We start from the raw sequence: 57,671 nt of genomic DNA, 5'->3' as shown, positions 1-57,671 counted from the left end.
CGGCCATGGTAATCTGCTTCTTGCCCTTGGGGCCGATGAGCTCGATGATGCTCACCGGCGTGTAGTGCAGGTAGGTTTCGGCCAGCACGTCCATGTTGTGGCGCATGTCGGGCTCGATGAGGTAGTGGGCCAGCATGGTGTCGAACAGCGGCCCGCTCACTTCCACGCCGTAGTGCCGCAGAATGGTGAGGTCGTACTTGATGTTCTGACCGATTTTCAGGATGTGCTCGGCCTCAAAAAACGGGCAGAATTCTTCCACAATGGCCTGCACCGCCGCCTGGTCCTCGGTGGGCACGGGCACGTAGTAGGCCTCGCCCGGCAGCCAGCAGAAACTCAGGCCCACCAGCCGCGCCGTCATGATATCCAGCCCGGTGGTTTCGGTGTCGAAGCTTACTTCGCTTTGCTGCAACAGGAAGCCCAGCAGCGACTTACGCAGTTCGGGCGTGTCAATCAGGTGGTACTGGTAGGGCACGTCTTCCAGGCGCTTGCGGGGGCCGCTGGGGGCACCGTAGCCGCCGGTTTCGCCCTCCTCGGCGCCAATGGCCACGGCTTCGTCGCCGGGGTTGCCGAAGAGGGAAGCCTGGCCGGCGGCCACGCGCGGCTGGCGCACGGGCTTGGAGCCGGGCGCGGCCACGCGGGCCGGCGTGCGCTCGGGGCCGCCGCCCAGGATGCGGGCCGCCAACTGGCGGAATTCCAACTCATCAAACAGCTCGCGCAGGGTGGCTTCGTCGGGCGCATCCAGCACCAGCTTCTCGGGCTCGAAGTCGAGCGGCACGTTGACGTGGATGGTGGCCAGCTCCTTGCTCATCAGGCCCTGCTCGGCGAAGTTGCGCACGTTTTCCTGCTGCTTGCCCTTGAGCTGGTCGGAGTTGGCAATCAGGTTCTCCACCGAGCCAAACTGCTTAATCAACGCCTTGGCCGTTTTCTCGCCGATGCCCGGAATGCCGGGAATGTTGTCGGAGGCGTCGCCCTGCAGGCCCAGAATGTCAATCACCTGCTCCACGCGCTCAATCTCGAAGCGGGCCAGCACGTGCGGCACGTCCAGGATTTCGGCCGCGTTGCCCATGAAGGCGGGGCGGTAGATTTTGATGTGGTCCGTTACCAGCTGGCAGTAGTCCTTGTCGGGCGTCATCATAAACACCTCAAAGCCTTCCTTTTCGGCCTTCTGGGCCAGCGTGCCAATCACGTCATCGGCCTCAAAGCCATCCATTTGCAGAATGGGGATGTGGAAGCCCTGAATGATTTTCTTGATGTACGGAATGGCAATGCCGATGTCCTCCGGCATGGCCTGGCGCTGGGCCTTGTACTCGGCAAACTGGTCGTGGCGAAACGTCTTCTTGGCCGCATCAAAGCACACGCCGATGTGCGTGGGCTTTTCCTTTTGCAGCACCTCCACCAGCGTGTTGGTGAAGCCGAGCACGGCGCCGGTGTTCATGCCTTTGGAGTTGATGCGCGGGTTTTTGCTGAACGCGAAGTGCGAGCGGTAAATCAGGGCAAAGGCGTCGAGCAGGAAAAGCTTTTTGGCGGGAGCGGCGGGTTGGTCTGGCATAGGACGAAGGTACGGGCAGCGCACAAAGAAGGGTGCCGGGCGGGGCGGTTTGGCCCGTCGTTCGCGGCGTGGGCCAGGGTGGGCACGGGCGGCCGGGCGGTAGGCAGCCCGTTAGGGAGCTACGCCTGTCACATTCGGGTCATTAGTTGGGCGCACACCGGGCCATGCACCGGCGTTAAAAAGGCTAAAAACACAGTTGTTAAAAAAAAAAAGTCCATAATAAGTCAATAATAACGCGATTTGTTTATAGTCTAAAAAACAGGTGTTACGTCCTTGCGGATGCCCGGCCGGGCGCCCAGCTTTGTGGCGTTGCCACTACCGCCTTCCGCAACCCTGCCGGGCTCTACCTTGCCGCCTGCACCATTCCTTTTCCATGTTTATGCGTTCTTTCCCCTGCCGCTACGCGGCCCTGCTGGGCCTGGCCCTGCCTTTCGCTTCCCTGGCCCAAACCGCCCCGGCGCCGGCGCCGGCCGACACGGCCCGCTACTACCGCCACCACCTGGGCCTGACGGCCAGCCCCGTGCTCGACGGCTTTTTTCGCAACAACCGCAGCCTGCCCCTGGGCCTGCTCTACAAGCGCCAGGTAAAGCCCGCGCAAGCCCTGCGTGCCAGGGCGGAGTTTATATATGATTTTTTCGAACAGGTGAAACCTCTTGCCGTCAAGGGACAAGGCAGCGGAGACGCATACCGACAAACAATGTACCGTATGGAGGCCGCTTTAGGCAAAGAATACGCCGTAATCTCTAACAAACGGTTTGCAGGGTATGTAGGGTTAGAAGCAGGCGGATTCTATGGTACTAGCAAGCGGGATTTTGAGCAATACACTCAAGGCTATCAGGCCATTGACAGGAATGGCCAGCCCTATTTTACCATTGCAGTAAACCGAGGAAATTCTTCGTTCAACGATATAGGCCTTTTTGTGCAGCCACTGGCCGGGGTTCGCTACCAATTTCTCCGTCGCCTGTACGCCGAAGCGGAAGCAACCTTACCTATCCGCTGGACTCGGACTCAATTCCAATTGCAATCCCGTGTGTCGGATTTTGATACGGGAACGTTGCCGTTTGGCTCCGATATGGGTGAAGACACTTATTACCGTTTCACTGCCACTTTTCGTCCAATCAGCACGGTGCACTTAGTATTGCTTTTTTGATTCTTTTTCACTTTTCCTAATCCTCAAGAAACAGTTCTACCGCTTGCGCCTAGCTTTAGGCTTACTCTTGCTGCTGGCGTCCAAGCTGGCTCACGCCCAGACTGAGGGCACCCTAGCCGCTTACCAAACCATTGTGTGCCCTGGGGAGCGCACCACCATCTCCGTATCGGTTAACAGCAACGTTACCGTCGCCGGGGCCGTTGCTGTCACCAACGGGTCCGCCACCTTTCCGGTAGAAAGTGGGAGCGTTATCAGTTGTGACGTGACGTGGCAGGATAAAGCTGAACAAGGAACGCTCGTTTTTAAACTTAAAAAAGAAGTTAGCAGCAATACTTTCACTTATCCGGATTCCCCGCCCGCCACCGTGAACATCAAGTCAGTGCGGGACCAGACGCCGGGGCTGATAAACGGGGTGTCAAGTTTGAACGTGCCCCTGTGCCCCGGTGGCCAGCCTATCACCTTCACCATCGCCCAAGAGTACTTCAAAGCAGTGCCCTCCTTGGCCATCACCGATTACGTGTGGCAGGTGCCTGCCGGCTGGCAAGTGGTCAACCCGCAAACCAGCGCCGCCTTTCCGGGAGCCTACCTCAGCGGGCGCAGCATTAGCGCAATTCCCCCAGCGGGCACGGCCGGTGGCCTCGTGCAGGCCTACCAATACAGCAAAGCCTGCAACGAAAACAGCTTTTTCAATAACGCGCCGGGCACGCTCGTGAGTTTTCCGCGCCAATTGGTCATCTTCCGGCCCCAGCCCGCCGTTACTGGCGTCACGCCTTCGCGAAACCCACTCACCTGCGGCGACCAGCGCCCGTTCACGCTAACCGCAGCAGTCAATCAGCCAGGAGTCGACTTTTTCACTTGGACGCTGCCCCAAGGCTGGGCTTTTGCACCCGGCGCTGCCACCAATACGGCCACGATAACCGTGGTGCCCACGGGCACGGGCCCGATTGGGGGAGGCTCTAATTTCTCCGGCTCAGTTACGGCGCGATACACCTGCGCTTCCTTAACGACGCAGCCGTACACTTATTCCGTCAGTTACAGCAACCAGGTGGCTCAGCCCGCCCTCACCGTGCCCACGGCCACCGGCAACCCGCCGCTGTTCTGCTACGGCGACTCGTTCACGGCCTCGGCCGATGGGCCGGGCGGCGCGCAGTTCACCTGGAGTGGCCCGGCGGGCGTGAGCTTCACGCCGCAGGTGAGCGGGCCCGGCCAGCCCGTGACGGTGCAGCTGCCCGGCAGCAATTACGGCTACGGCGACATCACCGTGAGCGTGACGGCCGGCAACGCCACCTTCAACTGCCAGGCCAGCGTGCCCGCCAGCCAGAAAATCGTGCTGCACCGGGCCGTGCTCGATTACGCCACCAACCCCGTGCGGCTGCAAGTGGGCTCCGACACCGGCTACAACAACGGCGCCCCGCCCTCCGACTACCCCGGGCCGCCCTCCTACCTGCCGGTGCAGTGCAACACGCCCACCTACCTGCGCCTCTACGGCCAGCTGCTGGATTACTATGGCTTTCCCATCAGCAACTTCCGCTGGAACGTGGACGGCCGCGAGCCCGCCAACTCGGCCAATCAGTTCACGGTGCTCACGCCCATCGGCACCAGCCAAGGCAGCCAAGTGTGCCTGATTATCACGAACCGCTGCGGCGCCGACGAGTACTACTGCTGGCAGATTCCCATCTACGGCGACTGCAGCGGCGGGGGCGGCCCCATCGACCCCGAACCCTGCGTGGAGTGCGGCCGCCAGGCGCCCACCGCCGCCTACCCCAACCCGGCCGATACGGACCTGACCGTGCCGGTGCCCGCCGGCGCCCACGGCGCGGTGCGCCTGCTCAACGCCCAGGGCCGGGCCGTGCGCCAGGCGCCCGCCCGCGGCGGCCGCGTGGTGCTCGACGTGCGCGCCCTGCCCAACGGCCTCTACTACCTGGAAGTGCCTTCGGCCGGCGGGGCGCCGGCCCGCCAGCAGGTGCAGATACAGCACTAAGGCCGGTTCGGTATGAGAAGACCCGCTCTCGGGCAAGCAAAAGCCCTGGCTGCCAAGCCAGGGCTTTTGCTTGTGGGGCTGTTGCGCCGAGCCGGGGGCCCGCCTACAGCGCCGGCTTCACTTCCAGCACGGCGGTGGTGGTGCCCGCGCGGCCGCTGCTGCTCAGGCCCTGTAGTACCACGAGGTAGCGCCCGGTTTGGTCGCCGGTGTAGAACTCCACGGTCTGGGCCCCGGCCCCGGTCAGGGCGAGGTTGGGGTTCCAGTAGAGGAGGTTGCGCAGGTCGGGCAGGCGGCTGGCTTTCTCGGCCGCGGTTTCGTAGCGCGGGGCGTAGAACTCGCGCTGGCGCTGCACGCCCTCGTACTGCTGCACCAGAGCGCGGGCGTCGGGCTGGTATCCTTCCAGGTCGCCTTTGTAGGTGGTCAGGCTCATCAAGCCGTTGTAGATGGCCGCGCCGTGCAGGTAGCGGCTGTCAATCACCTCCAGCTTCTGCACCTTGAGCGGGTTGATGGCCATGACTTTGTTCATGTCGAACACCGGCACGCCGTCGAGCAGCACCATGGGGTTCTTTTCCAACAGCACCTTGTTGGCCCGGTCGGTCACCAGCAGGTGGAAGCCGTCTTTGCGGATGCGCACCACCACGCCCGGCACGTATTCGCGCAGCACTTCCTCCATCACCTTGAAACGAGTGTATTTGTCGAGGTAGTACGTCTCATTGGGTTGGCCAAAAAACGATAGGCTGTCCACGTGCTCCGGAGCGTAGCGGCTGTGGAATTTGTCCGAAAACGCATGCTGAACCTGGGCCTGCAAATAGCGCTTCTCGTAATCTCGCTGAAACCGGGTGTTCAGGCCAACCGAAGCCGAAGATGCTTTGATGTAGCGTCCCGCAAACGGGTCAAGCACCGTGAGTTGGCAGGTCGTGTCCTGCGTCACATCTGTTTGCAGGATGAGCTCGTGCGGCCCGGTGAGGTGCTTCGCCTCAAATTTGACTTGGCCGTTGGCGTCGCTTATGGCCGTGCTCAGCCGCGTAATGCGGTCCGGTGATGATAGAGATGATAGATAGGTGAGCGTGCCCACGCGCGGCTTGCAGGTGCCGGCCTACCACAGTTGCGCTCGCACCACCAAGCCGTTGGGTTCGGGCATAAACTCCCACCCATGGCTTAGGAGCAGGGGCCAGTACGTCTTCCCAGCGGAAGCGGCTCCAGCCCTGCGTCAGCATCAGGTTGTCTGCGGTGGCGGCAGCTTCCGGGCCCGTGGCCGTGAAATAATAGTCAGGGTTTTCCACCGCGCCTTGCAGGTCGGCTGTGAGCCAGAGGTAGCGGTCGATGGAAGTGGCTTGGGTCGAGGTCAGTGAATCAAGTCGGTACACGGCCAGCGAGAGATTGGCGGGCACGGGCCCATTCTGGTCGGCCGCGGCTAGTTGCAGGCTCACTTTGTCGCGGGTGACGTACTCGGTTTTATCGGGCCGCACGGTCAGGCCAAGGGCGTGCGCGGGCTGCTGGAAGTAAAGTCGCTCGCACACGGGCTGCTGTGCCGCGTTGAACAGGGTAAGGTGCGAAACACCTTCCAGAAGATGTGATTTGTTGACCACAAACGTAGCCCGGCCGTTGATGAGCTGGGCTGGAATGGCCACCGCCACCTTTTGGCGCGAATGGCCCAGCAGAAACACCATTTCCGGCTGACTGGTGGTGGCCGCTACGGTCACGGTTAGTCGGCCGGGGGTGCTGTCTTCTAAGCGCAACACGTAGCCTTGGGCAAACGCAGCCGACAGCTTACGGCTGATGCGCTGACCTTGGCCTAACGTGACCACCGCCGAGTATGGGCCTTGCCCAGCCTCGGGGGTAAACGAGAAGGTGCCCATGCCCAGCCGTGCGGTTTGAAACGTGGCCACCACCGCCCCCCGGGCGCTGAACACCTGGCCCCTGGCCGCGGTGCCGCGGCCGGACGTATCCGTGACTTTCACGGCGACTTTGCTAGCCAGTCCGTTCACAAGGTTGCCGCCCTCGGGGAAAAACTGCGCCCCAAAAGATGCCGAGTCCGCAGGGTGCGCGCCGGAAGCCACCGCAGGATTTATCACCGCGATAGTGCTGTGAAAGAAAGACTCCGGGCCAAAATTCTTCATCCAGCTGGTGTAAGCCCGCACCGTGTAGGTGCCGGCTCCCAGCGCAGCCGGCAGCACAAACGAGCCCTGCCCCGTGGCGTGCCGTAACGCCACTTTGCCTTGCAGCACCGGCTGATTTTGGGCATCAAGTATTTCCACATAGGCCACGCTGCTCAGCGTGAGGGGCCGGGTGTAAGTACCGTCCACGGCGTACACCTTAAACCACAAGGTTTCACCGCTTAAATACACAGGTCGGTCGAGGTGCAGAAAGAGCTTCTCGTGCGGTGTGCGCTGCTCGTAACGCGTCAGCCTGCCGGCCGGGCTCAGGGTATCGGCGGGGACTTGGGCTGCTACGGGGCTGGCCAGGGCTATGGTCAGGCTTAACAAGCTGCCAAAGCCTATGGGAAAGGAAGAAGCCACCGGATTTGTGCTACGCATGAAATTCGCTGCTGAGAATTAAGGCTTGGTAGCTGAGCCCCGCGTGCGGCAGTCGACGCAGTCGCGCGATTTGACCGTGTACCCCACCAGGCCGCCCCCATTGGCATCGTACACGGGCCCAATGGGCAGCTGCTGCTGGGTAGCGAAGGCATCTTTCAGCAGCACAGCAGCATTGCCCCGTGGCGCCCGCGGGCCACTGATGAACATGGTGTCGGGCGGCACACAAGCTTCGTAGCCGTTGAGTACGCGCACTGCGGCGGGCAGCTCGGCGCGGGTGATGAAAATGCGTATTTCGGATATTGAATGGGCCCCGATAAATCCCAACACCATTTCCTCGGGGTCGCTCAGGCAGTGCACGTTGCCCGTCACCTGGCTGGGCTGCGGGTCGAACAGGCTGCCGATGCTCTCGGTGTTTTTGCGCAGTAGCTCCCAGTAGTCGTACTCGACTTTGGAGAGGGCGTGTTGCTGCACCAGCATGCTGTAGCGGCTGAAAAATCGTTCGGAGCCGGCCGGGTGCTGGCGCAGGCGGTAGTCGGCCACCACGTCCTGCGTCAGGCCGGTGGTTTTGGCTATCTGCACTGCGTTGGAGTGCTGGTTGCCCCAACAAATGCGCGGGTAGCGCACCACAATGGGCTGAACACCATTGTTGGCGTATTCAATTCCGGGGTTGTATGGAGGATAAATTTCCCAGGCTTCGTCGGTTTCCCAGCGATAGTAAAGGGTATTGCCGGTGGCGTCGTGGGTATCGACGTAAAGATTGAGAAACGAGTTCTCAACGCGCCAATTTACGGCGTCGATGGCCGGCGTGATTTTTATCAGAGAGTAGTCGGAAACGTACTCTTTTCCCGACCGGGTATTGAGGTGCAGCCGAAATTTCCGGGTCACACTTAGGTTCAGGTTGTCAGAGATATAGACGCCCTTCCCCGTGCTTTCGCTTAGCACAAAACGGGCGCCCCGGTCGTCTTCGATGTACACCGTGGCCTGCGTTTCGGCGGGCGGGTCGGTTTTGGCCGCGATGGCGTAGGTTCGCGACAGCCGGATGGTGGTCACGCCTTGACTATTGATAGATAAAACCATCCACCACCAGCAGCGACTCCGGCGACGAGATAACGTCGGGTGTGAACGGGTCGGTGCAGCCGGTGAGCAGCGCCGTAAGGGCCCAGAGCAAAGCCCGGCGGGCGGAAAGGCACTCATTTAGAATTTGAAATTGTAGGTTATCGTCGGAATGGGCTGGCCAAAAATGGAGAGCTGGTAGCCCTTGGTTTGGCCGCCCACCGACTTGAAATAGACCGAATACGGGTTGCGGCGGCCTGTGAGGTTGTACACGCCCACCGTCCAGGAGCTGTGCGCCAGCTTCTTCACTTTGTGGTTGCCTTCGATGTTGACGACCAGGTCGATGCGGAAGTAATCGGGCACGCGGTAGGCGTTGCGGTCGGAGTAAAACACATGGAGTGAGTTGCCGAGGTAGTACTTTGAAAGCGGCAGCGTGATGGGCCGGCCCGTACTGTAGTTGAAGTTGAGCGAAGTGCTGAATCGCCGGCTGAAGCGGTAGTTGCCTACCAGGGTCACGTCGTGGGGCTTATCGAAGTTGCTGGGGTAGTAACGGCCGCCGTTTATCATCTCGGCCGTGGTGGCAGCATTTACCTGCACCAGCGAGCGGGAATAGGTGTAACTCACCCAACCGTTGAGCTTGCCGGTGAGCTTCTTCACGAAAACTTCCACGCCGTAAGCCTTGCCCTCGGCGTTGATGACGTCGGTTTCGATGTGGTGATTGAGCACCAGCGTGGCACCGCTCTTGTAGTCCACAAAGTCCCGCAGGGAGCGGTAGTATGTTTCCACCGATGCCTCGATGGTGTTCGATTTGAAGTTGCGGTAGTAGCCCACCGAGTACTGGTCGCCCACTTGGGGGCGCAGGGTGGCGTCGCTCAACTTCCAAACGTCTGTCGGTGACACCGACGCCGTGTTGGTGAGCTGGTGAATGTATTGGCGCGTGCGGGTGTAGCTGGCTTTCACGCTTGACTTCTCATTGAGCGAGTAGCGCGCCAATAGGCGGTATTCGGGCCCGTGGTAGGTGGCCAGTACCTTGTTGGCGCCGTAGCGCACCGTGTCGGTGATAGTGGCTTCAGCGCGGGGCTCGCCGGGCACGTAGCGGTACACCTCGCGCGGACCCAGCGCCTGAAAGAACGAATAACGTAGCCCGGCCGACACGGAAAAACGCGAGCTAATGTCGAACCGGTCCGACACGTACAAAGCGCTTTCCAAGGCCCGCTCCGGGTCCAGTACGTTGGGCCGTACTACCGACGCCTCGCCCAATGGCAGGAAGCTACCAGGTTGAATGTTGTACAGCAGCGAGCTGCTGCCAAAGTCCACGGTGTGGCGCGCGTTGGGGTAGTAGCTGAAATCGGCCCGCAGGCCGGTCTGGTTAATGGCATACTTCAACTCCGACGCCGACACGCTGTTTTTGGTGCTGCGCACGTCGTAGTCGTAGTGGCTATAGGTGCCCGTGAGCACGCCGTAGAGCTGGTTGGTAAAGTTGTGCCGCCACTTCACCGTGGCTGTTCGGTTGGAGTAGTGATATGCCGTGTCGCTGGCCAGCCGGAACCGGTCGGAACTGTAATACCCCGTCACATATAAGGAACTTTTCTCGTTAAATTCATGGCTCACGTGCCCGGTGATGTCATGAAAGGCCGCCGCGCTCTGCGCAAAATTCCGGTCCGACAGCGTTTGCAACAGCCAGTCGGAATAGCTGGCGCGCCCGCTCACCACAAACGAGCTTTTGTCTTTCACAAAGGGCCCTTCCAGCGTGATGCGGCTGGTGAGGGTCCCGATGCCGCCCGAACCCGAAAACTTTTTCTTGTTGCCTTCGCGGGTCGAAATGTCAAGCACCGACGACAGGCGTCCGCCGTACTTGGCCGGGATAGTGCTTTTGTACAGCTCCACACCCTGCAAAATGTCGGGGTTGAAGGCGGAAAAAAATCCGAACAGGTGCGAGGGGTTATAGATGGTGGCGTCATTGAACAGAATCAGGTTTTGGTCCGTGGCGCCGCCGCGCACGTTCAGGCCGGTGCTGCCTTCGCCCACGGTTTTCACGCCGGGCAGCGTCATCACCACACGCAGAATGTCGGTCTCGCCAAACGCGGTGGGCACTTGGCGCATGGTCTTGATGTCGAGCTTTTCGAGACCCATTTGCATGCCCGACACGTTCTTGTCTTGTTCGGCTTCAATCACGACTTCTTTCAACGTCACGATGTCTTCCTCCACTTCCACTTCCAGCTTGCCGTCGCCGCGCAGCACCACCTGACGCTTCGTGTTTTTAATGCCCACGCCCCGAATGTTAAGGTTGTAGCGGCCAGGCGGTAGCGTGAGCGAAAACGAGCCGAACTGGTCGGTGCTGGCTCCCACGTTCGGCGATTCGGAATAAATGGATGCCCCAATCACGGGCTCGCCGGTTTTTTGCGCCCGGATGTGGCCAGCTAGCGTGGCCCGCCCCATGGCGGCGCCCGCCGCTCCAATGACGTATACTTTGTATTCGGAAGCGCTCACGTAGCGCGAGCGGGCCGCCGGCTCGGTGTTCGTTTCGTCCGCCTGTACTACCGTGCTGCTGGCCGCTTTGGGCGCGTAAAAGTCAGGCGCCAACCCCGGGTTAATAACCGGTCCCGACGACACGAAAACCCGGTTTTCGTCGTCGACCACAAAGTGAAAGGAAGTGTTTTGCAAGGCCTGTTGGAGCACGGCCCGGGTCGATTGCTCGCGCACCCGCAGCGTTACAAGCAGACTGTCCACGGCCTTCGGGTCGAAGTAAAGCCGTTAACTACTTTGCGCTTCCAACTGGCGTGCGAATTCCTCAAAGGGCACATGCGCAAGATCGCCGGTAACGGTTTTTTTGGGCTGCTGCGCATAGCCTGAAATCCCCAGTAGTAGGTTAAGAACCGTTACAAAAAGCGCCGTGAAGAAAGGCTTCATAGAGGAAAGGAATGGCAAGCCGAAAGGAGGAAAAGCATTGCTATTGCGGCAGGCCCTTGTAGTAGTCGGTCAGCCGCCGCAGCGAGGTTTCGAACTGGGCTCTTTTGAACCCCAACTTCTGGTCCCGAAGGTATTGCTGCACTTCCTTGTTTTTGTCGGCTAGCACCTTGAGCGCCGCGCGCTTGCTCTTCACAAGAAAGAAAACGCCACCCTTTTTAAGGAATAGTCGTTCGGCTGGTAAAAACTTTACGGTAATTTGCCGTTGGGCAATGTTCTCCTGTTTGCGCTTGGCCCGGCGAGCCAGCAGTTGCGTGCGGCCCTCGTTCAGCACCTCGTAGTAACCAGTCCGAATGTTCTCACCCTTTACGCTGTCGGCCACGTAGCGCACAAAGTAGTGGCCGCCGATGGTGAAATGTTCAACTTTTTCGTTCAGCAGGCGCAGTTGCAGCGGGCTGGCGGGCAGACGTAGCACTACTTGGTCGAGCACCACGTCGTAAGTCAGCTGTTGATTGGCAAAATATTGCCCGTTGTATTGCACCCCGCCGGGCTTGGCCTCGGGCGTAAGGAAAAACTGATGCCTGATGCTTTCGTAGTACCGCTTGGCATAATCTACGTATTCGGAACCACTGAAGAGTTCAGGGTGCCCCACAAAGGATACCGCGTATTGACGCTGCACCGTCGCCACCGACTGGTTCACAGTCGCATCAACGGGGGCCTGCCCGGCCGCCGTCAGCCGAATCAACGCCAAAAGCGCAACCGCGCTACTAAAAACTCTCATTGCTTCAGCAAGATAAAGAGGGCAACGTACTAATTTCATAAACTAATTTACACCAGCGACAAAAAGCAGAGAGAAATGTATAAAACGCTTTTTTCATATAAGGGAGACAAATAATAATGCTAAGGGCGATGCCCAAAGTAACGGGCAGATGCTAAAAAAGCGACTTCCGAGCGAAGCGTTGGTGCCAACGGAAACGGCCCTCGCCGCGCAGGCCGCCGGCCCGTACACACCGTTCATGCGCTACGTTTCCCTCGACCTCGAAACTTCCGGTTCCAACCCCCAGCGCCACCAGGTGCTGGAGCTGGCCGCCGTCATCGAAGACAGCCGCCGGCCGCTGCCCCTGGCCGAGCTGCCCGCGTTTCGGCGGGTGGTGCGCCACCCCGAATACGTGGGCACCGCCGGCGCCCTCGCCCTCAACGCCCGCCTGCTGCAGGAGCTGGCCCGCAAGGAGCCCAACCCCGAGCTTTGCCAGCCCGACGAACTGCTGCCCCAGCTGCGCGAGTTTTTGCTGGCCCACGGCTTTCGGCCCGATGCCCACCGCTGCGTCACGGTGACCATGGCCGGCAAAAACATCGGCGTGTTCGACCTGGGCTTTCTCAAGATGCTGCCCGGCTACGGCCAGCTCGTGCGTGCCGACCCCGCCATGCTCGACCCTGCCGTGTTTTACCTCAACTGGCACAAAGACAGCCGCCTGCCCAGCATGAGCATCTGCAAAGCCCGCGCCCGCTTCCCCGACCGGGAAGTGGCCCACGAGGCCCTGGCCGACGCCCTCGACGTGGTGCGGCTGCTGCGGCCGTTCTACGCACTGCCCGCGTACCAGCAAGTGCCCCGCGCCGAAGACGAAGCGGATGCCTAAATGCGCTGCAGGCCCTTGTAAAAGGCTTCCTGGTACGACTTGCCGATGGGCACGAAGTGGCCGCCGCGCAGGTTGGCCGTGTTGTCTTCGATGGACTCAATCTGCTGCGTGTTCAGCAAATAGCTCCGGTGCACCCGAATGAAATTGGGGAAGGAGCTAAGCCGCGTTTCTAAGGCCTTAAGCGTGGTGTACACAATGTACTTGTGCTTGGCCGTCACGATGTTGACGTAGTCCGACAGCGCCTCCACGTACAGCACCTCGTCGAAGTTGATGCGCACCATGCGGCTGTTCACCTTCACAAACAGGTCGGTGTTGGAAGGGGCCTCGGGCGCGGCGGCGGGGGCCGCCGGGCCGCTGCGCCGGGCCTGCACCCGCTGCACGGCCTGCGTGAAGCGGGCAAACTCAAAGGGCTTCACCAGGTAGTCGGTCACGCGCAGTTCGAAGGCATCGACGGCGAAGTCCTGACGGGCCGTGGTGATGATGACTTCGGGCGGGTCGGTGAGCACCCGCAGCAGCTCGAGGCCGCTGAGGTGGGGCATCTCGATGTCGAGAAAGAGCACATCGACCTTGCCGCCTTCGCGGAAAAACGTGAGCCCGGCAATGCCATCGGCGAGTGAAGCGACAAGCTTAAGGTCGGGCGTAAGCTCGACGTAGTGTTCCAGAGTCAGACGGTTAATCTCGTCGTCATCGATGATGGCGCATGTTAACATAGGCGGGAAAAGGGAGAGGGTAGCGGGCAAAAGCGAAGCGTCCGAAGCATGGACATTCGCCGATATAAAGTAACCACTCGCAGAGGGAAAGCCGACGGTCGCCCATCGGTTAAAACGCCACGAAAGGGCCAATCATAGCTTTGATGACTGCAAATAACACAGAATGAGCCCGCTGGTTAGCATGCTCCTGCTGCCTTTTTACCGAATGATGCTACTGACCCACCGTGCGCTGCCGACTTTGTTGCTGATTGCAAGTGCATTAACTGTCCAGGCCGCCCGGCGCCCCAAACCGCTAACCATGGCCCAATGCGAGGCCCGCAACGAAACCGCCGCGCCCGGCCTGGCGCCCCAAGCCCGCGAAACCAGCCGCATCACCGCTTTCCTGGCCGACACCCTGGCGCTGAGCCCTACCCAGCGGCACGCCTTGGCACTGTGCACCCAAACCCAGCGCGAGGCCCTGCTGCTGGCCCTCACCTGCGACGACGTGGCCCGGACCCGGCAGGAGTACCACCAGGCCCTGCGCCTCCTGCTCGACGCCCAGCAGCTGCAGGCCTACGTGGCCCTGTGCCAACAACTGGCCGGCACCCCGCTGGCGCTCGACGGCACCGAACTGGCCCGGCGGTAGCCGCAGGCTAGTGGGCGGCCATTTCCTGCGCCACCAGCGCTTGCACTTCGGGCCGGTCAAAATCGGCTTCGGCCTGGATGTGCGGCATCAGCCGGGCCATGATGGCGTCCTGGCGCTGGCCGGCGGCCCAAGCCTCGGCGTAGGGCGTGTGCGAAAACGTGACCTGCGAGTAGAGCGGCGTCCAGCGGCCGGGGAACTGGGCCGAGATTTTGGCCTCAATCTTCTTCTGCAGCAGAAAGCGCGGGTCGGCCACCCGGTCGCGCATTTCCACGAAGTTGTACACGGCCAGGTCGGCCATGGCGTCGGTGTTGGGCTTGCGCTGCTGCTGAAATTCGGCAAAAATGGTGGGCCAGGCGGCATCGCCGTGCTGGTCGAGCAACTCGTTGAGCACGCTGCAATCCTCGAAACCGGCGTTCATGCCCTGGCCATAAAACGGCACAATGGCGTGTGAGGCGTCGCCGAGCAGCAGCACGTCGTCGTCGTACTTCCACGGAAAGCAGCGGATGGTGACCAACGACCCCGTGGGGTGCGTGAAAAACTCCTCGGTCAGGTTCGGCATCAGGGGCACGGCGTCGGGGAACACGCGGCCGAAAAAGGCCGTCACGTCGGCCGGGGTTTGCAGCGCCGCAAAGCTTTCGGCCCCTTCGTAAGGGAAAAACAGCGTGCCGTTGAACGAGCCGTTGAGGTTGGGCAGCGCAATCATGAGGTACTGCCCGCGCGGCCAGATGTGCAGGGCGTTTTTATCCAATTGCCACGTGCCACCGGGGCCGGCTTCGATGGTTAGCTCCTTGTAGCCGTACTCCAGATAGTCCTGCGAGTAGTCGTAGCGGTCGGTTTTCTGCAGGGCCCCGCGCACGGCCGAAAACGCGCCGTCGGTGCCAAAAAGCCGGGTGTACTTCTCGGTGTGCTCCTGCTGCGTGGCCGTGTCGAGCAGGTGCAGCTCCTGCTTTTTGAGGTCGATGCCCAGGCACTGCTGGCCAAATTGCAAGCGCACGGCGGGCTGGGCCTCGGCCAGGTCGAGCAGGCGGCGGTTGAGGTGGCCGCGGTTGACGGAATAGATGGCCTGGCCATCTTGGCCGTAGGGCTGTCGGGTGAGGTGGCCCTGCACGTCGTGCATCACGCGCCCGGTCATCGGAATGCCCACCTGCCGGATGTCGTCGGCCACGCCCACGCCTTCCAGCGCGCGCCAGCCGCGGTCGGAAAGGGCTAGGTTGATGGAGCGTCCTTCCTGAAAGCCGGCCCGGCGAGGGTCGGCCCGGCGCTCAAACACCTGCACGGGATGGCCCCGGCGGGCCAAGTACAACGACAGCAACGAGCCCACCAGGCCGGCTCCCATCACGGTGAGCGGCTCCGAATGCGGCAATACGGGGGAATCAGCGGCCATAAAAAACAGGGAAGAGAGAGTGAGAATGCCCAGGCGGGCGGGTGGGCAGCGAAGCTACTACCCGCGCGGGGCTTCGCTCCGCAAGTGCGAAATATCCACCGGTAAGCTTGTTGCACTCATCGGGCATTTTATATGACTGGTCGTAAAATTTACGCAAGAGGCAACCCCAGCCAGACCTTTGACGAAGTATAACAAAAACACCATTGGCTATGACTGCTCTGCGTTTCCGTTACAAAGGTTCTCGGTATTTGCGTTGGCGCCTTCGGGCCACTCGCCGCTCCACGGCTTTGACGTGGCCTTTTTCGGCTAGCGCCCTCGGGCGTCGCGCCAGCGGGGCAGCGTGGCGTCGCCGGGCCATGCCGGAGTTGCCCGTGGCCGCCCAAGCGTCGCTGCGCGTAGGCCGCTACCTGGTGGGCGAAGCCGGGGACCCGCAGCTACAGGGCCATCCCAATATCCGCTACTAACTCGATTGCTATCTGCTGATTTTTTTGGTGAAACAAACGAATGCTACACAATACTTTTCCACGCCGTTCGGCCGCAGCCAAAGCCGCCGATACACCGCTCACCGATTTACCGGCCGTCCCCGATGCTACTCCGGAGGCTGCACCAACGGAAGCATCCCCAACCGGCACGCTGCCCACTTTTCGGGTGGGCGAATACGAAGTCGGCCATGGCACTTGCGAGGAGCTGTGCGGGCATCCCGATATTCTATACTAATACATTATTTACCACCCACCCACCGGAACGTGAGGTTGAGGCGCGGGCCCAGTGGCTGGGTGGTTTTGGGCAGCGCGTGCTGCCAGTGCTGCTGCGTGGAGCCGCGCATGAGCAGCAGGCTGCCGGAGCCCAAATCGAGCGACAAAGAGGGGAGAACCAATCCCGGCCGCGGCCGCAGCCGAAACCGGCGCGTGGCACCCAGGCTGAGCGAGGCGATGACGGGTTTGGGGCCCAGCTCGGGCTCGTCGTCGGCGTGCCAGCCCATGCTGTCGCGGCCGTCGCGGTACAGGTTCAGCAGTACGCTGTTGAAGGGGGCGGCGCAGGCGGCCGCCACCCGCTGGCGCAGGGCCAGCAGGGCGGGCGTCCAGGGGCGGGGTTCCCAGGCCAAGCCAGAATACGTGTAGCGGGCTTCCGGGTCGCCGTACCAGGCGGTGAGGCGCGGCTGCGGAAACTCCTGCCCAAACAGCCGGATGCTGCGCTGCTCCCAGGCCACCTCGGCGGTGAGTTGGGCCAGGAGCGCATCGGCTTCGGCAGCCGGCAGAAAAGCCGGGTCAAAAAGCAGGTCGGCTTGGGGCAGGGTAAGCGGAAACAGGGGCATGGCAAAAGAACTAACGCGGCGGCCAGCGCCAGGAGCTACTTCTGCATCATGCGCTCCAGTTTCTGGCGCTCGGCTTTGGGCAGGTAGGGAATCACCTTCAGCACCCCCCAGGCAAAGAGAAAGTAGATGAGCACGGGCACCAGTATGCTGCGGCTGCGGTAGCTGATGGCGCCCACGTAGCGCGGCCACACCCACAGCCCATACAGCAGCGCCGCCGGCACGTTGAACAACAACCCGCCCAGTATGGGGCTGATGCCCAACGACATCATCAGCGGGCCCAGCAGCAGACTGCCCACGTAGAGGTAGGCCACCACAAACAGGGCCAGCCCCAGGGCCGCCCCCTTCTTGCCCAGCCGAACCAAGTTCATGCACATGAGCACGCCGCCCATTATCATGGTGAAAAGCAGCGAAAACAGCACAATGGATATCGGCGAGTACAGCGCCGGGCCAGCCGCGGCTTCTGCCGCATCGGGGGGAGTGGTAGCGCGGCGTTCGGCCTCGGCGGCGGCTTCGGCCCGGCGCTGCTCGGCCGCGGCCAGTTCCAGGCCGGGGCGCAGCTCGGCTTCTTCGGGGGCGGGCTGGCCGCGGCGGCGCAGCTCGTCGAGCGCGGCGAGCACGGCGGCCTCGCGGTACTGGACATGGCCGGTCACGTATTCGCGCAGGGCCGCATCGGTTTTGAGCAGCATCTTGGCGGCGTAATCTTCCATTTTCAATGGGTGAATGGGTGAATGAGCGAAGGGAGGAATGAGTGGCGAGGAGGGAAGACGAGCGAATGATTCACTCATTCGCTCATTCACCCATTCACCCATTGCCGCAGGGCGGCCCCCACCCGGTCTACGTCCTCAAACGAATTATAGAGCGGCACGGGTGCCAGGCGAATGACATTGGGCTCGCGCCAGTCGGCGATGATGCCCTGGCTGGCGAGGTAATCGAACAGCTCGCGTCCGCGCCGGTGCACCAGCACCGAAAGCTGACAGCCGCGCTGCGCCGGGTCGGCTGGGGTAATGATTTCCAGCGCGGAAGCCGGCAGGTTGAGGCCGCGAATCAGCCATTCGAGGCGGGCCGTGAGCTGCTCGCTCTTGCGGCGCAGGGCGGGCATGCCCCCGGCGCGGTCCACGAGGTCGAGGCTGGCGCGGTGAATGGCCATGGGGAAAATCTGGGCGTTGGAGAGCTGCCAGCCGGCCGCACCGGCCATGGGCCGGAAGCCCTTTTTCATCTGAAACCGGTCGGAAGGGTCGTGGCCCCACCAGCCGGCCAAGCGCACGAGGTCGGGGCGCTGGGCAAACCGCTCGTGCACAAACACGCCCGAGGTGCCGCCGGGGCCCGAGTTTAGGTATTTGTAAGTGCACCAGCAGGCAAAGTCCACGTCCCAGTCGTGCAGGCGCAGGTCGAGGTTGCCGGCGGCGTGGGCCAGGTCGAAGCCCACGTAGGCGCCCACGGCGTGGCCGGCGCGCGTGATGGCGGCCATGTCGAAGGCCTGCCCGGTGTAGTAGTTCACGCCGCCGATGAGGACGGTAGCCAGCGAGTCGCCCAGTTCGGCGATGGTGGCTTCGATGTCCTCGGTGCGCAGGGTGTGCTCGCCGGGGCGCGGCACCAGCTCCACAATGGCGTCGGCGGGGTCGAGGCCGTGCAGACGCGCCTGGCTCTCGATGGCGTACTGGTCGGAGGGGAAGGCGCCGCCTTCCATCAGAATCTTGTAGCGCGTGGCCGTGGGGCGGTAAAACGTCACCAGCAGCAGGTGCAGGTTCACGGTGAGGTTGTTCATCACCACCACCTCAATGGGCCGGGCGCCCACCAGCCGGGCCGAGGCGTCGGTGAGGGTTTCGTGGTAGTGCATCCAGGGCGACACGCCGTGGAAATGGCCTTCCACGCCTAGTCGCTCCCAGGCGTCGAACTCCTGCTCTACGGCGGCGCGGGCGGCTTTGGGCTGCAGGCCCAGCGAGTTGCCGCAGAAGTAGGCGCAGGGCCGGCCGTCGGGCCCGGGCGGGATGTGGAACTCCTGACGGAAGGATGCCAGCGGGTCGGCAGCGTCGAGTTCGGCGGCAGGGCTTATTGTCTCAGTCATATCAACATAATTTCAAGCAGGTGTGCACTCAGCATGCTTCTTCTGGTGAGAAACAAAATGAGCGAGGATAAGCACTACCAAAGCACGGAAGGCGCGGGCTGCGGCCCAAACACAGGCTTTGCTCCATGTTCAAGTTGCCGCTGGGCGTTGCTCGATACCCAGAAGCATGCTGCCAACGCCGTGACGTAGAGGCAAGCAGCCGCAATGCGCGTGGGCCGGCTAGTAGACCGCCACAAGTGTCTCGGCCGCAGACCAAACGCAAAAGCGGCACAAAGCAACAAATGCAGCGGCAGTAAAAAACGGCATTCCATGGCAACGGGCACCACCGCTGCGCACTGAATTAGCAAAGATAGAATCACCAGGTAGCCCGGCGCCGATGCGCGGCGCCACGCGAGCACCCAAATGACCATTCCGCCCAACAGCACCGTGTAGTTGAGCCAGGCCAACCCCCAGGTAGGCACATACACCGCCGGAATGTATGGGGTGGGATACTGCACATCAAGGCCGTTAAATAAATGCCGCAGCCACGAGCCCATCAGCGTGGTGGGGGCGGAAAGTATCAGCTGGCCATACGTGGCGTAGGACGCCAGGTCGGTGAGGCCGATGGAATTCCACAGCGCGCCCGTCTTCGTCCAAAAAAAACATTGTGGGCACAGGGTAGTCTGTGCCCACGTTGGTTTCGTATTTCTGATACCACAAACCCCATTTTAGCTGGGTAAGGTACAGGCTCGGGGTGCCCGGTTTAGTGGTAAGTACCAGCGGGCTCGCTACGCCGAAATGAGTGGTGTTGATAATTACTTGAGGCCACAGCACAATGGCCATTCCAAGTGCCAGCGCGGCGGTTTTACCCCATTGGCGCAGGAAAGTACGCCAGTACGAAGCATCGTGAGAAGCGGGCCAGAGGCACAAGATGAATACCACGGGTACAGCCGCCGCATACACAGGTCGAAAATTAACCGAAGCCGCTACTAACATGCCAGCCAGCACGCCGCTCCATACCGCGCGGCCCCGCACCACCGTCCATAGCCCGCCCGCCAGCGCCAGCAACGAAATGAAATCGGTGAGCGGATAATGAAAATAGCCGCGCCAAAAGGCAAACCCCAGCGCTCCAAACAGCAGGCGCCGGGCGAGCGATACTCGGCTGGCGTTGCTGTGCTTTCTGACGTCTTGCCACAACCCCGGCGCCACCACCCCGAACAAAATCGCGGCGGTGGCCGCGCCCAGGGTTCGTGTGATTTCCAGCGGCAATACAGAGGTGTGAATCAGCAACTGCCAGAGTGAGCCCAACAGCAGCGGAAACAAGTAACCCCGCAAAAAGCTATCGAAAGCGATGAATTGAAAATCACCGCTTTGCCAATACTTGCCAGATAAATCCCAGTATAGGCCCGCATCGTAATAAAACTGGGTCGGCTCCTGCCGGGCCAGGTACAGCGCGAAGAACAGAAACAGCAGCAGGGCAGCACTGGCCGCCGGACGATTGTTGCACCATCGCAACCCGCGCTTGCCGAGCGCCACGAGTCGGCCAACGGTTGGGGAGGGGGGCTTACTCATGCAGGGTAATCGACGAAAAAGGTGGGGAAATCGGTGCGAAGGACTTAGCGCCCAGCCCCAGCCAATCCAGGGCGTTCTGGCCCAGCATTTGGGCCTTGATGTCGTCCGAAAACGGCATGGATTTGATGAGCTGGCCCGGCTCCAGCTCGCCCAGCGGGAAGGGGTAGTCGGTGCCGAGCGTGATTTTGTCGGCGCCCAGCGTTTTCACCAGGTAGTCGAGCATCAGCGGGTCGTGCACCAGGGAGTCGACCCAGAACTTGCCCAGGTAGTTGCGCGGGTTGTGCGGGTTGTCGACGGCGCAGAGGTCGGGCCGTACCTGCCAGCCGTGCTCGATGCGCCCGATGGTGCTGGCAAACGAGCCCCCGCCGTGGGCCACCGCCACGCGCAGCCGCGGCAGCCGCTCCAGTACCCCGCCAAATATTAAAGAGCAGAGCGCCAGCGTGCTTTCGGCGGGCATGCCCACCAGCCAGGGCAGCCAGTACTTGGGCATTTTGCCTTGGGCCATCATGTCCCAGGGGTGCACAAACACGCAGGCACCCAGCTCTTCGGCGGCCGCAAATACATCAAAAAGCTCCGGCGCGTCGAGGTTCCAGTCGTTCACGTGCGAGCCGATTTGCACGCCGGCCAGCCCGATTTTCATGCAGCGCTCCAGCTCCCGGATGGCCAGCTTGGGCGCCTGCATCGGAATGGTGCCCAGGCCCACGAAGCGGGTGGGGTAGCGGCGCACCACGTCGGCAATGTGGTCGTTGAGCAGCTGGCTCAGGTCGAGGCAGTCGAGGGGCTGGGCCCAGTAGCTGAACATGACGGGCACGGTGCTCAGCACCTGCACCTGCACGCCAAACTGGTCGTACTCGCGCAGGCGCACGGCGGGGTCCCAGCAGTTGTCCTGCACCTCGCGGAAGAACTTGTCGTCCTGCATCATGCGGGCGCAGCAGGGCTTGTGGTGCTCCAGCCGGATGAAGCCGCCGTAGCCGTACCGTTCCTTGAGGTCGGGCCAGCGCTCGGGCAGAATGTGGGTGTGGATGTCGATGGAAAGCACGGCCGGAACTAGGCGGGGGTCACCGGCGCGGGTGCCTCCATGTAGGTGCCGCAGTTGGTGCAGGTGCGCTTGGCGTCGTCCTGCCAGAAGGCGTTCATGATGGGCGGCAGCTGGGCCACGATGTCGGTGATTTCGGCAAACTCCTCGTAGAGCTTGTGCCCGCAGTTTTCGCAGTACCACTGGAAGCCGTCGAGCTCGCCGCCTTCGCGGTAGCGCTCCAGCACCAGGCCCACGGTGCCGGCCGGCCGGCGCGGCGAGTGCGGCACGTTGGGCGGCAGCAGGAACATCTCGCCCGGGCCGATGGTGATGTCGACGGATTGGCCGTCTTCGATGATTTTGACGGTCATCGTGCCCTCAATCTGCCAGAACAGCTCCTCGCCGGCGTCTACGTGGTAGTCTTTGCGGGCGTTGGGGCCGCCCACCACCATCACAATGAAGTCCTTGTTGTTTTTGAACACCTGCTGGTTGCCCACCGGGGGCTTCAGCAAATGGCGGTGCTCGTCTATCCACTTTTGGAAGTTGAAGGGGCGGGTTATCATGGCGAGGAGGTGGGTGGTTGGAGGTGCTAAGCTACGGCCGCGACGGCGTTTGGCCCGTTGTTTTCGGGGCTTCGCACTGGGCTGGCGGCAGGCGCTACTTTTGCTGCTGGGGCCGGCCGGCCCGCACATTTCCTGGCGCCGAAAAGGGAGCCGCCCCGACACCATATGAACTACTGGCTGCGACTGAGCTTGCTGACGGCCTTCTACGGCGTCCTGTTTGCCGCGCTTACCTGGCCGCTGGCGGCGCACTTCACCTCGTCGTTTCTGGTGGTGCCGGGGCACGACACCTACATGTACCCCTGGAACACCTGGCACTTCCGCACGGCGGTGCAAACCGGGCAGCCGGTTTTTCATACCGACTGGCTGTTCTACCCGCTGGGCTCCTGGCTGATACTGCACACCTACACGCCCATCATCGGCCTGATTAGCGTGCTGGTGGGCAATGACATTCTGGCCCTCAACATCGGCCTGCTGCTGAGCTATTCGCTGTCGGCCGCCGGGGCCTACCTGCTGGCCCGGCGCTGGGTGCAAAGCCCGCTGCTGTGCCTGCTGGCGGGCTTCATCTTCGCCTATTCGCCCTACAAGCTGCAGCGCCTGCCCGAGCACTACAACCTGGTGCTCACGGCCACGGTGCCGTTCTACGTGCTGGCGTTTCTGGATGCGTTTCGGTTTCGGGAAAGGAAGTTTCTGCCCGAAGTGCGGAGCTGGAAGGCCGCAGCCGGCTGCGTAGCGCTGGGCCTGGTCACGCTGCTCAGCGACTACTACGTCCTGTTTGGGCTGCTGTATTTTTCGCTGGCTTACGCGGCGTGGTACTGGTTCGGGCTGGGCCGCATCCGGTGGCGGGAGTGGCGCACCTGGGCCTGGCTGGGCGGCATTCTGGTGCTGAGCCACGTCCTCATCCGGCTGCTGCGCCGCTGGGGCGTGGAGGACAACGGCGGCTTCTGGTGGGGCGGCGATTTGGTCGACTTTATCATGCCGCCGCCCACCAGCCGCTTCGTGTACTGGGGCTGGGCCGCGCGGCTCTACAACAACCCCAAGGTGTTTACCATGCCGGGCTCGCTTGAAAACACCTTGTTTCTGGGCTACGCGCTGCCGCTGCTGGCGCTGGGTTTGTGGGCCTTGCGCAAGGCCCACCGTCGGCCTGTTTCAGCCGTGGCGCAGGAAGAGCAGGGCCGGCCGCTGGCTTGGGTGCTACTGTTCTTCGTGATGCTCACGCTGCCCGCCACCCGCGTCTACGGCCACGACCGGCTGCATTTGCCCACCGCCTTCCTGCATTTTATTCCGTTTTTCAACAACATCCGTTGCCCCACCCGCTGGGTAATGATGGTGGGCCTGCTGCTGCCCATTCTCACCTTTAGCGCGCTGGAGGCGGCTTGGAAGCCGCGCCTGCACGCCACGTCGCGCACGGCGCTGAGCCTGCTACTCATCGGCCTGGTGCTGTTTGAGTACTGGCCCCGGCCCTACGAGCGCACTTCGCGCGCCGCTGTGCCGCGGGTGTTCCACGAGGTGGCCAAGCTGCCGGGCAACACCCTGATTCCGGTGCCGCTGGGCATTGCCAGCGGCTACCGCGAGGTGGGCCAGTTCCGTCGGGAGCACCTGTTTTACCAAACGGTGCACGAGAAAAAGGTGCCCATCGGCTTCATGGCGCGGGTGCCGGCCGAGGTGTTTGCCAGCCTGGAGCACGACCCCGTGCTCGGCGCCGTGCTCTTCCGCCAAACCAAGCCCGACACCATCGCGCCCGCCCCGCCCACGGCCCCGCAGGTGCAGGCCTTTCTGCGCCGGTACGACCCCGCTGCTTTTGTTATCAACCCGGAGTTTCGCGAGCAGCCGGCCCATCTGTTTCTGCGCCAGCTGCTGCGGCCCTACGGCTACCGCGAGCAACTCGTGGACGGCTACGTGCTGCTCACGCCGCCCGCGCGCTAGACTTTTTGCTGTTTTTTTTGAGCCCTATATGAACCTCTCTCTCGAAAACCGCCGCGCCCTGGTGGGCGGCAGCACCCAAGGCATCGGCCGCGCCGTGGCCCAGGCCCTGGCCGAAAACGGCTGCGCCATCACGCTGCTGGCCCGCAACGAAGCACGCCTGCGCGAGGTAGCCGCCGAGCTGCCCACGCCCGCCGGCCAAGCGCACAACTACCTCGTGGCCGATTTCGACGACCCCAGCCACGTGGCCGAGGTGGTGCAGGCCTACCTGGCGCAGCACCCCGCCGGCTTCCACATTCTGGTGAATAACACCGGCGGCCCCGCCGGCGGCCCGCTGCTCGACGCGCCGGTGGAGGCCTTGCGGGTGGCGTTCAACCAGCACGTTATCTGCAACCACTTGCTGGCCCAGGCCCTGGTGCCGGGCATGCGCGCGGCTGGTTTCGGGCGCATCATCAACGTCATCAGCACCTCGGTGAAAATTCCGCTGGCAGGGCTGGGCGTGAGCAACACCATCCGCGGGGCCGTGGCCAGCTGGGCCAAGACCCTGGCCAACGAGCTGGGCCCGCACGGCATCACCGTCAACAACGTGCTGCCCGGCGCCACGCTCACGCAGCGCCACCACTCGCTCATCGAGAAAAAAGTGGCCCAAACCGGCCAATCGGCCGACGCCATCGAAGCCGACATGCTGAAAACCATCCCGGCCCGCCGCTTCGGTCAGGCCGAAGAAGTGGCGGCGGCCGTGGCGTTTCTGGCCTCGCCCGCGGCAGCCTACATCAACGGCACCAGCGTGCCGGTGGACGGCGGCCGCACGGGCTCGCTGTAAGGCAAATACATTAATAAAAGACGTGTCATGCTGAGCGGAGCCGAAGCATCTCTACCGGGCAAGTAATCTATTTACTACTGCGGTAGAGATGCTTCGGCTCCGCTCAGCATGACCGTTTTTCATTGCGCAGTAAAAAGTACCTTTGTGGCTTCCCTGCCCGGCCCAGCTTTCTTCTTGTGGTAAAATTCGACACGCTTTCCATCGTCATTCCGGTTTACAACGAGGCGCGCACCATCCACCAGATTCTGGATTTGCTGCGCGAGCTGCGGCTGGTGAATAACATCGGCAAGGAAATCATCCTCGTCAACGACTGCTCCACCGACGCCTCGGCCGACACCATTCGGGCCTACGCCGCGCGCTACCCCGAAATGGGCCTGCGCCTACTCGAACACCCCGTGAACAAGGGCAAGGGCGCCGCGCTGCACACCGGCATCCGCGAGGCCACCGGCGACTACGTCATCATCCAGGACGCCGACCTCGAATACGACCCCGAAGAGTACAACCTGCTCATCAAGCCTGTGCTGAAAGGTTTTGCCGACGTCGTGTTCGGCTCGCGCTTCATGGGCGGCAACCCGCACCGGGTGCTGTTCTTCTGGCACAGCATCGGCAATTACTGGCTTACGCTGCTCTCCAACATGTGCACCGACCTGAACCTGACGGACATGGAAACGTGCTACAAGATGTTCCGGCGCGACATCGTGCAAAGCCTCAAACTCGAAGAAAACCGCTTCGGCTTCGAGCCCGAAGTCACCGCCAAAGTGGCCCGCGTGCAAGACGCCCGCATCTACGAAGTGGGCATTAGCTACTACGGCCGCACCTACGCCGAGGGCAAGAAAATCGGCTGGCGCGACGGCTTCCGGGCCATCTATTGCATTCTGAAGTACGGCTTGCTGGGCATGTAGCCGCAGCGCCTCACCAGCTGCTCTTTGGCTTCATCAACTCGGCCTGCACGTCGTCGATGTAGCAGCTCGAGCCGCTGTCGCTCAGCACGTACACTTTGATGATGTCGTCGGGCAGGGCGTCGGCGGGCAGGGGCACGTCGAAGTGGACCAGGTTCCAGGCACGGTTCACGCTGAGGTTGTTTTGCAGGCGCACGGCGTCCCAGGCAATGTTCTTTCCGTTGCGCTCCACAGTCATCACCAGCTTGTTGCCCCAGGCACCGTAGTCCGAAAACACCCGGCAGGAGGCGCGGATGTACTGGCCCGGCTGCAGGCCTTTGTCCATGAGTTTGAGGGTGAGGGCGGGGCCGTAGGCGTGGGCCGGGTCGGCGTGAAACGACTGGCGGCTGAAGTAGCCCTGGTCGGCCGAAATGCCGCTGGCGGCATCCACGGGCTGGTTGTCAAAGTCGAGCTTGCCCAGCAACTGCGGCGTGTAGTGCCGCTCCGATTCGGGCAAATGGCTCTTCACGTCCAGCAGCGCAAAATCCGACTGCGTGGGCATGGTTTTGTTGAACACCGCAAAGTAGTAGCGCCGGTTCATCTCCTCGGGGTGAATAATGGAGCGCATGTACTGCCAGTGCTGAAACAGGTTCAAATCGACCAGCAGCACGGCCGCCACCACGGCCGCCACGCGCAGGGCCGGCCGGCGCTCGGGCACCAGCAGCCAGGCCACCGCGGCAGCGTAGGGCAGGGCCAGCACGGCGTAGCTCTGCACCAGCGCGCGCTGCCCGATGCTGCCGCCGTACCACCAGATGTCCCAGGCCGACACCACCCACAGGTTCAGCACCGTGAAGGCCAGCACCGGCACGGCAATGGCTCGGTGCATGCGCCACAGTGCCGCCAGCCCCGCCAGCGGCAGCAGCAGCAGCGGCGAGTAAATCAGCCAGCCCTTGCGGAAGCTGAACAGCACCTCCCACAGGTGCGGCTTGAAAAAGCTGAAATGCTGGTCGCCGTAGCTATAAAACAGAAAATGGCCGGTGGCCCAGTGCCAGTACAGCGCCTGCGGCAGCACGCCCAGCACGCCGCCCAGCACCAGCAGCAGCACGTCCACCCACCGCTCTTTCAGCAGTTCCAGCTTGGCGCGCACGGCTGCCCAGGAGCCCACGTTCCACAGCAGTGGAATGACGGCCGCCACGGCCTCCGACGGCCGGATGAGTACCAGCAGGCCCAGCGTGAGGCCGATAAAAAATGCTCCCAGTCGCGTGGGCCGCTCGTGCCACCTGATGGTGAGCCAGAGCAGCAGCGCGTAGCCCGTAAAGAGGTAGTTGTGCGCCATGGCCGCGTCGAACACGGCGTACTGGAAGTAGTTGGAGCCCAGCACCAGCAGCACCAGCACCAAGGTGGTCACCACGTCGGAAAAGTAGCGCAGCAGCACGCGGCGCAGCAGCCCCATCCCCAGCAGCGCAAACAGCAGCCCGCCAAAGGCAATGGCCACCTGGTAGGGCGGCGAGAATCCGTCCTGCGGGTAGCCCAGCCAGCCCGCCGCCCAATGGCCCAGGAAGAAAAACGGCGTCCAGAACAGGGCCAGGCCGCAGGTGTACTTGGTCACAAGCTGGCCTTCGGGGCCGCCCGGCACCTGAAATGCCTGGTAGAACGAGCTGCTGGGCTGGTACTCGCGCATGATGTCCTGCGCAAAGGCCATGTGCCCCAGGTCGTGGTAAATGAAGTGCGCCGGCAGGTAGATGTAATACCCCATGGCATCCCAGGTCAGGATGGCCTGCACGTTGTGCGTGTCCCAGTACGGCGCCCAGAGCCGGGCTTGCACCATCAGCACAAACAGCAGCAGAATGGCCAGCAGCGAATAGGGATGGGCAATGCGGGATTTCATAAAGGGCGGCAACAGCAGAAAAAAAGAAGCCGTTAGGCAGCGGCCAGCTTGGTTGGGGAGGTATCCACCTGCTCCGGCACAGCGGCTTTTGACCGCTCTCCGGCGCCCGTCACCATCACCACAAAAAGCGAGATGAACAGGCCCAGCGAGGTCAGGTAAGGGTAAGGCGTCTGGATGAAAGCGTAGAAGGTGGCCAGGTATAGCTTCAGCGTGATGAGGGCCACGATGCGGTAATCGTAGCGGTGGCGCAGGCGGTAGTACAGCCACGCGCTCAAGGCCACCACGGCCGACGAAATCAGTACGTCGCCGAGCTGGGCTAGGGCAATGCGCGTCTTGAGCTCGGCGGGGCCGTAGGTATACCAGAAGGCCGAAAAGCCGAAGCCCGAAAACAGTTGCGGCGGCTTACCGTCGGGGCCGTCGGTGCGGCTCCACTCGCCCATGGTCGCAATTTTATATTCGGCAAAGGCGTGGGTAAAAATCGTCCAGTCCTTGCTCAGGTACGGCACCACGTAAATGCCCAGCACGCCCACGCCCACCAGCCCCGCCACCGCAATGGCGTGGCGCTTGCCGGCCTCGCGCCACAGCAGCCACAGGTAGAACGGCACCCAGAACACCACCGAATAGCGCGACAACAGGCAGGCCACCAGCGCCGCTGCTTGCAAAATGGCCGAGCGGCTCAGCACGCTGGCTGCCAGCACGCAGTAGAAAGCAATAATGGTGGGTTCTACGGTGTGGGCGTATAGCTCGGAATTGTGGGTGATGAGGCGGTGCAACACGTAGGCCGGCAGGGCCATCTTCAGCACAAAGAGCATCCACTGCTGCCGCTGCTGGGCCAGCACGGCCTGGTAGGCCCCAAAGCCCACCAGCACCAGCAGGCCCAGCGCCCACCAGCGGTAGTCGATGCCTAGGTACTGGGCCGGCACGTAGGGCAGCCACTGCATGGGCAGGTAGTTGGGAAAAATGGGGTAGGGCAGCGTGGTGGAATAGCGGTAGATGACCTCGCCGCTCAGAAAGCGCGTGGCATACACCTGTAGAATGGGAATGATGTCGGAAGCGCGCACATCCACTGGGTGCGAAGCAATGATTGGAGCCTGCGCGAAGAGCACCCACACGGCGCCTAGCAGCAGCCCGGCCCAGGCCAGCGGAAAGCGCCGGCTGGTTTGCTCTAGGTTGGGTGCCGCCACGGGCCGGTCGAGCCAGTAGAGCGCCGCAAACACGCACATTAATACCGACGCGGCGTAGAATAGCACCGGGTTTAGAAATGGGCCCACTGGGTGCACAAACCATTGCAACTCGGCCCAAAAGCTCAGGTACACGCCGGCCTGCCACAGCCACGCGCGCTGAAACGAGCCCGCAGGCACCAGAAAACGAGGAAAACGCATCAGCAGCTAGTTCTAATTAGGGCCCGCGCCACCGCCGGCCAGACAGCATTTATTCCAGGGCCTTCACCCGCAAGTCGTCGAGGTACACCGTTTCGGCGGCGCTGCCGTTGCGCCACATGAAAATGCGCAGGTGTGCATCGGCCGGAAGCCCAACAGGGAAGGCAAACTCCTGGCGCACTCGCGTCCATTTGCCCGTTTCCTTCACCTGCTCGGGCAGCGGCAAGCGGCCGGCGTAGCCCAGCTTGTTTTCCTCGCCGGGCAGGCGCACCTGCACTTCCAGCGAGGCCGCGGCCTGCGGGCTGGGCAAATACACCCACGCCTCCACGGCCACGCCCTTGAGGGTGTGCACGCTGGCTTCGCCCAGGGGCAGGTCGTAGGTGAGGCTGTATTCGCGCTGGGGGCCCACAAACACGGCGTACTGTCCGGAATGAGCATGGTCGCGGACCAGGCCTGTGTTGTCGGCGCCCCAGCCGCGCACGGCCTCAAAATCGTTTACCGTCACGTAGTCGCCCACCCAGTGGCCGGCGTCTGAGCCGGAGCAGGCGGCCGTAGTGCCCAGCAGGGCCGTTGCTGCCACCCGCCCCAGTAGGCGAAGCAGCACCAAAGGCAATGGAGAAATGGGGCGTGCGCCGGTGGGTAGTGGCGAGCAGAGCGAAGCGAGAATAAGTTTTTTCACAACCGAAAATGGGTGGAGCGCACGAGTTGCGAAGCAAAGCTACGGCATTCCGGGCAGCCGCTTGGCTCGTCGCAGGCCGCCTTATTCGGCTTTGCGCAGCCTTACGTCGTCGAGATAAGTGGGGGCGGTGCCCTGGTCGTTCCAGAGGTAAATCTTGATGTTGTTGGCGCCCGTGGCGCTGGTGGGTAAGTTGATGGGCAAGCGCACGGCCGTCCACTCGCCAAACTTGGGCACGTCCTGCTCCACAGGCAGGGCCGCGTAGAACACCTTGGTGTCGTCGGTGGGGCTGGCGTTCACCTGCACCACTAGCTTGGCGGTGCTGCCCGCGGCCACGCGCAGCACCTGGCCTTCCAGCACCAGGCGGGTGAGGGGCGTGGGGCTCAGGTCGCGGAGTTGGCGCGAGTAGGTATAACTGAAAGCTACCTCGGGCTTCACGCGCACGCTCCATTGGCCGCTGTGGGCTTTCTCGGTGGTGAGGGAGGCGGCATCGGCATTGCCCCAACCAATGCTCTGCTCAAAATCAGCCGTGGCCAGCACCGAGGCGTCGGTGCCGGAGCGCGCCGCCGAATTGGAATCGCTGCGGCATGCGGCTAGTAGGCTGAGAGCGGTGAGAAAAATGGAATTGCGCATGAAAAAAGTTGAGTAGTATCCGAGGGCAAAAGAGCGGCCGGCGGACCCGAGTGGGGAAAGTTATTCTTCGTGCGCCACCACTAAATCATCGAGGTACACCACGTCATCGCCGGTGGTTTTTCACAAGTGGATGCGCCGGCTGGTGGGTGATAGGCAACCGGCGAACATGCCACCCCGCCACTCAGCAGCAAAATGCCCGCTACCCAGCGGCAAATCAACTGCCGCCATAAGCTGCTAGTTGCCAACACTGATGGTGATATCATCAGCATACACATTTTCTTTGGTGCCCATGCCCCAGAGGTAGCACTTAAGTTGGTTGGTGGCCTGCACCGAGTCTGGAAGGGCGAACGTTTCCGTTACGAGTTGCCACTCCTTGAATTTCTTCACCGATGTGGGCAGCACAATAGTCTTGTAAAACACAGGGGTGCCGCGTTCGGCAGAGTGGTTAATGGCCACGACCAAGCTGCTGGAAGCCTGCTGATTGGGTAACCACACCCACGCCGAGACGGTGAGGTCTTTGATTTTGGCGTTGCTCATCTTGCCCATGTTTTGAATGTAGGTGTAGGCGTATTCGCCCTGCGGGCCCACCTTCACCGCGTGCGTGCCAGAGTGAGCTTGCTCGGTGGTGATGCTGGCATCGGCGTTGCCACCCCAGCCCAATACGCTTTCAAAATCGTTGCGCGTCACCAGCGTGCCTTTGGTCACGGTGTCGCCTTTCGAGGAGCAGGAAGCCAGTAGCCATGCGCCGCCGGCCAGTCCCAGTAAGAGGGAATAAAGATTTTTCATTCGTAAAACTTAGATGGGTGTCGAAGCGGCAAAACTAATAGATTCGCCGTTGCGGTTGGGCTCACGAACGGTCCAGTAGTTCGGAAGAATGTTCACTGCGTTTCTTGGGCAGGCTCATTCCGTGGGCGCATCCGCAAGAAAGAATTGGTGGCCAGCATTTGGCTGCCGGTAAGCAACGGAGACGGCCGGCCTCGGACTTTATCTTTGCTCGCATGAGTTCTATTTTACGCAAGCCGCATTGGCTGGGTATGGGTGGGGTGGCCCTGGCGGCTATGGTGCTGACCGCGGTGTTGTTCGGCCCGGTGTTGCTCAATCCCAATGACTTCTATTTCAATCCGGGCGGCGACATGCTGCAGAGCTACTACGTCACGGCGTTCTATGCCATGTTCGACGAGGGCGCCCGCTTCACGGGCATGAACTATCCCTACGGCGAACATTTCAACTACCCCAACCTACAGCCGTTAGTAGCGGCCACGATGGGCTTTTTGCAGCGGCACGGCGTGCCGGCTGCGCGCTACACGGTGGGCATTACCAACCTGCTGGCCTTGAGTTCCCTGGTCATCACGCCGGGAGTGCTGTACGCAGTGCTGCGGCGCACGCGCCTGCCGGTGCTATACGCCGGCCTATTGGCCCTGATTATCGGGTTTATGTCGCCTCAAGTGCTGCGCCTCGACGGACATCTTTCGCTCAGCTATGCGTGGTTTGTGCCGTGGCTGTGGTATTGCATCATCCGGATGCAGGAGGCGCCGAGTCGCTGGCGTTGGTATGCGGTGTTCATTGGCAGCATTCTGCTGATAGGGGCCGTGATGCCTTATTTCCTGGCGCTGGGCTGTGCGTTTTTGTTGGGACACGTGCTGGTGCTGGCATGGCAGCAGCCTGCCATGCGGCGGTGGCTGGGGCGCCTGGTGCTGGCAGCGGTGCTACCGCTATTGCTGTTTAGAGGCTACTTATGGGCCACCGACCACGTGACCGACCGGCCGCCCAACCCGTATGGCCTGCTTGTATTTGTGGCCACGCCCAGCACAGTGTTCATGCCCATTGTGGGGCCCTTTCACGACTGGTGGCAGGAGCAATGGCCCAGCGAGGGCGACAGCGTGGAAGGCTATGCTTACGTGGGCCTAGTGAGCACGCTCGCGTTGGCCGCGTCGTTGGTGCTGGGCACGGCCGTGGTGCTGGCTCGCCGGCAGTGGCGCCGCCTAGGGCGTCCAGCGGTGCCGCTACACTTGCGTACCGGGCTGTGGGCCGCTTCGCTGTTGCTAATATTCTCGTTTGGCGTGCCATTTAAGTGGCACGGTTTCGGCTGGCTGACCGAGCACGCCGGGCAGGTGAAGCAGTTTCGGTCGTTGGGGCGTTTCGCGTGGCCGTTTTACTACGTGGGCACCACCTACACGGCGTATTGCCTGTACCGGCTGTGGCGATACCTGCGGCTGCGGCGGCTGGGTGCGCTGGCTTTGATGGGAGTGACGCTACTGCTATTCTGGGGCGTTGAGGCTTGGCTGCAGGTAACCGAAGAGGCTGCAAAAGTAATGACCAGCACCGGCGCCAGCGCTTTTCTGGACCCCGCCACTAACCTCATTTCGCGTTTGACGTGGAACAACCGCCGCATCTCGGATTTTCAGGCCATATTGCCGCTGCCCTACTACAACATCGGCACCGATAAGTTTGACCTGAGCGGCAGCGGCCAATCCATCTTTCAGGCCTACAAAGCGTCGGCCACGAGCGGGCTGCCGTTGCTGGCCAACCACACCCCACGTTCTTCGGTGGGGCAGGCCCTACAGCACGTGCAGCTGTTCAGCAGCCCAATGGTGCCCAAAGAATTGCTGGCCCATTTTCCCAACAATAAGCCCCTGCTGCTTCTTGTGACGCCCGATTACCTGACCGAGGCCGAGCAGCGGCTCGTGAGCCTAGCGCACCTGCTGGTGCAAACCCCCGAAGCCTCGCTCTACGAATTGCCGGTGGCCGCGCTGGCCGCCACCGCCCTGCCGCGGGAGCGAGCCAAAGCTGACTCGCTGCTGCGCACCCTGAAGGCGCGACCCGGCGGAATAGTTGCCACTACCCCTGCCGGCGTTCTGGTACAGGGCTTCGACAAAGCCCCCGACCGTCGGGGGCGCTTAGGAGCCGGCGCGTTTTACGAGCCCAAGGACCAGTTCTCAACCCTGTACGACGGCCCCGTGCCCGCGCCCGCCGATACCGGCCGCTACGAAGCCTCGGTGTGGATAAACGGCCAGACGGCCTACGGCTTCGGCAACATGCGGGTAAAGATGTATTACGCCGACGGCCACGGGGCGGAGTCGGTGGTGGACAGCCGAAAGGCCAACGAAGTGCAGGGCGACTGGGTGCGCATCGTGGTGCCCTTCCGGGTGCAGCCCGGTTTGCAGCGCATCGAGGTGCTCTATGAAAACCACGACCTGTTGGCCGACGACCTGCTCATTCGCCCCGTGGGCACCGACGTGTACTACTATACCGGCACCGGAACCCGCCGCCGACTTATTAAAAATACGTACCCGCTCACGCCATAAGTGTGGTCGGCATTTGGGAGCGGCAGAGAAAAAAATACCCTCACGCGCATCCGCCCGGCTGCTGCACAATGTAGCGGCCGGGCGGATGCGCGTGAGGGCAAAGCTTACTGTTGGTAGTAGAGCTTTCTACGGTCCGTCACGCCCCAGTACTGCAACATATCCGCATTTATGTCGGATGCTTTGTAGTCTGACATCAAGCCCCAGCTTAAGACATTGCAATACACGTAGAGCCGCACGACTGGCTCGGGCGAGTCCTGTATCTGCTCCAGCGCAAAACGCTCACACTGGTTGTTGGTTGGCATTTGCAGCACGGCATCCGCGTACATGAAATAGCCCGCACCCACGAGTATTACCGCCAGATAGCTCGTCCGTACACGGCTGCCCAAGTGCAGAAGCAAGTAGTAAGTAGATACCCCGAAGGCAAGCAAAAGCGCGATGGTGGCCGGAATGGTGACATCGCCGCGAATCAGGTTGGGACGATAGACACGGTAGCCGCCGAAGGGTATCAACGCCACAAACACCACGATAAACAACCCCGCCAACCGCATAAGGAGTAGCACCCGGTTGCGGTCGGCAGAGGCGGGCAGCAGCCAGCGCACAAGCTGTGTGTTCACTATTACCATCAACACGAGCAGGCGTAGCCCCCACTGGCCAAACCCTTCGGAAAGAATGCCCCCGGGCAGCATCTGATAACGTTCCCACAAGGTGTTGACGTGCGTGGCCTCCGCTTCATTGCGGCCGATGTATAAAGAATACAGGTCGAGCACGCCGAATACGAACAGCAGCAAGAGGGCTTGGTTTGATAGCCAGCCGGTGGCCAGCGTGCGCGGCGCGTCGGCGGTGGGCACCGGCTTCGCCTGCCGCCACAGCCAGTAAATGGCTACGCCGAGCAGCATCACCGATACTGCAGCCATCACGATAGGCCCGTTGAAGGCCAGCACTACCATCAGCAGCACCAACAGCATGGCCTGCCACGGCCGCACCCTAAACGGCTGCTGCAGGTAGGCCGCTTTGTAAAAGGGCCAGAGCAGCACCAAAAGCAGCATCATCGGGAGGCCGTAGAAAAAGGTGTACGTAACGGCCATATTGGTAATTCCCATCTGGTAGGAGAAGCCGTCCGTTTGAAACAAAGGCACCAGTAGCGCCGCCCCTACCCAGTACCCCCAGCGGCTGCGCTTGGCCCCCACGCTCAGCTGAATGTAAGCCGCCAGCAACAGCATCACGCCTACCTGCACCCCGGTGTTGAACAAGGCACTAGCCACGTACAGGCTGTTGATGGGCGTGGTGAAGAGCTGCAGCAGAAACGGCATGGTCTTCCAGTAAAGGGTCATGGCCGCGTGCGCGAAAAAGCGGTTGGTGCCGGCGTAAACTGCATTCTGGGTGATGACCGACCAGCCGAAGGGGTCGTGCATGATGGGCACGCACTTCTCGCCCGGCAACACAATGGTTACCATGTCGCCATCCAATGGCAACTGGTAGTTCTGCCAGAAGGTATAGGCAGTGTCGAGGATGATAAACGTCAGCAGCAGGCCAACCCAATAGTATTTAGGAAAGGACTTGAACATCGTTGCTATATAAAATCAGTATAGAACCACCTTTGCAGGACATCGCAAGGGGCAAGGAATCCGCTTTCTCATTGGGGAGCTGCCGACCCGAGTGTTACTTTGTGCGCACGGCTTTGCCGGTGCCTCGGGAGGGGCCTTGCCCGACAATGCGCGGGCCAACCCACGCCCGCCACAGAGGCCAAAACGGGAAATTGCCCTGCCGTCTTGTGACACAGGAAGCAGCGTTATAAGGCCGTTGGACGATTCCCGCTGCTGCTTGCCGGCTAAGTGCGCTTACTTAATGGTCATTTTGACGTCGTCCACCATTACTTGGTCACTGGCATCGGCCCGCCACAACGCGAGGCGCAGGTGCTGTGTCGGCGTGATGGTGGCCGGCAACTCGTAGTCAGCCTCTACTTTTTGCCATTGATTGCCCTTCTTCACCGATTCGGCCAGGCGGATACCACCTCCATATATCTCCTTGCCCGTTTCGGGTTCCATCACCTGAATGCCCAGCACTCCAGTAGATTTTTCGCCAGGCAGCATCGCCCAAGCTTCCAGGTGGATGGATTTGACGCGCTTAGGAGAGACGTAGTTTAGCGCCATGTCAAACGTAGGGCTGAACTCATGGTCTTTGTCAACCTTCAAGGCATACCGACCGGAATGGGCTTTGCCACGGAACAGTGCCGCCGGGTCGGTGTTCCAGCCAACCAAGGACTCAAAATCATTCTCAATGACGATGCTTCCGTCCTGTGCAGAGGCTGCCTTATCATCGGATGAGCAGGCTGACAGCAGGGCTATGCTTAGTAAAAGGGTAAAGTTTTTCATTAATTAAACGACAAGAAAGTATTTGGTAGCAAAAGTAGACAGTCGGGCCTACAATTCGGTATCATCGTGCCGCATCACCAGTTTAAGGTTCGGACCCCCTGCATCGTAGCACGCTAATGGGCCAGCCTTTCTGCTGCCAATTCCTTTACTTATGGTGCATATAAGAGTAGCCACGGCCCGGTGTCGTGCCACAATACCGGCTGCTACCTTGCCAATACCACGCCCGCTGCAGGCAGGGTCTATAGCTAGACATAACCCCCATTGAACAGTTTCAACATATATGGCCGGTGAAGAACTACCCAACAGCGTAAAAAACGCCCCCACTTTGTGAAGACGGTGTTGAAGGGATTGTAGTATTGAAGCGCCGGAGAAAAAATATTCAGAAAGGCACAGAAGACGTCCATTAATAACAGATATGGTCAGAAATGTCATTTAGGTCTCTAACAATAAACGTGATGTAGCCACATTCCCTTGCCGTACTTTTGCCTAGCATGGACCTGACCTACGAAGCCAAATATCACCAGCTCGAAGAACAGCACTGGTGGTTTGCCAGCCGCCGCGATGCGGTGTATGACCTCATTGCCAGTCTGCAGCTGCCGCACACGGCCGCCATTCTGGAAATCGGCTGTTCGGGCGGGCCGCTCATGCAGCGCCTGCGCGCCGCCGGCTACCTCGACGTGACGGGCATCGACGTAAGCGCGCCAGCCATTGAGCTGGCCCACGCCCGCGGCGTGACCAATGCCTCGCTGATGGACGGAGCCGCCTTGGAGTTTGCCGACGGCCGCTTCGACGTGGTGGTGGCTTCGGATGTGCTGGAACACATCGAGGACGAAGCCCGCGCCTTGCGCGAATGGACGCGCGTGCTGAAGCCCGGCGGCCAACTGCTGGTATTTGTGCCGGCTCACGCCTACCTCTGGAGCGAGCACGACGTGGTGAACCACCACTACCGCCGCTACTCGCGCCAGGATTTGGTAGGCGCTCTGCAGCGGGCCGGCCTGCGCACCCGGCGCAGCTCGTTTTGGAATGCGGCCATGTACTTTCCCACCGCCGCGCTGCGGCTGGGGCGCCGGCTGGTGTCGGGCCCGGTGTCGCCCATCAAAAAAGAAGGCTCGACCGGCGACCTGCGCCACTTTTCGGGCCCGGCCAACAGCCTGCTGCTGTGGTGGGTGAAAGCTGAAAACCGACTGCTGCGCTTCTTCGACCTGCCCCTGGGTGTGAGCGTGTTTGCGCTGGCCCAGAAACCTGCTTAGCTTTTCTTCCTTAGCCAATTCCCTGCCCGCGTGGAGCTGTCCGTCATCATTCCCATCTACAACGAGGAACCCAACATCGACGAGCTGTACCGGCGCCTGCTGAGCGTGCTGGAGCCCATGGCGCTGCCCGGCGGCTTTGAGCTGATTTTCATCAACGATGGCTCTCGCGACCAGTCCTTGGCGCTGCTGATGAATCTGGCCGCCCGCGACCCCCGGGTGCGCTACATCGACCTGAGCCGCAACTTCGGCCACCAGATTGCCGTGACGGCCGGCCTGGACCGGGCCACTGGCGAGGCCGTGGTCATTATCGACGCCGACCTGCAGGACCCGCCCGAACTCATTCCGCTGCTGCGCCAGAAAATGCTGGAAGGCTACGAAGTGGTGTACGCCAAGCGTCGTTCGCGCCAGGGCGACAGCATGGCCAAGAAGCTCACGGCCCGCCTGTTCTACCGCATCCTGGCCAGTATCACGCACATTTCCATCCCAGTGGATACGGGCGATTTCCGCATCATTTCGCGCAAGGTGGTGGAAGGCCTGCGCCTGATGCCGGAGCAGAACAAGTTCATCCGCGGCCAGATTTCCTGGATTGGCTACCGCCAAACATACATTGAATACGACCGCGCCGAGCGCGCCGGCGGCGAAACCGGCTACACCTACCGCAAAATGATACGCCTGGCCCTCGACGGTATCACGGCCTTCTCCGACGTGCCGCTGAAGGCGGCCACCATTGGCGGTTTCTTGGTATCAGGTATTGCCTTTTTGGTGGGCCTCTACACCATGTATTCGCGGTTTGTCACCCACGATTACCAGCCGGGCTGGCCGTCGCTGATGGTGAGCATCCTCTTTCTGGGCGGGGTGCAGCTGATTTCGGTGGGTATCATTGGCGAGTACATGGCCCGGCTGTCGGCCAACGTGCGGCAGCGCCCACTGTATTTGATTTCGGATACCAACCTGCCGCTGGTTTCGGCGCCGGCGAAGTAACCAGCGGCGTTGCGGCGGGCAGGTTTGTTAGCTTTGCCAGCCTAGTCCCGCCCGTATGCTCAACCTGCTCAACTACATCAACGGCCAGCTGGTACCGCCCCAGGCAGGCCGCTACCTCAACAACATCGAGCCTGCCACCGGTCAGGTTTACGGCCAGATTCCCGACTCCGGCCCCGAAGACGTGGCCGCCGCCGTGGCGGCCGCCAAGGCCGCCCTGCCCGCCTGGCGTGCGCTGCCCGCCGAGGACCGGGGCCGCCTGCTGGTGCGCATCGCCGACCTCATCGACGCCAACCTGGAGCGCCTGGCCCGCGCCGAAAGCCAGGACAACGGCAAGCCCTTGAGCCTGGCTCGGGTGATGGACATTCCGCGCGCCGCTTCCAATTTCCACTTCTTCGGCACCTCCGCGCAGCACTTTGCCACCGAGGCCCACGTGCAAGAGGGCGTGGCCGTGAACTACACCGTGCGCCATCCGGTGGGCGTGGTGGGCTGCATCTCGCCCTGGAACCTGCCGCTCTACCTCTTCACCTGGAAAATTGCGCCGGCCCTGGCCGTGGGCTGCTGCGTAGTGGCCAAGCCGTCGGAAATTACCCCGGCCACGGCGTTTTTACTGAGCGAGCTGTGCATGGAAGCCGGGCTGCCGGCCGGCGTGCTCAACATCGTGCACGGCAACGGGCCGAATTGCGGGCAAGCCATTGTGGAGCATCCGGGCATCAAGGCCATCAGCTTCACGGGCGGCACGGCCACCGGGCGCCACTTGGCCGCGACGGCCGCGCCCATGTTCAAAAAGCTGAGCCTGGAGCTGGGCGGCAAAAACCCGAACATCGTCTTCGCCGACTGCGACCTGGCCGCCGCCGTGGCCACCAGCATCCGCAGCAGCTTTGCCAACCAGGGCCAGATTTGCCTGTGCGGCTCCCGCATTTTCGTGGAGCGACCCATCTACGAGGCTTTCAAAGCGGAATTTTTGAAGCAGCTTAAGGACCAAAAAATCGGCGACCCGCTCGAAGCCGACACCAGGCAGGGCGCACTGGTGAGCGAAGCGCACTTACATAAAGTGCTGACCTACATCAAGCTGGCCCACGAGGAAGGCGGCACGCTGCTGGCCGGCGGCCATCGTGCCACCGTGCCCGGCCGCTGCTCAACCGGCTACTTCCTGGAGCCCACGGTATTCGAAAACCTGCCCTTCGACTGCCGCACCAACCAGGAGGAAATCTTTGGCCCCGTCGTCACCCTCACGCCCTTCGACACCGACGAGGAGGCCCTGATGATGGCCAACAGCACCGACTACGGCCTATCTGCTACCCTCTGGACCCGCGACTTGCAGCGCGCCCACCGCGTGGCGCACCAGCTGCACAGCGGCATTGTGTGGGTGAACACCTGGCTGCACCGCGACCTGCGCACGCCCTTTGGCGGCATGAAAAACTCCGGCGTGGGCCGCGAGGGCGGCCTGGAAGCGCTGCGGTTTTTCACGGAAGCCCAGAACGTGTGCGTGAAGCTATAAGCCACAGGAGCGCGGCTACCGCTCATCGGTCCGGGTTGGCGGCATGATGCTAACGGTTTACGGGAATTCCCCCAAAGAAGGACCCTAACCCCCGTCGCCGTCTTACCTTTGCCGGCCGAACCACCCGCTTGCCCGCATGCCCCACCCCGCCTCCGATTACTATGCCCATCCCACGGCCGTCCTCGACGAAGGCTGCCAGATAGGCCGGGGCAGCCGCGTGTGGCACTTTTGCCACATCAGCGCCGGTGCCGACATCGGCGAGCAGTGCAACCTGGGCCAGAACGTCTTTGTGGCCGACGGCGTGGTGCTGGGCCGCAACGTGAAGGTGCAAAACAACGTGAGCCTGTACGGCGGCGTGGTGTGCGAAGACGACGTGTTTCTGGGCCCTTCGGTGGTGTTTACCAACGTGAAAAACCCGCGCAGTGCCGTGCCCCGCAAGGGCGCTGGCCAGTACCAGAGCACGTACCTGGAGCAGGGCGTGACGGTGGGCGCCAACGCCACCATCGTGTGCGGCGTAAGACTCGGCCGCTACGCCTTTGTGGGCGCGGGCAGCGTGGTCACGCACGACGTTCCGGCCTATGCCCTCGTATACGGCGCGCCTGCCCGGCCGCAGGGCTGGATGAGCGCCTACGGCCATCGCCTCGCCTTCGACGCCAACCGCCGGGCTACCTGCCCCGAAAGCGGCGAACAGTACGAGCTAAGTGCCGACGAAAAATCGGTGCGCCCGCTTCCTAAAAACGAAAAACGAACCCCGAAAAACTAACCACGTGTACGACCAATTATTGCGCAAAGAGGCCACGCTGGCCGTCATCGGCCTCGGCTACGTGGGCTTGCCCATTGCCCTCGAATTCGCGAAGCAGCTGAAGGTCATCGGCTTCGACATCAACGCCGGCCGCGTGGCCCAGATGAAGCAGGGCATCGACCCCAGCGGCGAGCTGGAAAAAGAGGCCTTCGACGGCTGCGACATCACCTTCACCGACTCGCTGGAAGTGCTGCGCCAGGCGCAGTTCTACATCGTGGCCGTGCCCACGCCCATCGACGAGCACGCCATGCCCGACCTCAAGCCTCTGCTCGGCGCGTCGTCGTCGGTGGGCAAGGTGCTGAAAAAGGGCGACTACGTGGTGTTCGAAAGCACCGTATACCCCGGCTGCACCGAGGAAGACTGTATTCCGGTGATTGAGCGCCTGTCGGGCCTGAAGTTCCCGAACGATTTCAAGGTAGGCTACTCGCCCGAGCGCATCAACCCCGGCGACAAGGAGCACACCCTGCGCCGCATCGTGAAGGTGGTGAGCGGCAACGACCAGGAAGCCCTCGACACCATTGCCAAGGTGTACGAGCTGGTGGTGGATGCCGGCGTGCACCGCGCCAGCAGCATTCGGGTGGCCGAGGCCGCCAAAATCATCGAAAACACGCAGCGCGACGTCAACATTGCCTTGATGAACGAGCTGTCGATGATTTTCGACCGCATGAGCATCAACACCTACGAGGTGCTGGAAGCCGCCGGCACGAAGTGGAACTTCCTGAAGTTCTCGCCCGGCCTGGTGGGCGGCCACTGCATCGGCGTGGACCCGTATTACCTTACCTACAAGGCCAAAGAGCTGGGCTACGACGCCAAAGTCATCCTCTCCGGCCGCACCACCAACGACAACATGGGCGCCTACATCGCCCGCAAAACGGTGCAGATGATGATTAAGAAGGGCAAGGACGTGGCCAAAAGCCGCGTGCTGGTGATGGGCGCCACCTTCAAGGAAAACGTGGAGGACATCCGCAACTCGAAAGTGGCCGACGTGATTCAGGAGCTGAAAAACTTCTCGGTGAACGTCGACATCGTGGACCCGCACGCCGACTCCAACGAGCTGCACCACGAATACGGCTTCCGCCTCACGCCCGCCGACGACGTGCGCAAAGACTACGACGCCGTGATTGTGGCCGTGGGCCACCAGCCCTACGCCGCCAAAGACGAGGCATATTTCCAGTCCATCACCTCCGAAAATGCCGTGCTGGTCGACATCAAAGGCCTGTACCGGGGCAAGATGAAGGACCTGCAGTACTGGAGCCTGTAACCCATGGGCGAATGCGTGAATGGGTGAGGTAATACATTTTCCTGCTTTTTCGCTCAGTTGCCCATTCACTCATTGAAAACTATGCGTACCAAAATTCTAGTTACGGGTGGCGCGGGCTACATCGGTTCGCACGCGGTGGTGGAGCTGCATCAGGCCGGCTACCAGCCCATTATCGTCGATGACTTCAGCAATTCGCAGGAGTCGGCGGTGGCGGGCATCGAGGCCATTCTGGGCACGCGCGTGCCGCTGTATACCATCGATTGCGCCAACGAAGAGGCGCTGCGCGGCGTGTTCCAGGCCGAGCCCGGCATTGCCGGCGTGATTCACTTTGCCGCCTTCAAGGCGGTGAACGAGTCGGTGCAGAAGCCGCTGGCGTATTACCGCAACAACCTCGACTCGCTGCTGGTCCTGCTGGCGGTGATGCCGGAGTTTGGGGTGGAAAGCATCGTGTTTTCGTCGTCGTGCACCGTGTACGGCGTGCCCGACAAGCTGCCCGTGACCGAGGCCACGCCCACCAAAAAAGCCACCTCGCCCTACGGCGCCACCAAGCAGATGGCCGAGGACATCCTCACCGACGTGGCCGCCGCCGGCGGCCCGCGCACCATTTTGCTGCGCTACTTCAACCCCATTGGGGCGCATCCGTCGGCCAAAATCGGCGAGCTGCCCCTGGGCGTGCCCCAGAACCTGGTGCCCTTCATCACGCAGACGGCCGCGGGCATTCGCGAAAAGCTGACCGTGTACGGCACCGACTACGACACGCCCGACGGCTCTTGCGTGCGCGACTACATCTACGTGGTCGACCTGGCCAAGGCCCACGTGGTGGCCGTGCGCCGCTTGCTCGAGAAAAAAGCCGCCGACAAAGTGGAAACCTTCAACGTGGGCACCGGCCGCGGCAACACCGTGCTCGAAGTGGTGCGCACCTTCGAGGAGGTGAGCGGCCAGAAGCTGAACGTGGAGCTGGGCCCGCGCCGCGCCGGCGACGTGCCCGCCATTTACGCCGACGCCACCAAAGCCGAGACCGTGCTCGGCTTCAAAACCGAAGGCACCCTGGCCGAGGCCCTGGCCAGCGCTTGGAAATGGCAGCAGGCACTGGGCAAGTAACGGTTGTCGTGCTGACAAAGGAGGCTTCGTATCGCGGCTGCCTGCGTCAGGTCCATCATTTACTGCAGCACCGGACGTGAAAGGTCCTTCGCTGCGCTTAGGATGACAAATACTTCATCATGAAAATCCTTATCACTGGCGGGGCCGGCTTCATTGGCTCGCACGTTGTGCGCTTGTTCGTTACAAAGTATCCGAACTACCAGATTATCAACCTTGACGCGCTGACGTACGCTGGCAATCTGGAGAACCTGCGCGACGTGGAGCAGGCGCCGAACTACCGGTTTGTCAAGGGCGACATTGCCGACCAGAGTTTCATCGACCAGCTGTTTGCCACCGAAGAGCCCGACGCGGTGATTCACCTCGCGGCCGAGTCGCACGTCGACCGCAGCATCACCGACCCCATGGCGTTTGTGAAAACCAACGTCATCGGCACCGTGAACCTGCTGAATGCGGCGCGGCACCTGTGGCAGCCCAAAGGCTACGAGGGCCACGTGTTCTACCACGTGAGCACCGACGAAGTGTACGGCTCGCTGGACTTCGGCCCCGAGATGTTTACCGAAGAAACGGCCTACGACCCCCGCTCGCCCTACTCGGCGTCCAAGGCCAGCTCCGACCACTTCGTGCGTGCCTGGCATCACACCTACGGCCTGCCCATCAAGCTCAGCAACTGCTCCAACAACTACGGCCCCAACCACTTTCCCGAGAAGCTCATTCCGCTGGCCATCCACCGCCTGCGCACCGGCCAGCCGGTGCCGGTGTACGGCAAGGGCGAGAACGTGCGCGACTGGCTGTTTGTGAAAGACCACGCCACGGCCATCGACGCGGTGTTTCACCAGGGCAAAAACGGCGATACCTACAACATCGGCGGCGTGAACGAATGGCAGAACCTCAAGCTCATCGAGCTGCTGTGCGACGTGGTGGACCAGAAAACCGGTCAGGAGGTGGGCACTTCCCGTAAGCTCATCAAGTTCGTGACCGACCGCGCCGGCCACGACATGCGCTACGCCATCGATTCCTCGAAAATCATGAACGAGCTGGGCTGGAAACCCTCCGTCACCTTCGAGCAGGGCCTGGCCCAAACCGTGGACTGGTACCTCGAAAACGAGGAATGGCTGAACCGCGTGACCAGCGGCGCCTACCAGGACTACAACCAAAAGCAGTACGCCGGGCGCTAGCGCTGCGCTTCAGTGACCAGTTATCAGTGAGCAGTGAACAGTATCGTTCCATAGTCATTTCGATAACTGTTCACTGCTCACTGATAACTGTTAACTGACCTTATGTACGAAAATCCCTTCCACGAGCGGCCGCTCGACAACCTGACGTTTCTCGTGACCGGTGGCGCCGGCTTCATCGGCTCCAACATTGTGGAGTACCTGCTGAAATACGGCGTGAAAAAAGTCCGGACCCTGGACAACTATTCCAACGGTTTCCGCAAAAACCTGGCGCTGTTTGCCGGCGATGCCCGCCTCGAAATCCTGGACGGCGACATTCGCGACGCGGCCGTGTGCGCCAACGCCTGCCAAGGCGTCGACGTGGTGCTGCACGAGGCCGCGCTGGGCTCGGTGCCGCGCTCCATCAAAGACCCCGTGCTGACCAACGACGTGAACGTAGGCGGCTTCGTGCAGATGCTGACCGCCGCCAAAGACGCTGGCGTAAAGCGCTTCGTGTACGCCGCTTCGAGCTCGACCTACGGCGACCACCCCGGCCTGCCCAAAGTAGAAGACCGCATCGGCAAGCCGCTCTCGCCCTACGCCGTCACCAAGTACGCCAACGAGCTGTACGCCGACGTGTTTGCCCGCACCTACGGCATGGAAATCATCGGCCTGCGCTACTTCAACATCTTCGGCCCGCGCCAGGACCCGGGCGGGGCCTACGCGGCCGTGATTCCGCTGTTCATTGACGCCATTCTGCGCAACGAGCCGCCCACGCTGAACGGCGACGGCGGCCAGACCCGCGACTTCACCTTCGTGGAAAACTGCGTGGAAGCCAACATCCGCGCCGCCTTGGTGCAGAACCCCGAGGCCCTGGGCCAGGTGTACAACATCGCCGTGGGCGACCGCACCTCGCTGGTGCAGATGTACGACATCCTGCGCGAGGAAGCCGGCTCCGACCTGGCGCCCAAGTTCGGCCCCGACCGCCCCGGCGACATTCGCGACTCGCTGGCCGACATCTCGAAAGCCAACCGCCTGCTGGGTTACAACCCGCAGGTGCGCATCCGCGAAGGCCTGCGCCAGACCCTGGAGTGGTTCAAGGCCAATCAGAACTTCATTCAGGAGCGCAACTAGCGCCAGGTTTCGCGAGGTACAGCAAGGTCTCGCGAAGGTTGCCTTTGGCAGTTCATCACCAAGAAAAAAACCTTGCGAAACCTCTTCTAACCTCGCGAAACCTTGCGCTCATGAAAGGCATCATCCTCGCCGGCGGCTCCGGCACCCGCTTGCACCCGCTCACGCTGGCCGTCTCGAAGCAGCTCATGCCCGTGTACGACAAGCCGATGATTTACTATCCGCTGTCGATTTTGCTGATGGCTGGCATTCGGGAGGTGCTGATTATCACCACCCCGCACGACCAGGCGCAGTTTCAGAAGCTGCTGGGCGATGGCACAAACTTGGGCTGCGACTTTCAGTACGCCGTGCAGGAGGTGCCTAACGGCCTGGCCCAAGCTTTTGTGATTGGCGCCGATTTTATTGGCAACGACAAGGTGGCGCTGGTGCTCGGCGACAACATTTTCTACGGCGCCGGCCTGGAAACCCTGCTCAAAGCCAACAGCAACCCTACCGGCGGCGTGGTCTTCGCCTACCACGTGCTCGACCCCGAGCGCTACGGCGTGGTGGAGTTCGACGAGAACAAAAAGGCCCTCAGCATCGAGGAAAAACCGGCCAAACCCAAGAGCAACTACGCCGTGCCGGGCCTGTATTTCTATGACAACGACGTCATTGAAATTGCCCGGAACCTGCAGCCCAGCGCCCGCGGCGAGTACGAAATCACGGACGTGAACCGCGAGTACCTGCGGCGCGGCACCCTCAAAGTGGGTATCCTCGGCCGGGGCACGGCCTGGCTCGATACGGGCACTTTCGAAAGCCTCATGCAGGCCGGCGAGTTCGTGCGCGTGATTGAGCAGCGCCAGGGCCTGAAGGTGGGCGCCATCGAAGAAATTGCTTACCGCCAAGGGTTTATCAACGCCGAGCAGTTGCGCGCCCTCGCCGAGCCGCTGCGCAAAAGCGGCTACGGCGACTACCTCATGAACCTGCCCGAGCAGCTGGTGGTGCGGGAGTAGGTTATCGGGCGTGAGGGTAGGAGGGTGTGGGGGTAGGAATTTAGCAGATGTGGCATACCTCCTACCCTCACGCCCGATAAAAACTACTCGTCCAGATACTGGTGCACAAACTTGATGGCCATGCTGCCCTCGCCCACGGCCGAGGCCACGCGGGCCATGGCTCCGGCGCGGCTGTCGCCGGCCGAGAAGATGCCCGGCACGCAGGTTTCGAGCAGGTAAGGCTCGCGCGCCTTTTTCCAGACCTGCGGGTAGCGCGGGTCGGTCACCAGGTCGCGGCCGGTGAGCACGAAGCCTTTGCCGTCGCACAGCACTTGGTCGCACACCCATTCGGTGCTGGGCTTGGCGCCGATGAAAACGAACAGGGCCCGGGCGGGGCGCTTTTCCACCGTGCCGTTTTGGTCCAGCATCACGGCTTCGAGGTGGTCCTGGCCGCACACTTCTTTGATTTGCGAGAAGGGCAGCAGCTCGATGTTGGGCGTGTTGCGAATCTGCTCGATGAGGTAGGCCGACATGCTGGCGGCCAGGCTGGCCCCGCGAATGACGATGTAGACATTGCGGGCATACGTGGCCAGGTACATGGCCGCCTGTCCGGCCGAGTTGCCGCCGCCCACGATGTACACGTCCTGCTGGTCGCAGCTGCGGGCCTCGGTGCGGGCCGCGCCGTAGTATACGCCCGCGCCGCTGAGGCGGTCCATGCCCGGCACGTCGAGGGTGCGGTAGCTCACGCCGGTGGTCAGCACCACGGCCTTGGTTTTCACCTCGCGGCCGTCGCCCAAGGTCAGGACTTTGTAGCCGTCCTGAATGCACAGCTTGGTCACGTCCTGCGGGGCCAGGAACTCGGCGCCGAGGCGCACGGCCTGCGTCCAGGCGCGGTGGGCCAGCTCGGCCCCGCTCAGGCCCGTGGGGAAGCCCAGGTAGTTTTCGATGCGCGAGCTGGTGCCGGCCTGCCCGCCGGGCGTTTGCCGCTCGATGATGAGCGTTTTGAGGCCTTCGCTGGCGCCGTATACGGCGGCGGCCAGGCCGCTGGGGCCGGCCCCTACCACCACCACGTCGTACATCTCCTGCAGCGGCTGGTTGGCGATGCCGAGGTGGTTGGCAAGGTCGGTTTTGCTGGGGTTGGCCACGGCCTTGCCATCAGGGCAGATGATGAGGGGCAAGTCGGTGGCGTCGAAGCCGCGGGCCTTCACCAGGGCCTGGGCCTCGGCGCTGGCTTCGTAGTCGAGCCACTGGTAGCCCACCATGTAGCCGCTAAGGAAATCCTTGAGCTCGTGCGAGAGCGGCGACCATTGGAACCCAATCAGCCGCACGCCGTCGAAGCGCGGCTTGTGCGTGGCCTGCCAGGCCGTGAGCAGGTCGTGCAGGGTAGGGTAGAGCAGGTTTTCGGGCGGGTCCCAGGGCTTCATCAGGTAGTGGTCGAGCCGGGCCGAGTTGATGGCTCGCACGGCCGCTTCGGTATCAGCGTAGGCCGTGAGCAGCACGCGCTTGGCGTCGGGGAAGTACTCGCGCGAGGCCGTGAGCAGCTCCACGCCTTCGAGCTCGGGCATGCGCTGGTCGGCCACAATCAGGGCCAGCGGCTCCTCTTTTTCGTGCAGCTCCTGAATGGTGGCCAGCGCCTCGGGGCCGGAATTCACCCGCAGAATGCGGTAGTCTTTGCTGAATTCCTGGCGCAGGTCGCGGGCGATGGCGCCCAGCACCTGCAGGTCGTCGTCGACGGCGAGAATAATGGGTTTCGGAGTGGCCATGGTTGGGGGTGGTGTTTTTATAATGTTCTGACGGGGCGCCTCACCCCCTGACCCCCTCTCCCAAAAGAGACGGGGCACCGGTCTTGCGTGGGCGTCAGGCTCCCCTCTCCTTTGGGAGAGGGGCCGGAGGTGAGGCGCTCCGGCCGTGCAGCCATGCTACGCCTGCGCCCCCGCCACCGGCAGCCAGGCACAAAATTCGGTGCGGCCGGGCTCCGAATTTACTTCCAGTCGGCCGTCGTGCTGCCGGATAATCTGCTGCGCAATATCAAGCCCCAGGCCTGAGCCGTCGCCGGCTTGCTTGGTGGTGAAGAAGGGCTCGAAGATATGCGGCAGCACTTCGGCCGGAATGCCCGAGCCGTTGTCGCGCAGGAACACGCGCACAAAGTCGCCCTCCCGCATGGTGCGCAGCGTGAGCTCGCCACCCTGCGCCGGCAGGGCATCAATGGCGTTGTCGAGCAGGTTGGTCCACACCTGGTTCAGGCTGCTCACCCGGCCCCGTATCGGGGGCAAGCCGGGGGCGTACTCCCGCACCACGGATACGTTTTTTTGGCGTAGCTGAAAGCCCAGCATGTTGAGTGTGCTTTCCAGCCCGGCCGTCACGTCGAGGGACTCAAAGCCCCCGTCGCGGTCCATGTGCGAGTAGGTTTTCACGTCGGCTACCAGCTTGCTGATACGGCCGCCGGCCTCCTGCACGTCGCGCACCAGCTGCATGGTGGTGAGCTGGCCTTCGAGCCAGGCAAAGGCCGCCGGGCGCGCCGCCGGCGGCAACAGGGCGGCCGTGGTGGCCAGCGCCTCGGGGGCCAGGCCGGCCTCAATGAACGTCGAAGCCAGGCCGTAGCCATCGGCCACGCCCTGGCCGTCGAGCCAGTCGGCCAGCTCGTCCTCGGCATTGGCGCGGGCCAGGGCCGACAGCGGCGCGGCCGACGCAGCCGGCACGGCCAGCCCCGTGAGCGCGCGCATGGCCTCCGGCGACGGGCAGTGGCCCACCAATTCCATAAACAGCGCGGGCTTGGCGGCGGCGCGCTGGGCCAGGGCCTGGGCGGCGCGGGCAATGGCGGCGGCGGGGTTGTTGAGCTCGTGGGCCAGGCCGGCCGAGAGCTTGCCCAGGGCGCGCAGCTTGTCGTCGCGCTCCTGGTTGCGCACCTGGTCGCGGCTGCGGTCGTTCATCACCGCCACCAGGCGCTGGGTGAGCTCGGGGCTAGCTTGCTCCAGGGCCGGGAAATGGTCCCGGTGCAGCGTGTACAGCAGCGTGTCACCCACGGCCGTGCCTTGGCCATTGATAACGCGCAGCCGGGAATAGGGCAGCACGCCCGTTACCTGTCCGGCCTCGATGCGAAAAATGGGCTCGCGCTGGGCGCCTTTCACGGCGTAGAACTGAATGCCGCCACGAATGATGGCCGTCATCAGCTCGGCCGGGGAGCCGGGCTCGAAGAGCACTTCGCCGTGGGCGGCGGTGCGGCTTGCGCCGTGGGCCAGCAGCCACTCCAGCGTGGCATCGGGCAGGCCGGCAAAGGCCGTGACGGTGGCCAGGTCGGCGGCGGTGATGAGGGAGGTTTCGACCATAAGGGAACGGCCCTGCGAAGGGCGTAATGTTGACCGGTTGCCGGGGACAGGGCGTTGTACCTTGCGCCTTGCTGCCGACGGATGAGCCGGCAAAATGCTTCAATTTTGAGGCAACTTTTTCCGCCCGGGCAGCCTTGTAATTTATCATTCTATTTCCCGCAAAGTAGTTTTTTCATGGCCAAAGCCAGAACCGTATTTTTTTGCCAGAACTGCGGCGCGCAGTCGGCCAAGTGGATAGGCCGCTGCCCGGCCTGCGGCGAGTGGAACACCTACGTCGAAGAAGTGGTCCAGAAAGAAACCGCGGCCACCACCACGGGTCAGTGGAAGCCCGCCAGCACGGTGCCCGGCGGCAACTTGGCCAAAGCGGCCAAATCCGTCCAGCTCGGCGACATCCTGGTGGAGGACGAGCCCCGCATCATCACCCCCGACGGCGAGCTGAACCGCGTGCTGGGCGGCGGCATCGTGCCGGGCTCCATGGTGCTCATCGGCGGCGAGCCGGGCATTGGCAAAAGCACGCTCATGCTGCAGATTGCCCTCAGCCTGAAGCGCATGAAAGTGCTCTACGTGAGCGGCGAAGAAAGCGAAGCTCAGATAAAGATGCGCGCCGAGCGCATGGCCGCCGGCCAGCAGTCGGGCTGCTACATCCTCACCGAAACCAACACCCAGAACATCTTCCGGCAGATTGACCAGGTGCAGCCCAACATCCTCGTCATCGACTCCATCCAGACCATGCATTCCACGCTGGTGGAAAGCGGCGCCGGCAGCGTGAGCCAAGTGCGCGAGTGCACCGCCGAGTTCCTGAAATTTGCCAAAGAAACCAGCACGCCCGTGCTGCTCATCGGCCACATCACGAAGGACGGCAGCATTGCGGGCCCCAAAATCCTGGAGCACATGGTGGATACCGTGTTGCAGTTCGAGGGAGACCGGCACCTGAGCTACCGCATCCTGCGCACCACCAAAAACCGCTTCGGCAGCACCTCCGAGCTGGGCATCTACGAGATGCAGGGCGACGGCCTGCGCCAGGTGAGCAACCCCTCCGAAATCCTGCTCTCGCAGCGCGGCGAAAGCCTGAGCGGCATGGCCATCGGGGCCACGCTGGAGGGCAACCGCCCGCTGCTGGTGGAGGTGCAGGCCCTGGTGTCGCCCACGGCCTACGGCACCCCGCAGCGCAGCAGCACCGGCTTCGACGCCAAGCGCCTGCAAATGCTGCTGGCCGTGCTCGAAAAGCGCGCCGGCCTGCGCCTGGGCCAGCACGACGTGTTTCTGAACATTGCCGGCGGCCTGCGCCTCGACGACCCCGCCCTCGACATGGCCGTGTGCGCCGCCGTGGTGTCGTCGCTCAACGACCTGCCCATTCCCGGCAACGTGTGCCTGGCCGCCGAAGTCGGGCTGAGCGGCGAAATCCGCGCCGTGAGCCGCCTCGACCAGCGCCTGGCCGAGGCCGAGAAATTAGGATTCCGGGAGATGTACGTGTCGCAGTTCAACGGCAAAGGGTTGGACTTAGCCCGGTTTGGCCTGAAGGTGCAAGCCGTGAGCCGGCTCGACGAAGTACTGAATGGCCTGTTCGGTTAGCCAAAAACGGCGCTGATAATCAGCCAGTGCCCCCGAAGCCCTGCGGCTTTTGTCGAGTCCTGCCCGCGGGAAGGCCTTAAAAATTCTGTCGCGCGATTTGGATTTTATAAATCAAAAAGCCGTATCTTCGGAGTGCTGATAGGCTTTTACCGCGAATTCATAGGTAAGACCGTTGAAAGCGCTTGCCCGTTTAGTCGATTTTTGGCAGCTGCCGGCGCCTGCTGGCCGCTAGTTATTTGGTGATATGATGTCGTCTTTCATTACGTATGCGCGCCGGTTGGTGGGCGCGGCGCTGGTGCTGGCGCCGCTGCTGAGTCACGGGCAGGGGCGCACCACGACCACCGTGGTGGGCGCCGCGGCCCGCAAGGCCCCGGCTACCGAAGCCGCTTTGGGCGGCAAGGCCACGCTCACCGGCCGCATCAGCGGCCCCACCACCGACTCGGTGGCCATCTCCCTGCGCGAAAACCCGCTCGACCCCAAGGAAAAGCTGTTTCGGGCCAAAATCGGCGACAAGGGCGAGTTCCGGCTCACCGTGCCCGTGAGTGGCCCCACCAAGGCCGACCTGGTGTATGGCGACGACGTGGCGCCCTTGTTTCTGGACCCCGGCACCGACATTGAAGTGCGCTTTAAGGGCAGCGACATGTCGGGTACGCTGAAATTTAAGGCCAACGACGTGCCCACCGGCCTGGCCACCAAGCTGCGCAACGGCTCGAACCTGACCGACGAGCAGCGCCACCGCCAGCAAGGCGCCAACGCCAACAACTACCTGGTGGAAGCCGATGCCCAATTCGTGGAAAACGACGGGTTTCAGGTGCTGCCCGACAACATTCAGCTCTACGAAGCCCCGTTTCTGTCCTTCCTTGAGTACCGCCGCAAGCACCAGTTTGAGTTTCTGGAAGACCACGCGGCCAAGCAGTCGTTCACGCAGGATTTTTACAACTACGCCCACGCCGAGGTGGTGTACGCCTACGCCAACGACCGCCTCACCTTCCAGGACCTGCGCGAGCAGGTGGTAAATACCGAAGGCCGCCTGAAAATGGCGCCCGACTACTACAACTTCCTGCGCGAGCCCGGCCTGCTGAACGACCCCAACGCCGCCCAGAGTGAGCTGTACCACGAATTCCTGCTCAACTACGTGCATTTCGCCGTGGCCCAGGACAAGCACCAGCGCACCGACCCGGACTTCTACCCGGCGTCCTACGCCCTGGCCAGCAAGAAGCTCACCGGGCCCACGCGCGCCATCATTCTGGGCCGCATCCTGCAGGAGTCCTTCCGCTTCGGGCACGTGAAGCAGTCGGCCGCCATGCTGGCCGACTTCCGCGCCTACGACGCCAAAAACCAGTATTTCCCCACGCTGCAGGCCGATTTTGACCGGCACAAAGAATTCGCCATCGGCGCGCCGGCCCCGGATTTCAAGCTGGCCACCGCCGCCGGCGACACGGTGCACCTGCACGACTTCGCCGGCAAGCTAGTGTACCTGAACTTCTGGAAATCGACCAACGGCTTGTGCCTGCGCGACCTGGCCTACGCCCAGGAGCTGATGCGCAAGTTTGAAGGCAAAAACATCACGTTCATCAACATTGCCCTCGACGAGAACGAGCAGGCCTGGCGCTCGCTCGTGATGGCCAAAAAGCTGCCCGGCGTGCAGGTGCGCGTGCCCGGCGGCGGCCTGCGCTCCCAGATTGCCAAGGAATATGCCCTGCAGGAAGTGCCCACCTACATGCTGGTGGGCGAAGACGGCACCTTCCTCAACACCAAGCCCAAGCGCCTGAGCAGCCGCGCCGCCATCGACGAAATCAACCAGTCGTTTGGCAAAGCCAGCACCTACACCAGCGCCATCGACTTCTCGGCCACGAAGAAGTAGCCCGCGCCGCCCGGCGTAACTTAAGTAGCGCGAACTTTGTAGTTCGCGTCCCGGCACCGGCCAACCGGCTTGCCCCACGGACGCAAACTGCCAAGTTCGCGCTACTGCTTTTAGCTCCCCGCTTCATGTCCACGCTCAACGACAGCCTCAACCTCCTTTCCAAAGCCACGCCGTTGCGCGTGTGGAATACCGCGCAGGTGGTGGGCTCCTACATCCTGAGCAAATTCACGGGCAAGGCCCGGCTGCGCGGCCTGCCCATGGCGCTGAGCTTTGAGCCCACCACCAGCTGCAACCTGCGCTGCCCGGAGTGCCCCAGCGGCCTGCGCTCCTTCACGCGGCCCACGGGCATGCTGCAGGGCGACCTGTTCAAGCGCACCATCGACGAGGTGGCCAGCCGGTTGTGGTACCTGATTTTTTATTTTCAGGGCGAGCCCTACCTGCACCCGCAGTTCCTGGAGCTGGTGAAGTACGCGGCCGACAAAGGCATCTACACCGCCACCAGCACCAACGCCCACTACCTGAACGACCAGAACGCCCGCAAAACGGTGGAAAGCGGCCTCGACCGCCTCATTATCTCTCTGGACGGCACCACGCAGGACGTGTACCAGCAGTATCGGGTGGGCGGCAAGCTGGAAAAGGTATTGGAAGGCACGCGCAACATAGTGAAGTGGCGCAAGGAGCTGAAGTCGAGCACGCCGCGCGTCATCTTCCAGTTTCTGGTGGTGCGGCCCAACGAACACCAGATAGACGATGCCAAGGAGCTCGCACAGGCCTTGGGCGTGGATGATGTGTGGTTCAAAACCGCCCAGATTTACGACCACGCGCAGGGTTCGCCGCTCATTCCCACCATCGACTACTATTCGCGCTACCAGAACAACGGCAACGGCACCTGGAGCCTGAAAAACAAGCTCGTGGACCATTGCTGGAAAATGTGGCACAGCTGCGTCATCACCTGGGACGGGCTGGTGGTTCCTTGCTGTTTCGACAAGGACGCCGAATACCGCCAGGGCGACCTCAAAACCGAAACCTTCGCCCAGCTCTGGCGCGGCCCCAAGTACCAGCACTTCCGCAGCAGCTTACTCAAGGGCCGCGACCAGATTGAGATGTGCCGCAACTGCTCGGAAGGTACCAAGGTGTGGGGCTAGGGCCCGGTACCTGAACAGCCGTTCTGCCGGCCCGCAATGGGGCCGGTAGAACGGCTGTTCAGGTATTGGCAAAGGGCTAACCGGCCTATTTGTGGCCTTTCATCAGGTTTTTGCCCAGGTCCTCTACTTGCTTGAGGAACTCGTCGGTGTCGCTGTCGGCGTACACGCCGTAGGCCGAGGAAATGGTGCCGCGCACGCCGTCGTTGGCTTCGATGGCGTAGAGGATGGACATGTCGTCGGGGTTGCTTTCGCCTTCGAAGCGGTAGAAATCCACAATGGTTACTTCGTCGGGGGCGTAGCTCTTGTTCGAGTCGCTGCCAATGGTTTGCAGGCGGCCATCCACGACGTTGAAATCCTGGGTGAAGCCGTCCTTGGTCAGCTTGTTCTCAACATTTACAAGCGACCGTTCTTCTTCTTTGTCCTGCATGGCTGGGGGTGTTTGGGTAATGAAAGAATGTGCGAAGGGGGCTAAAACAGGCGTCCCCGCTTCGGCTATACGGAGCCGGGGCGGGGACGGGTTATTCGAAAGTTAGAAAGAAATTAAAGCGCTGGGCTGAACCGTCAGCGGCCGTTGTGGGCGCTGGCCCGGGCCTCGATGGTGGCCTGCAGGCGGTCGACGTCGAGCTGCCCGCAGGCGCCGCCGCAGCCCTTGGCGCAGCCGGCGGCCGATTTGCTGAAAAACGCCCGCCAAAAAATGCGGCCCACGTAGAACGCCGCCGCCACGAAGAGCGCGCCAATCAGGAAATACTGGATTTCGACGGAGGTGAGGGCGAGGAGCATGAGAGGAGAACTAAGCTGGAAAAGGAAAAGTTTGCGGGCGCTGCGTACCCCCAAGCTGTGCTTGGGCCCGCCGCACATTACCACACGTTTCACGTTTGGGCCCAAGCACAGCTTGGGGGTACGCAGCGCTACTTCCAGAATTCGCCAATGACGGCCTGCACCTGCGCGTGCAGGTGGCCGTTGCTGGCCACCACCTCGCGCCCAAACAGCGGGTCGCCATCGGTGAGAAACTGCGTGACGTGGCCGCCGGCCTCGCGCACCAGCAGGATGCCCGCCGCCACGTCGTACGAATTCAGGTTGAACTCAAAAAACGCTTCGCAGCGCCCGGCGGCCACGTAGGCTAGGTCGACGGCGGCCGAGCCCAGGCGGCGCACGCCGTGGCTGCGGCTCATGAAGGCGCCGAGTATCTGCAGGAAGGGCTCCATCTTGCCAAAGTCTTTGTAAGGAAAGCCTGTGGCAATGAGCGAGCTGTGCAAATCGGAAATGTCGGTGACGCGAATGGGCTGGTCGTTGCAAAAAGCCCCGCCGCCGCGCACGGCCCGGAAGCTTTCGTCGCGGCTCACCTCGTGCACCACGCCCACGGCCAGCTCCGTGCCGTGCAGCAGCCCCACGCTGATGGAGTACACCGGCAGGCCGTGCACAAAGTTGGTGGTGCCGTCGAGCGGGTCGATTATCCAGGTAAACTCTTCGGCCTGCGAGTCGGGGCCGGCCGTGCCTTCTTCGGTGATGAAGCCGGCCGTGGGCAGCAGCTCACGCAGGCCGGCCACGAGGCGGCGCTCGGTTTCCTGGTCCACGTAGCTCACGAGGTCGTGCAGGCCTTTGTGCTCAATTTTGGCGCGGTCGAAAGTGGCCGCTTCCTGGCGGATGAACTCGGCGGTGCGGCGGCACAGGGCCGCCACGTCGTGGGAAAGCTGGGTGAGGTCGGGAGACGTCATGAGTAAAGTTTAGAACGATGTAGAGACGCGACACTTCGCGTCTCTACATCGTTGCTGATGTTGTTAAAAAGCGCCTTTGTTGGTGACAGGGCAAAGTTGCCAGCCGTTCAACGCGGAGACGCGAAGTGTCGCGTCTCTACACCGCCAGCCGTTTCCGACGCCAGCCCACCACCACCACGGCCACCACCAATAGCAGCACCGCCGCAATCTGCGCGCCGCGCCCAATCAGCTCGCCGAAGCGGACGTAGAACGTCGTCTCCGTATTAAGATGCACGGCGGCGCGGCTGGCCGTGGGAATCCAGGCCGGCTCGCGTTGCGTGATTTCGCCTTTCTGGTTGATGAAGCCGGTGAAGCCCGTGTTGGCCGAGCGGGCCAAGTCGCGGCGCGTCTCGATGCAGCGCAGTTGGCCGTAGCTCAGCAGCTGGCGGTAGCCGGGCGAGTCGTGCCACCACGCATCGTTGGTGACGAGGCCCAGCAGCGTGGCGCCGTTGCGGGCGTATTCGCCTAGAAAGTCGCCGTAGATGGACTCGTAGCAAATGACCGGCGCCACCCGCAGCGCCGGCGCGCTGGCTGGCGCTGCAAACACGGTACGCTCGGTCTGGCTGCCATAAGAACCCACAAAACCGCCCAAATCAATGTTCTTGAGCACGCTGCTGAGGATGGGCGGAATCTTTTCTACGCCGGGCACCAGCCGCGACTTGTGGTAGAGGGCCACCGGCGCGGCGGCGTCGGCGAAGTAAGCGGCGGCGTTGTTGTAATCGTAGTAGCCCAGGTCGTCGCGGTAGCGAGCGGTTTCGCTGGCCGCGGCCTGGCTAGGGTAGGAGGTGACGGTGGTGATGCCCGTGAGCAATGCCACGCCGGGGTGCCGCGCCAGCCAAGCACGCACGCGCCGGATTTTGGGGTGGCTTTCTATGGTGTTTTCCCAGTACGCTTCCTCCAGCGCCGTTTCGGGCCAGAGAATGAGCTTGGTTTCGGGCGTGAGCTTCTGGTCCGAGATGCTCATCAGGCGCGTCAGCTGCTCGTCGTAGGGCACAAACTGCGGGCCGCCTTCAAACTTCTCCACGTAGGGGTCGAGGTTGGGCTGCACCACCACCACTTCGGCCGTGGGGCCTTTTGCCACATAGCTGCGGCCGATGAGCGTGGAAATGAACAGCGGCACGGCCACGGCCAGTACCGGCGCGGCCCAGCGGAAGCGGGCAGGGCCATCCACCGCCCAGGGGCTCACGCCGCCCCGGCCGAACCACGCCCAGAACGCTAGCAGATTCACCGCCCACACCCACACCGAGCCGCCCAGAAACCCGGTGTACTCGTACCACTGCACCCACTGCGGCGCTGCGGCGAAGCCGTTGCCCAGCGTGAGCCAGGGCCAGGTGATATCCCAGTGTAGGTGTAATTGCTCAAACGCTATCCAGTATACCGGCAGCGAAAGGTAGCCCCAGCGGCTGCCCAGGCGCTTCTTGGTTTGGCGGAAGGCCATGAGGGGCAGGCACATGAGCAGCGCGTTCAGCACCACGGCGGCAATGCCGGCGGCCAGCTGCGCGTAGCTTACCCACCAAGTGGTGAGGGCGTTCCAGAGCACCAGCATCAGGTAGGTGCTGGCAAACACGCGGCCTTTGCGGGCGCCTTCCAGCGTGAGCTTGCGCTCCATGACGAGGTAGGGCAGCCAGCCAACGAACAGCAGCGGCACCAGCCAGGCGGTGGGCCACGGCGCCCAGCCGCCGCTCAGCAACAGGGCGCCCAACACGGCGAGCACCGGCGTGCGCAGGCGGAACAGGCCGCTAGTCCTGGCCGTCGATGTCGTCGTCGGCATCGTCGTCGGGGCAGCGGGTTCGGTCTTCGCGGCCGGGGCGGGGCTCGCGGGCGGGCGGGGCAAGATTTCCTTCGACGACAACGACAATTTCTCCTTTAATGCTGGGCCGGGCCGCGAAGTCAGCCTCCAGGCTGGCCAGCGTGCCGGTCACGGTTTCTTCAAACAATTTGGTCAATT

At 62.3% G+C, this 57,671-nt stretch carries 51 protein-coding genes (2 of these 51 running past the window's edge); 21 read left to right on the top strand and 30 right to left on the bottom strand.

The window, feature by feature from the left end:
• Positions 1-1,549: the 5' portion of a DNA polymerase I gene (polA, locus tag IC234_RS15170; protein ID WP_190926190.1), read on the bottom strand. Its footprint begins 1,337 nt before the window's first position; the window shows 1,549 of its 2,886 coding nt (coding positions 1-1,549); the start codon lies at positions 1,547-1,549; the stop codon falls past the left edge of the window.
• A gap of 379 nt (positions 1,550-1,928) precedes the next feature.
• Here polA and IC234_RS15165 point away from each other — a divergent pair, with 379 nt between their 5' ends.
• Together IC234_RS15165 and IC234_RS15160 are read left to right on the top strand one after the other, a co-directional pair.
• Positions 1,929-2,699 carry a hypothetical protein gene (locus IC234_RS15165; protein WP_190926188.1) on the top strand — a complete coding sequence of 257 codons (771 nt, stop codon included), beginning with the start codon at positions 1,929-1,931 and terminating at the stop codon, positions 2,697-2,699.
• A gap of 364 nt (positions 2,700-3,063) precedes the next feature.
• Positions 3,064-4,680, top strand: coding sequence for a T9SS type A sorting domain-containing protein (locus IC234_RS15160; protein WP_190926186.1), 1,617 nt, complete (start codon positions 3,064-3,066; stop codon positions 4,678-4,680).
• A gap of 103 nt (positions 4,681-4,783) precedes the next feature.
• Here the strand turns inward: IC234_RS15160 and IC234_RS15155 are convergent, their stop codons facing one another.
• The 6 genes from IC234_RS15155 to IC234_RS15135 form a co-directional block, all read right to left on the bottom strand.
• Positions 4,784-5,611, bottom strand: a complete 828-nt coding sequence (locus tag IC234_RS15155) for a hypothetical protein (protein WP_190926183.1) — start codon at positions 5,609-5,611, stop codon at positions 4,784-4,786.
• A gap of 46 nt (positions 5,612-5,657) precedes the next feature.
• Positions 5,658-7,217 carry an MG2 domain-containing protein gene (locus IC234_RS15150; protein ID WP_190926181.1) on the bottom strand — a complete coding sequence of 520 codons (1,560 nt, stop codon included), beginning with the start codon at positions 7,215-7,217 and terminating at the stop codon, positions 5,658-5,660.
• Between the two features lie 18 nt (positions 7,218-7,235).
• Positions 7,236-8,294 carry a DUF4249 domain-containing protein gene (locus IC234_RS15145; RefSeq protein WP_190926179.1) on the bottom strand — a complete coding sequence of 353 codons (1,059 nt, stop codon included), beginning with the start codon at positions 8,292-8,294 and terminating at the stop codon, positions 7,236-7,238.
• A 117-nt stretch (positions 8,295-8,411) separates the two neighbouring features.
• The gene (locus IC234_RS15140; protein ID WP_317173385.1) at positions 8,412-11,000 is read right to left on the bottom strand and encodes a TonB-dependent receptor; all 2,589 of its coding nucleotides are present in this window, start codon (positions 10,998-11,000) and stop codon (positions 8,412-8,414) included.
• A 24-nt stretch (positions 11,001-11,024) separates the two neighbouring features.
• Positions 11,025-11,180, bottom strand: coding sequence for a hypothetical protein (locus IC234_RS22205; protein WP_317173384.1), 156 nt, complete (start codon positions 11,178-11,180; stop codon positions 11,025-11,027).
• Between the two features lie 40 nt (positions 11,181-11,220).
• Entirely contained in the window at positions 11,221-11,997 is a 777-nt protein-coding gene (locus IC234_RS15135) for a hypothetical protein (RefSeq protein ID WP_190926177.1), read from the bottom strand.
• A gap of 196 nt (positions 11,998-12,193) precedes the next feature.
• Between IC234_RS15135 and IC234_RS15130 the strand changes: the two genes are divergently transcribed.
• Positions 12,194-12,814 carry a 3'-5' exonuclease family protein gene (locus IC234_RS15130; RefSeq protein WP_190926175.1) on the top strand — a complete coding sequence of 207 codons (621 nt, stop codon included), beginning with the start codon at positions 12,194-12,196 and terminating at the stop codon, positions 12,812-12,814.
• On the opposite strand, the gene IC234_RS15125 is transcribed toward IC234_RS15130, so the two are convergent.
• Complete coding sequence (locus tag IC234_RS15125) at positions 12,811-13,524, bottom strand: LytR/AlgR family response regulator transcription factor (protein WP_190926173.1); 714 nt, start codon at positions 13,522-13,524, stop codon at positions 12,811-12,813. The genes IC234_RS15130 and IC234_RS15125 overlap by 4 nt on opposite strands.
• A 298-nt stretch (positions 13,525-13,822) precedes the next feature.
• Between IC234_RS15125 and IC234_RS15120 the strand changes: the two genes are divergently transcribed.
• Complete coding sequence (locus IC234_RS15120) at positions 13,823-14,149, top strand: hypothetical protein (protein WP_190926171.1); 327 nt, start codon at positions 13,823-13,825, stop codon at positions 14,147-14,149.
• Between the two features lie 7 nt (positions 14,150-14,156).
• Here IC234_RS15120 and IC234_RS15115 read toward each other — a convergent pair whose 3' ends face one another.
• The gene (locus tag IC234_RS15115; protein ID WP_190926170.1) at positions 14,157-15,533 is read right to left on the bottom strand and encodes an FAD-dependent oxidoreductase; all 1,377 of its coding nucleotides are present in this window, start codon (positions 15,531-15,533) and stop codon (positions 14,157-14,159) included.
• A gap of 287 nt (positions 15,534-15,820) precedes the next feature.
• Here IC234_RS15115 and IC234_RS15110 point away from each other — a divergent pair, with 287 nt between their 5' ends.
• On the top strand, positions 15,821-15,997 hold the full coding sequence (locus tag IC234_RS15110; RefSeq protein WP_190926168.1) for a hypothetical protein: 177 nt from the start codon (positions 15,821-15,823) through the stop codon (positions 15,995-15,997).
• Positions 15,998-16,254: 257 nt separating this feature from the next.
• On the opposite strand, the gene IC234_RS15105 is transcribed toward IC234_RS15110, so the two are convergent.
• The 7 genes from IC234_RS15105 to IC234_RS15075 form a co-directional block, all read right to left on the bottom strand.
• Entirely contained in the window at positions 16,255-16,848 is a 594-nt protein-coding gene (locus tag IC234_RS15105) for an alpha-ketoglutarate-dependent dioxygenase AlkB family protein (protein ID WP_190926166.1), read from the bottom strand.
• 35 nt (positions 16,849-16,883) lie between these two features.
• A complete protein-coding gene (locus IC234_RS15100) occupies positions 16,884-17,555 on the bottom strand; it encodes a hypothetical protein (protein WP_190926164.1) in 672 nt (223 codons plus the stop codon).
• An 86-nt stretch (positions 17,556-17,641) separates the two neighbouring features.
• On the bottom strand, positions 17,642-18,913 hold the full coding sequence (kynU, locus tag IC234_RS15095) for a kynureninase (RefSeq protein WP_190926159.1): 1,272 nt from the start codon (positions 18,911-18,913) through the stop codon (positions 17,642-17,644).
• Between the two features lie 74 nt (positions 18,914-18,987).
• Positions 18,988-19,449, bottom strand: coding sequence for a hypothetical protein (locus IC234_RS15090; RefSeq protein ID WP_190926158.1), 462 nt, complete (start codon positions 19,447-19,449; stop codon positions 18,988-18,990).
• Positions 19,421-20,464, bottom strand: a complete 1,044-nt coding sequence (locus IC234_RS15085) for a hypothetical protein (RefSeq protein WP_190926157.1) — start codon at positions 20,462-20,464, stop codon at positions 19,421-19,423. The genes IC234_RS15090 and IC234_RS15085 overlap by 29 nt, the downstream gene beginning before the upstream one ends.
• Entirely contained in the window at positions 20,457-21,503 is a 1,047-nt protein-coding gene (locus tag IC234_RS15080) for an amidohydrolase family protein (RefSeq protein ID WP_190926155.1), read from the bottom strand. Before IC234_RS15080 ends, IC234_RS15085 begins: the two co-directional genes overlap by 8 nt.
• A gap of 8 nt (positions 21,504-21,511) precedes the next feature.
• Entirely contained in the window at positions 21,512-22,042 is a 531-nt protein-coding gene (locus tag IC234_RS15075) for a 3-hydroxyanthranilate 3,4-dioxygenase (RefSeq protein ID WP_190926150.1), read from the bottom strand.
• 165 nt (positions 22,043-22,207) lie between these two features.
• On the opposite strand from IC234_RS15075, the gene IC234_RS15070 reads away from it, so the two are divergent.
• From IC234_RS15070 to IC234_RS15060, 3 genes are all read left to right on the top strand, one after another.
• Entirely contained in the window at positions 22,208-23,965 is a 1,758-nt protein-coding gene (locus IC234_RS15070; RefSeq protein WP_190926148.1) for a hypothetical protein, read from the top strand.
• A 28-nt stretch (positions 23,966-23,993) separates the two neighbouring features.
• Positions 23,994-24,785 carry an SDR family oxidoreductase gene (locus tag IC234_RS15065; RefSeq protein WP_190926146.1) on the top strand — a complete coding sequence of 264 codons (792 nt, stop codon included), beginning with the start codon at positions 23,994-23,996 and terminating at the stop codon, positions 24,783-24,785.
• 176 nt (positions 24,786-24,961) lie between these two features.
• On the top strand, positions 24,962-25,687 hold the full coding sequence (locus IC234_RS15060) for a glycosyltransferase family 2 protein (RefSeq protein WP_190926143.1): 726 nt from the start codon (positions 24,962-24,964) through the stop codon (positions 25,685-25,687).
• A 10-nt stretch (positions 25,688-25,697) separates the two neighbouring features.
• Here the strand turns inward: IC234_RS15060 and IC234_RS15055 are convergent, their stop codons facing one another.
• From IC234_RS15055 to IC234_RS15035, 5 genes are all read right to left on the bottom strand, one after another.
• Complete coding sequence (locus tag IC234_RS15055) at positions 25,698-27,551, bottom strand: hypothetical protein (protein WP_190926141.1); 1,854 nt, start codon at positions 27,549-27,551, stop codon at positions 25,698-25,700.
• A gap of 32 nt (positions 27,552-27,583) precedes the next feature.
• On the bottom strand, positions 27,584-28,933 hold the full coding sequence (locus tag IC234_RS15050) for a hypothetical protein (protein WP_190926139.1): 1,350 nt from the start codon (positions 28,931-28,933) through the stop codon (positions 27,584-27,586).
• Positions 28,934-28,982: 49 nt separating this feature from the next.
• Positions 28,983-29,534, bottom strand: coding sequence for a carbohydrate binding domain-containing protein (locus tag IC234_RS15045; RefSeq protein ID WP_190926137.1), 552 nt, complete (start codon positions 29,532-29,534; stop codon positions 28,983-28,985).
• A gap of 156 nt (positions 29,535-29,690) precedes the next feature.
• A complete protein-coding gene (locus IC234_RS15040) occupies positions 29,691-30,239 on the bottom strand; it encodes a hypothetical protein (RefSeq protein WP_190926135.1) in 549 nt (182 codons plus the stop codon).
• Between the two features lie 234 nt (positions 30,240-30,473).
• Positions 30,474-31,025: a carbohydrate binding domain-containing protein gene (locus IC234_RS15035; RefSeq protein WP_190926133.1), complete on the bottom strand. Its 552-nt coding sequence runs from the start codon at positions 31,023-31,025 to the stop codon at positions 30,474-30,476.
• A 212-nt stretch (positions 31,026-31,237) separates the two neighbouring features.
• Between IC234_RS15035 and IC234_RS15030 the strand changes: the two genes are divergently transcribed.
• Complete coding sequence (locus tag IC234_RS15030) at positions 31,238-33,544, top strand: hypothetical protein (protein ID WP_190926131.1); 2,307 nt, start codon at positions 31,238-31,240, stop codon at positions 33,542-33,544.
• Between the two features lie 104 nt (positions 33,545-33,648).
• On the opposite strand, the gene IC234_RS15025 is transcribed toward IC234_RS15030, so the two are convergent.
• Positions 33,649-35,109 (bottom strand): hypothetical protein, encoded by a 1,461-nt coding sequence (locus IC234_RS15025; RefSeq protein ID WP_190926129.1) that lies wholly within the window; start codon positions 35,107-35,109, stop codon positions 33,649-33,651.
• 273 nt (positions 35,110-35,382) lie between these two features.
• Positions 35,383-35,916, bottom strand: coding sequence for a carbohydrate binding domain-containing protein (locus tag IC234_RS15020; RefSeq protein WP_190926127.1), 534 nt, complete (start codon positions 35,914-35,916; stop codon positions 35,383-35,385).
• Positions 35,917-36,407: 491 nt separating this feature from the next.
• Here IC234_RS15020 and IC234_RS15015 point away from each other — a divergent pair, with 491 nt between their 5' ends.
• From IC234_RS15015 to rfbA, 9 genes are all read left to right on the top strand, one after another.
• On the top strand, positions 36,408-37,166 hold the full coding sequence (locus IC234_RS15015; RefSeq protein WP_190926125.1) for a class I SAM-dependent methyltransferase: 759 nt from the start codon (positions 36,408-36,410) through the stop codon (positions 37,164-37,166).
• 30 nt (positions 37,167-37,196) lie between these two features.
• Positions 37,197-38,147: a glycosyltransferase family 2 protein gene (locus IC234_RS15010; protein WP_190926122.1), complete on the top strand. Its 951-nt coding sequence runs from the start codon at positions 37,197-37,199 to the stop codon at positions 38,145-38,147.
• Positions 38,148-38,202: 55 nt separating this feature from the next.
• Complete coding sequence (locus IC234_RS15005) at positions 38,203-39,645, top strand: aldehyde dehydrogenase (RefSeq protein WP_190926120.1); 1,443 nt, start codon at positions 38,203-38,205, stop codon at positions 39,643-39,645.
• 136 nt (positions 39,646-39,781) lie between these two features.
• Entirely contained in the window at positions 39,782-40,408 is a 627-nt protein-coding gene (locus tag IC234_RS15000) for an acyltransferase (RefSeq protein WP_190926118.1), read from the top strand.
• A gap of 4 nt (positions 40,409-40,412) precedes the next feature.
• Positions 40,413-41,708 (top strand): nucleotide sugar dehydrogenase, encoded by a 1,296-nt coding sequence (locus tag IC234_RS14995; RefSeq protein ID WP_190926116.1) that lies wholly within the window; start codon positions 40,413-40,415, stop codon positions 41,706-41,708.
• Positions 41,709-41,789: 81 nt separating this feature from the next.
• Positions 41,790-42,809 (top strand): UDP-glucose 4-epimerase GalE, encoded by a 1,020-nt coding sequence (gene galE, locus IC234_RS14990; protein WP_190926114.1) that lies wholly within the window; start codon positions 41,790-41,792, stop codon positions 42,807-42,809.
• 119 nt (positions 42,810-42,928) lie between these two features.
• On the top strand, positions 42,929-43,984 hold the full coding sequence (gene rfbB, locus IC234_RS14985; RefSeq protein ID WP_190926112.1) for a dTDP-glucose 4,6-dehydratase: 1,056 nt from the start codon (positions 42,929-42,931) through the stop codon (positions 43,982-43,984).
• Positions 43,985-44,086: 102 nt separating this feature from the next.
• Positions 44,087-45,094 carry an SDR family oxidoreductase gene (locus IC234_RS14980; RefSeq protein WP_190926110.1) on the top strand — a complete coding sequence of 336 codons (1,008 nt, stop codon included), beginning with the start codon at positions 44,087-44,089 and terminating at the stop codon, positions 45,092-45,094.
• 110 nt (positions 45,095-45,204) lie between these two features.
• Positions 45,205-46,083 carry a glucose-1-phosphate thymidylyltransferase RfbA gene (gene rfbA, locus IC234_RS14975; RefSeq protein WP_190926107.1) on the top strand — a complete coding sequence of 293 codons (879 nt, stop codon included), beginning with the start codon at positions 45,205-45,207 and terminating at the stop codon, positions 46,081-46,083.
• An 83-nt stretch (positions 46,084-46,166) separates the two neighbouring features.
• On the opposite strand, the gene IC234_RS14970 is transcribed toward rfbA, so the two are convergent.
• Together IC234_RS14970 and IC234_RS14965 are read right to left on the bottom strand one after the other, a co-directional pair.
• Positions 46,167-47,825 carry an FAD-dependent oxidoreductase gene (locus IC234_RS14970; protein WP_190926105.1) on the bottom strand — a complete coding sequence of 553 codons (1,659 nt, stop codon included), beginning with the start codon at positions 47,823-47,825 and terminating at the stop codon, positions 46,167-46,169.
• 156 nt (positions 47,826-47,981) lie between these two features.
• Positions 47,982-49,388: a sensor histidine kinase gene (locus IC234_RS14965; protein ID WP_190926102.1), complete on the bottom strand. Its 1,407-nt coding sequence runs from the start codon at positions 49,386-49,388 to the stop codon at positions 47,982-47,984.
• A 174-nt stretch (positions 49,389-49,562) separates the two neighbouring features.
• Between IC234_RS14965 and radA the strand changes: the two genes are divergently transcribed.
• The 3 genes from radA (at position 49,563) to IC234_RS14950 (ending at position 53,969) form a co-directional block, all read left to right on the top strand.
• Positions 49,563-50,960, top strand: a complete 1,398-nt coding sequence (radA, locus tag IC234_RS14960) for a DNA repair protein RadA (protein ID WP_190926100.1) — start codon at positions 49,563-49,565, stop codon at positions 50,958-50,960.
• A 244-nt stretch (positions 50,961-51,204) separates the two neighbouring features.
• The gene (locus tag IC234_RS14955; protein WP_190926098.1) at positions 51,205-52,824 is read left to right on the top strand and encodes a TlpA family protein disulfide reductase; all 1,620 of its coding nucleotides are present in this window, start codon (positions 51,205-51,207) and stop codon (positions 52,822-52,824) included.
• 125 nt (positions 52,825-52,949) lie between these two features.
• Complete coding sequence (locus IC234_RS14950) at positions 52,950-53,969, top strand: SPASM domain-containing protein (protein ID WP_190926096.1); 1,020 nt, start codon at positions 52,950-52,952, stop codon at positions 53,967-53,969.
• Between the two features lie 85 nt (positions 53,970-54,054).
• Here the strand turns inward: IC234_RS14950 and IC234_RS14945 are convergent, their stop codons facing one another.
• The 5 genes from IC234_RS14945 to rsmI all read right to left on the bottom strand — a co-directional run.
• Positions 54,055-54,396 carry a hypothetical protein gene (locus IC234_RS14945; RefSeq protein WP_190926094.1) on the bottom strand — a complete coding sequence of 114 codons (342 nt, stop codon included), beginning with the start codon at positions 54,394-54,396 and terminating at the stop codon, positions 54,055-54,057.
• Positions 54,397-54,530: 134 nt separating this feature from the next.
• A complete protein-coding gene (locus IC234_RS14940) occupies positions 54,531-54,749 on the bottom strand; it encodes a hypothetical protein (protein ID WP_190926092.1) in 219 nt (72 codons plus the stop codon).
• 128 nt (positions 54,750-54,877) lie between these two features.
• On the bottom strand, positions 54,878-55,684 hold the full coding sequence (locus IC234_RS14935) for an inositol monophosphatase family protein (RefSeq protein WP_190926090.1): 807 nt from the start codon (positions 55,682-55,684) through the stop codon (positions 54,878-54,880).
• A gap of 136 nt (positions 55,685-55,820) precedes the next feature.
• Positions 55,821-57,494 carry an apolipoprotein N-acyltransferase gene (lnt, locus tag IC234_RS14930; RefSeq protein ID WP_190926087.1) on the bottom strand — a complete coding sequence of 558 codons (1,674 nt, stop codon included), beginning with the start codon at positions 57,492-57,494 and terminating at the stop codon, positions 55,821-55,823.
• Positions 57,463-57,671, bottom strand: the end of a protein-coding gene (rsmI, locus tag IC234_RS14925) for a 16S rRNA (cytidine(1402)-2'-O)-methyltransferase (protein ID WP_190926085.1). It continues 562 nt past the right edge of the window; 209 of the gene's 771 nt are visible here — the last part of the coding sequence; its start codon lies beyond the right edge, outside the window; it ends in the stop codon at positions 57,463-57,465. The genes lnt and rsmI overlap by 32 nt, the downstream gene beginning before the upstream one ends.

This window comes from Hymenobacter armeniacus, from assembly GCF_014699055.1.
Classification (GTDB): domain Bacteria; phylum Bacteroidota; class Bacteroidia; order Cytophagales; family Hymenobacteraceae; genus Hymenobacter; species Hymenobacter armeniacus.
The sequence above is the reverse complement of the archived record's forward strand: the minus strand, read 5'-3'. Positions and strand labels throughout refer to the sequence as shown.

Bases quoted from the DNA above. Each gene is read 5' to 3' on its own strand.
- IC234_RS15165 (WP_190926188.1), top strand. From the start codon at position 1,929: ATGCGTTCTTTCCCCTGCCGCTACGCGGCCCTGCTGGGCCTGGCCCTG.
- IC234_RS15150 (WP_190926181.1), bottom strand. From the start codon at position 7,217: ATGCGTAGCACAAATCCGGTGGCTTCTTCCTTTCCCATAGGCTTTGGC.
- IC234_RS15145 (WP_190926179.1), bottom strand. From the start codon at position 8,294: ATGGTTTTATCTATCAATAGTCAAGGCGTGACCACCATCCGGCTGTCG.
- IC234_RS22205 (WP_317173384.1), bottom strand. From the start codon at position 11,180: ATGAAGCCTTTCTTCACGGCGCTTTTTGTAACGGTTCTTAACCTACTA.
- IC234_RS15135 (WP_190926177.1), bottom strand. From the start codon at position 11,997: ATGAAATTAGTACGTTGCCCTCTTTATCTTGCTGAAGCAATGAGAGTT.
- IC234_RS15130 (WP_190926175.1), top strand. From the start codon at position 12,194: ATGCGCTACGTTTCCCTCGACCTCGAAACTTCCGGTTCCAACCCCCAG.
- IC234_RS15125 (WP_190926173.1), bottom strand. From the start codon at position 13,524: ATGTTAACATGCGCCATCATCGATGACGACGAGATTAACCGTCTGACT.
- IC234_RS15120 (WP_190926171.1), top strand. From the start codon at position 13,823: ATGGCCCAATGCGAGGCCCGCAACGAAACCGCCGCGCCCGGCCTGGCG.
- IC234_RS15115 (WP_190926170.1), bottom strand. From the start codon at position 15,533: ATGGCCGCTGATTCCCCCGTATTGCCGCATTCGGAGCCGCTCACCGTG.
- IC234_RS15105 (WP_190926166.1), bottom strand. From the start codon at position 16,848: ATGCCCCTGTTTCCGCTTACCCTGCCCCAAGCCGACCTGCTTTTTGAC.
- IC234_RS15100 (WP_190926164.1), bottom strand. From the start codon at position 17,555: ATGGAAGATTACGCCGCCAAGATGCTGCTCAAAACCGATGCGGCCCTG.
- kynU (WP_190926159.1), bottom strand. From the start codon at position 18,913: ATGACTGAGACAATAAGCCCTGCCGCCGAACTCGACGCTGCCGACCCG.
- IC234_RS15090 (WP_190926158.1), bottom strand. From the start codon at position 19,449: ATGGGCTCGTGGCTGCGGCATTTATTTAACGGCCTTGATGTGCAGTAT.
- IC234_RS15085 (WP_190926157.1), bottom strand. From the start codon at position 20,464: ATGAGTAAGCCCCCCTCCCCAACCGTTGGCCGACTCGTGGCGCTCGGC.
- IC234_RS15075 (WP_190926150.1), bottom strand. From the start codon at position 22,042: ATGATAACCCGCCCCTTCAACTTCCAAAAGTGGATAGACGAGCACCGC.
- IC234_RS15070 (WP_190926148.1), top strand. From the start codon at position 22,208: ATGAACTACTGGCTGCGACTGAGCTTGCTGACGGCCTTCTACGGCGTC.
- IC234_RS15065 (WP_190926146.1), top strand. From the start codon at position 23,994: ATGAACCTCTCTCTCGAAAACCGCCGCGCCCTGGTGGGCGGCAGCACC.
- IC234_RS15055 (WP_190926141.1), bottom strand. From the start codon at position 27,551: ATGAAATCCCGCATTGCCCATCCCTATTCGCTGCTGGCCATTCTGCTG.
- IC234_RS15050 (WP_190926139.1), bottom strand. From the start codon at position 28,933: ATGCGTTTTCCTCGTTTTCTGGTGCCTGCGGGCTCGTTTCAGCGCGCG.
- IC234_RS15040 (WP_190926135.1), bottom strand. From the start codon at position 30,239: ATGCGCAATTCCATTTTTCTCACCGCTCTCAGCCTACTAGCCGCATGC.
- IC234_RS15035 (WP_190926133.1), bottom strand. From the start codon at position 31,025: ATGAAAAATCTTTATTCCCTCTTACTGGGACTGGCCGGCGGCGCATGG.
- IC234_RS15030 (WP_190926131.1), top strand. From the start codon at position 31,238: ATGAGTTCTATTTTACGCAAGCCGCATTGGCTGGGTATGGGTGGGGTG.
- IC234_RS15025 (WP_190926129.1), bottom strand. From the start codon at position 35,109: ATGTTCAAGTCCTTTCCTAAATACTATTGGGTTGGCCTGCTGCTGACG.
- IC234_RS15020 (WP_190926127.1), bottom strand. From the start codon at position 35,916: ATGAAAAACTTTACCCTTTTACTAAGCATAGCCCTGCTGTCAGCCTGC.
- IC234_RS15015 (WP_190926125.1), top strand. From the start codon at position 36,408: ATGGACCTGACCTACGAAGCCAAATATCACCAGCTCGAAGAACAGCAC.
- IC234_RS15005 (WP_190926120.1), top strand. From the start codon at position 38,203: ATGCTCAACCTGCTCAACTACATCAACGGCCAGCTGGTACCGCCCCAG.
- IC234_RS15000 (WP_190926118.1), top strand. From the start codon at position 39,782: ATGCCCCACCCCGCCTCCGATTACTATGCCCATCCCACGGCCGTCCTC.
- galE (WP_190926114.1), top strand. From the start codon at position 41,790: ATGCGTACCAAAATTCTAGTTACGGGTGGCGCGGGCTACATCGGTTCG.
- rfbB (WP_190926112.1), top strand. From the start codon at position 42,929: ATGAAAATCCTTATCACTGGCGGGGCCGGCTTCATTGGCTCGCACGTT.
- IC234_RS14980 (WP_190926110.1), top strand. From the start codon at position 44,087: ATGTACGAAAATCCCTTCCACGAGCGGCCGCTCGACAACCTGACGTTT.
- rfbA (WP_190926107.1), top strand. From the start codon at position 45,205: ATGAAAGGCATCATCCTCGCCGGCGGCTCCGGCACCCGCTTGCACCCG.
- IC234_RS14970 (WP_190926105.1), bottom strand. From the start codon at position 47,825: ATGGCCACTCCGAAACCCATTATTCTCGCCGTCGACGACGACCTGCAG.
- IC234_RS14965 (WP_190926102.1), bottom strand. From the start codon at position 49,388: ATGGTCGAAACCTCCCTCATCACCGCCGCCGACCTGGCCACCGTCACG.
- radA (WP_190926100.1), top strand. From the start codon at position 49,563: ATGGCCAAAGCCAGAACCGTATTTTTTTGCCAGAACTGCGGCGCGCAG.
- IC234_RS14955 (WP_190926098.1), top strand. From the start codon at position 51,205: ATGATGTCGTCTTTCATTACGTATGCGCGCCGGTTGGTGGGCGCGGCG.
- IC234_RS14950 (WP_190926096.1), top strand. From the start codon at position 52,950: ATGTCCACGCTCAACGACAGCCTCAACCTCCTTTCCAAAGCCACGCCG.
- IC234_RS14945 (WP_190926094.1), bottom strand. From the start codon at position 54,396: ATGCAGGACAAAGAAGAAGAACGGTCGCTTGTAAATGTTGAGAACAAG.
- IC234_RS14940 (WP_190926092.1), bottom strand. From the start codon at position 54,749: ATGCTCCTCGCCCTCACCTCCGTCGAAATCCAGTATTTCCTGATTGGC.
- IC234_RS14935 (WP_190926090.1), bottom strand. From the start codon at position 55,684: ATGACGTCTCCCGACCTCACCCAGCTTTCCCACGACGTGGCGGCCCTG.
- lnt (WP_190926087.1), bottom strand. From the start codon at position 57,494: ATGCCGACGACGACATCGACGGCCAGGACTAGCGGCCTGTTCCGCCTG.